The sequence below is a fragment of the uncultured Pontibacter sp. genome (assembly GCF_947495565.1).
Classification (GTDB): Bacteria; Bacteroidota; Bacteroidia; order Cytophagales; family Hymenobacteraceae; genus Pontibacter.
This window is the reverse complement of sequence record NZ_CANLZM010000002.1, coordinates 400,972-457,859: the sequence shown is the minus strand read 5'-3', so window position 1 is coordinate 457,859 and position 56,888 is coordinate 400,972. Positions and strand designations below refer to the sequence as shown.

Genomic DNA, 56,888 nt, shown 5'->3' with positions numbered 1-56,888 from the left:
ATGAGGCCTCTAATCTAAATATTGCTGGATATGTGGGCGGTTCTGCGCCGCTTAGCCAGAAGCTGTCAGTTTCGGGTGGTGTGCGTGTAGAGCATAACAACCAGGAGTTGTCTACGCTGGGCTTCGATGGCAGGCCAATCAACAGAGACAATCCGGTGTTAAGTGTGCTGCCTTCAGCAAATTTTACATACAACCTTTCGCCAAGAGCCATGTTGCGTGCCGGTGGTAGCGTAAGTGTAAATCGCCCTGAGTTCCGTGAGATTGCCCCGGCGCCATACTATGATTTCGTGAACCTCCTGGAAGTGACAGGTAACCCCAACCTGGACGTGGCTACGATCTACAATGGTGATTTGCGCTACGAGTTCTATCCTAACCCAACGGAGCTCATATCCTTCGGTGGCTTTTACAAATACTTTAACAAGCCGATAGAAACCGTTTTCATGAATACATCTGGTGCCAACTCCATCACTTTCGAAAATGCGAAGAGCGCCTATAGCTACGGTTTAGAAGCAGAGGTTCGTAAGTCGCTGCTCGACCTGTCGGAGTCGCGCTTTGTGCAAAACCTGACGGTAGTGCTAAACGCTGCCCTGGTGCAGAGCGAGGTAGAACTGACAGAGGCATACGCTGCTTTCCAGCCGGGCGAGCGTGCCATGGTGGGCCAGTCGCCTTACGTGGTTAACACAGGCTTGTACTATCAGGATGATGACCGCCAGCTGCAGTTTAATGTGCTTTACAACGTAATCGGCAGGCGCATCTTTGCGGCAGGCAGCGCCCTCAGGCCAACCATTTATGAAATGCCGCGCCACCAGATCGACCTTTCTCTAACTAAAGGAATTGGGGAGCACTTCGAAATCAAAGCTGGTATACAAGACCTGCTGAACCAAAAAACACGCCTGATGCAGGATTCGGACGATGATGGAGACATTTCCTCGGTAGATGAATCTTTCAGAGAGTACCGCAAAGGGCAATACTCTACCATTGGTGTTACTTACAAATTCTAACAATCCAAAGAGAACAACTAAAACACATTAACCAAACCAATTATTATGAAAAAGCTATTTAACCTATTGCTGATCGCTTTTCTTGCAGTCTCTTTTGTTGCCTGCAACGATGACGATGATGACACTCCTGTTGCCACAGGCGAGCAGTTTACGACGGAGCAAGCAAACGGCATGACTGCTGTTTCAGGCTCTACAGAACAAGATTTCACCATGAAGGCGGGCACTAAGTATCTGCTGAAAGGTTTTGTATATGTAAAGGAGGGTGCTACGCTTACTATAGAGCCAGGTACCGTTATTATGGGCGATAAATCCACTAAAGGTACGCTGATTGTTGAGCGTAGTGCTAAGATCATGGCAGAAGGTACTGCCGCTAAGCCTATCGTGTTTACGTCTGCTCAGCCAGCAGGAGCCCGTGCAGCAGGCGATTGGGGCGGCATTATTATACTTGGTAACGCCCCGGTAAACCTTGGTGAAAACGCTATGATTGAAGGAGGTGTTGACCGCGCTTACGGTGGTACTGATGCCGCTGACAACTCAGGTGTGCTGAAGTATGTGCGCATTGAGTACCCAGGCATCGCGTTTCAGCCGGATAACGAGATCAATGGCTTAACCATGGGCGGTGTTGGCTCTGGCACTACACTGGATTACATTCAGGTATCTTACTGCGGCGACGACTCTTTTGAGTGGTTTGGTGGTTCGGTAAACGCAAAGCACCTGATCGCTTTCAAAACTGTAGATGATATGTTTGACACAGACAACGGCTACACAGGCAAGCTGCAGTACCTGATAGGCATCTCTGACCCTAACGTAGCGGATGCGTCTGGTTCTAATGGCTTTGAGTCAGACAACAACAGCCAGGGCACAACTGCTACTCCTACTACTGCCCCAACATACTCTAACGTAACGCTTTTCGGGCCGCTTGGCACAAACACTGCGGCCACAGTTAACTCTAACTTTAAGCGCGCGCTGCACCTGCGCCGCAACAACAAAACAAAACTGCACAACTCTATTGTGATGGGCTGGCCAACTGGCTTACTGCTTGATGGTGCTCCAACAGAGCAGAACGCTACTGCAGGTGAGTTCATGATCAAGAACACAATTATAGCCGGTATTCCGTCTGGCAAAGCATTAACAGTGGCTGACGGCAGCACTTTTGATGTAGCGACGTGGTTTAACGATGCCACTAGAAGCAATGCGGTGGAGGGCGATGCCTCTACACTGAACATTGGCGGCGCTTATAATGCTACTCCTAGCTTTGTTAAAGCCAGCACTTCTATGCAGCCAAGCTTCTCAGGCCTTGACAGCTTCTTCGATCAAACTGATTTTGTGGGTGCTTTCGGAGCTACTGACTGGACTGCAGGCTGGGCTAATTTCAACCCTCAGAACACAAATTATTAGAAGGCTTACATTACTGGTTGCACATGTATGGGTGAGAAACATCGTGGCAATCAGCAGCAGACGGCTTAGTCTCCCGCTCTGCGAGAACCCGCCGGAAGGCGGGTTTCTTTATTTTATAGCATCATCAGCAGATCAGAACGTGGAGGTTGGCGCATCGCCGCCGCAGGAGCGCAGGAGCAGAAACGCTACCACTACAATGGCTATAAGCGCTACCATGCCCATACAGCCGCAGCCACCTTTGCCGCCGCCGCCCCCTCTGCCTCCAAAGAGCTTCCTCAGGAAGTATAGTTTTAAAAGACCTCTCCACATAGTTTTATCAAAGTATAGGTACAAAAAAACTCCCGCTGCAATTGGCTGCAGCGGGAGTTAAATGTTACGTGGTAATGCTCAGTAGCGTTTTATATGCAGCCTTAGCTGATCGGTACCTTGCGCAGAATAGCGTCTATAAAGTCTTTTGTCCGGATGCCGTCTGCCTCTGCTTCGTAGTTAAGTATAATGCGGTGGTTCATTACATCATAAGCCACTTCCTTTATGTCCTCAGGCAGCACGTAGTCGCGGTTGTCGAAATAAGCCACGGCTTTGGCGGCCCGGTTCAGGGCTATACTTGCCCTCGGCGACACTCCGAACTGAATATATGGCGCAAACTCCAGCAGGTCGTACTCGGCTGGGCGGCGGGTGGCAAACACCAGCTCAATAATATACTTCTCCAGGGTTTCAGAAATCTGTACCTGGTTTATCTCGCTGCGGATAGCGAATATATCCTCCTTAGACAGCACTTTTACCACCGTATCAGTGAAGCTCATGTTGGCCATGCGGCGCATGATTTCCAGCTCGTCTTCCTTTTTAGGGTAGTCAATGTATACTTTCATCATAAAGCGGTCTACCTGCGCCTCGGGTAGGGGGTAGGTTCCTTCATGCTCCACGGGGTTTTGGGTGGCCAGTACCAGAAAGGGCAGGTCCAGTTTATAAGTGGTCTCGCCAATGGTTACCTGCTTCTCCTGCATCGCCTCCAGCAGCGCCGACTGCACCTTGGCCGGGGAGCGGTTCACTTCGTCGGCAAGTATAAGGTTGGCGAAGATCGGCCCCTTCTTCACCTCAAACACAGAGGCGTTCTGGTTATAGATCATCGTGCCGATCAGGTCTGAGGGCAGCAGGTCTGGGGTAAACTGCATGCGCTGGAAATCAAGGTGCAGCGCCTTAGATAGTGAGTTAATAGTGAGTGTTTTTGCTAGCCCGGGTACGCCCTCCAGCAGAATGTGGCCTCCGGTAAAAAGGCCGATCAGCAGGCGGTTTACCATATATGACTGGCCCACCACCACCTTGCTTACCTCGCTAAATACCTGTTTTATTTTTAGTTGATATGCGTTCACGTTATCCAAATAAATCAAAGCGCCTGTAGCAGGGCCTTTGTGGCAGCTATCAGGCGCCTAAATATAGGGATAATACGGTTGTGGTGCCAGTATATTGCCTGGGCAGGCCGTAAAACAAAAAAAGCACCTTAACTGGTGCTTCTATGTTTTGGAGTGGTAAGTCTGTTAGGCGGCCACCATAGTGTTTGGCTCAGCCTCCACTGTGGCTGGCTTGGCTTTGCTGTAAACGGGCTTTTGCTGGCCCAGTTTATCAAGGCGGTTCTGCTGCGCCTGCCTCACCATTTCTATTAAGCTGTTAATGTGCTTCTCCTCCACATCCAGAGGCAGTACCATAGAGTGGCCTTGCGCAGTGATGACATGCACTTTCTGGCTGCGCGTCATAAAGTATAGCGCGATAAAGAAGCCGCTAAGCAGGAAAAAAGAATCGTTGAAGTATACGAGCAGAGCAGTAAGCATGCCTAAGCCAAGGTATAGCTGAGAGCCGGTAGGTTTTACCTCCCAGGCAGCTATATCCTCCAGCCTTACAGCTTTATTGCTGTGCAACGACAGCGGGTGCCGCTGCTGTATAAGCCTGTGAGTGGTGAGGGCTATTCGCTTATCCACCGTTTGGATAAGGTACTGCTCTCCAGTTTGTAGCTTTGTTGTCGCCATTTGAGCCGGAGTATTAAGTTTGTTAATAGATAACGGGTTGCGTAGTAATGTAAGTATCACAGCTTTCAATTTTCAGTTTCGTACTAGTATGATCCCGAAAACCTTTAAAGGGTTGCATCAATATTATTGCGCAAATATATAATTTTTTTGTCTATGAATTTGATGTATTGGACTATTATACGGATAAACAGCTAAAGGATATATGTAAATGATTGTTTTACAGGTATATATAGTTGTATTGGTATTTTTAATATATTGCTAAGCAGTTGGTGGCAGATCGAAAAAAAACCAGTCTGAACTGGTTTAAACAGTCTAGGCTGGCTTTTATAGTTCCTGCTGGCGGTATTAATTCGTCAGGTATAATTCTCCTTCGTAACCATGCGCACGCTGATTTTTAAAGCGGGCAATGTCGGTTTGCATGTTGTCATAAATCTCCTGAACCTCCTCCGACTCTTGGGCAAGCGGCTTGATGTGCTCACTCAGCAGCTTTGCCGCCAGCGGGTAAAACTTGGCATCGTCGGTATTTTTGGCATTCACCTTAAATGCGCTCACGGCGCTCTCCAGCTTTTTCAGCGCAGGGTATTGGGTTTTATACTCCTGAATGGTGTCGCGGAGTTTCTCCCGTATCATCAGGTACAAATCCTCCTCAAATGTTATTCCGAAGTCATCATCCTCCTCCTCGTCGTCGAAATCGTTGAAGGCCAAGTCATCATCGTAGTCAAAATCGTCTCTCATGGCTGATAATCAGGTTACTTTTTAGTTGTTACGGGTTAAAACTCTGTTTGTGTCAGGCTGCTGCTACTTTTGCCCGCCTTTGCTATGTTAAAAGGGCGGCAGAGACCAAACACTGAATGTCATGCAAAATGCATAATTAGTATTTCGTGCCTTTATTTGCAATGCCTGTGGGCGCACTTTTAGTTCTGTTCCCTAAATTTTATTTGATAATGCAGGAGGTGTTGTATCCCTAAAACATAGAAGCCCTAAAATAGCAGGAGCCGCTGTGTTGGCAGCGGCTCCCGTTATGCATTATATCTTAGCAGTTTAGGCGAATTTGCGCTCAATCAGGCGGAGCAGCTTGTTTACATGGTCCTGTTTTTTGCTCCAGTCATACTTGTTGGCCAGGGTGCTGCTCACATACTGCGTCGCAGACCCTGCATCTCCAAAGTTATCCAGCGTCTGGATAGTTTGGTAGTAGGTCAGGTTGTCGCCATCAAAAAGCTCGTTTATAAAGCTGAAGCGCTGATTGATAGAAATAGAATTTTTCAGCGAATCGATTTTGCGGTTGCTATGAGCGTCAGCCAAAGACGAGGTGGCAGCCTTGCGGAAATTATCGTTCAGGGTAGGGCGCACGTTAGCGGCGGCTTCTTCCAGTTCGTCTTCCTCATGCTTGTACATGGCAGGTCGTGCCACAGGAGCAGCGGCTTCGCGCTGTGCCGTGTGTATCGGGGCTACCACATCCTTTTCCTGCACCGGAGCAGCCGGGGCTGGCTTGGCTACAGGCTTATCGAGGAAAGACGGTCTTGGGGCCGAGGCCTGCTCCATTACCTCAGCCTCTGTTATAGGCAGCAGCGTATTAAATTGCTCCACCAGCCTGTGCAGCGGTGTGCGCTGCTGCTGGTTAGCGTTTACGTAAAGCTTAAAACGGCTCAATATATACTCACGGTCGCGGCTGCTAGGAGAGAGGGTGTCTATAAAACCGGCAAACAGCGGCTTGTCTATGTCGATATACTTCAGGTTTTCCTGCAGCTTGGGCAGCGTAATTTCCTCCTGTATGCGCAGGAACTTCTCCTCGAAAGTAACTATCGGTGCCAACACCACCAGAAAGGTGTCGTAGATGGCCTTCTGCAGCAGCGGCTCAAACGCATTGCGCTTCATCAGGATCTTGCGGGATAGCACATTCATGAAATTTACCAACGCCTCCTTCACTTCCTCGTGCTCATAGTCGAAGTATGGGCTGCGCAAGTTAGCCATCTCATGGTGCCACTTCAGCAGCAGCTCCTTAATCACAAACAGGTTAACCTGCTTAATGGGGGTAAAACTGATCAGCTGCGGGCCATTCAGAGTGTCGTGAGAGGCAAAGTGACGGTCGCAAAGCACATTTGCCAGCTCTTTGCTGTACCGTTCCAGGTGTAATTGATTATATTTGTCTTCCATTGCTGTCGCTTTCTCCTGTAAAGTTATAAAATTATGCCGAAGTTGAAGGTGCAAAACCTGGCGAACCTTGAAGTAGCGGTAACCGAAGGGCAGACACTGCTGAAAGCGCTGCAGGCCCAGGGCACCGACTGGATGCACGCCTGCGGAGGCAAAGGCCGCTGCACCTCCTGCCGCATCATTGTTTTGCAGGGGATGGAGCATACAGGGCCGCTTACGGCTGCCGAAATCCGCTACCGCGACAAAGGCCGCTTGAAGGATAACGAAAGACTGACCTGCCAGTGTACATTAACCGGCGGCGAAATTACAGGAAAGGTGCCGGAGCAAACCAAGCTGCCTCACATGAGCTATAGTAGTTAGAAGTTAAAAAGTTTGGAGGTTAGAAAGTTAATTAGCCATTTAACAGTCTAACCATTATCCCCCTGCCCAGTGGCGGCGGCATAATATAGAATTACCACATTAGCACATAAAGTATAAATGTTTATTGAGCCACGCGTAGGCAACAAAAGCCACGCTAACAGAAAGGGTTGGGTTGAGGTGATCTGCGGATCCATGTTTTCGGGTAAAACCGAAGAACTGATCAGGAGGTTGAACCGTGCCAAGATCGCCAAGCAAAAGATCGAGATTTTTAAGCCGACTGTAGATAAGCGTTACCACGAAGAGGACGTTGTGTCTCATAATGCCAATGCTATCCGTTCTACACCCATAGACTTTGCCCAGGATATGCTGCTGCTAGGCGGAAGCTGCGATGTGGTGGGCATAGACGAAGCCCAGTTTTTTGACGAAGGACTGGCCGAAGTATGCGTAAAGCTTGCCAACAGCGGCGTACGCGTCATAGCCGCCGGCCTGGACATGGATTACCTCGGCAAGCCTTTCGGCCCGATGCCTGCGCTAATGGCCGTGGCAGAGTACGTAACCAAGGTGCATGCCGTGTGTGTGCAGTGCGGAGATATTGCCAACTACTCCTTTAGAAACGCCGCCGACGAGAAGCAGGTGCTGTTAGGAGAAACGGATTCTTACGAAGCCCGCTGCCGCCATTGCTTTACCGAAGGCATGAAGCAAAAGAGCAACTGATTTATACTTAAGATACATGAGAGCCAAGCCAGCCAATAGCATACAACGCCTGCCGTACCTGCTGCTGGTATGGCTGTGCTGGTGCAGTGCGGCTATGGTGGCGCAGGCGCAAAGCCAGGTGCCGCTTGGTGGCTGGCAATTGCATGTACCCTACCAGCAGGGCAGAGCCGTAGCCGTGGCCCCTGGCAAAGTATACCTGGCTGCCGAACGCGGGCTGTTTTATTACGATCAGGAGTTCAACACCACCGAAACGATTTCTAAAGTTGACGGCCTGAGCGAGCAGCAAATCAGCGATATAGCCTTTAGCGAAGGTGCCAGCACACTTGTAATTGCCTACCACAACACCAAAGTAGATTTGCTGCAAGACAACGGTATCTACGCCATCAACGACATCTTCCGCAAAAGCATCACCGGCGAAAAGAAAATTAACCGCATTTATACTTATAACAAGCTGGCTTACCTGGCTACCAGTTTCGGGGTGGTGGTGCTAGACCTGCAGAAGCGCGAGGTGAAAGGCACTTACAGCAGCCTCGGCCCCAACGGTGAAAGTATAAACGCCACTGATGTAGCCATACTAGAAGATAAAATTTACCTGGCCACCAGTCTCGGCATACTTTCCGCGCCTCTTTCAGGAGCCAACCTGCAGGATTTCAGGAGCTGGAGAAACGAGAGCGGCGGTTTACCTGACCCGGCGGCTGTTGCCAGCCTGGCGGCCTTTCGGGGACAGTTGTATGCCGGCGCCAACAGCGGCGTTTATACTTTGCGCAACGGAAACTGGACCGAAACTGCTTTGGCTGCCGGAGCGGCTGTAGAAAGTATAAATGCCTCGGATGCGCACTTAAGTATAGTTTCTTCGGAGGGAGTGTTGGTGCAGGATATCAATGGGCAGGTTTATACTTTAGATCATGCTTTGCTCACGCAGCCGCAGGAGGCCATAGCCACAACCAAAGGAGAAGTATGGCTAGCCGACATGGCAAAGGGCCTGGTAAAACTCAACCTAACTAACACGGAAGCAGCAGCCTTTGCGCCTGCTGGACCTTATACCAGCGACAGCTTCCGGATTTATACTTATGGCGGTAAAGTATACGTACTGAGCGGCGGCTACAGCGATGCTTATCAGCCCAACGGCAGCTGGAACGGCTTTTATACTTTTCAAAACGGCGAATGGCAAAACTATAACCGCACGTTGTTTCCGCAGCCTTCTTTTGTGGCGGGGCAGGATCTGGTAAGCGCCATGCTCAACCTAACCACCGATAAACTGTACCTGGCCAGCTATGGCAGTGGACTTTTGGAGTGGGAGGGACCGGAGAAAGGCACACTGTACAATGCACAGAACAGCCCACTGCTGCCAACTGCCGCTACCGAACAAGTTAGAGTTACAGATGTAGCCGTGGATTTTGAAGGCAATGTTTGGGTCGTGAACCCGAACAGGCAGCCCAATAAACCCGGCTTGCACAGGCTAAGCCCTGATAGAACTTGGCAGTCTTATAACCTGAACAACATTCCTGATGCCAGCAATCTGACAAATCTTGTACTGGATGATTTTGGGCAAAAGTGGCTATCTATATCCCGAAGCGGCAACTCCCGAAGCGGACTGGTGGTGTACGATGAGCAGCAGAACCGCACCCGCAACCTGGCGGTGGGCGAAGGCAACGGAGGGCTCCCGAACGGCACGGTTTACAGTATGGCCAAAGATTTGAACGGCGATATTTGGGTGGGCACAGCCAGTGGCATAGGTATTTATTATAACCCGGCCTTGGTATTTGAGTCTGCACGTTACGACGCGCGCATACCCATAATAGACGGCAGGCCCCTGCTGGACGGGCAGGTGGTGCGAAGTATAGCCATAGACGGAGCCAACCGAAAATGGATCGGCACGGACAATGGCCTCTGGCTATTTGGCCCGGACGGAGATGAGCAGCTCCACCACTTTACCACCCAAAATAGCCCTTTGCCTTCCAACAGAGTGCAGTCGGTGGGGGTAGAGCACCAGACCGGAGAAGTGTTTGTGGCAACCGATGCTGGCGTGGCCTCTTTCCGCTCCAGCGCCACCATTACCGAAGGCAAGCCGGAGTGTGCGGTGGTTTTTCCTAACCCTGTCCGTGCTGATTTTTACGGTGAGGTAGGTATTGCCGGTTTGCCAAACAATGCCGATGTACGCATCACCGATGTAGCGGGCACGTTAGTATACAAAGGAAAGGCCACCGGCGGCACATTCGCCTGGGACACCCGCGATTACAATGGAAAGCGCGTAAAGGCCGGTGTGTACCTGGTAATGAGCGCCAGCGAGGATGGCAGCCAAACCTGTATCAGTAAAATAGCCGTACTGGAGTAAATGTTAGTCAAGACAAGAGGAGTCGTTCTCAACAATATAAAGTATAGGGAGACGTCCATTATCACTAAAATCTATACAGAGGCGCTGGGTGTGCAGTCGTACATCGTAAACGGCGTGCGCAAAAAAGGCAATGGCTCCCGCATTGCGCTGTTTCAGCCTTTTACGCTGCTGGATATGGTGGTGTATGTATCGCACCGCGGCGGGCTGTCCCGCATCTCAGAGTTTAAAACGGACTACTCTTTTGTCTCAATTCCTTTTGATATCCGCAAGAGCAGCATAGTGTTGTTTCTGTCGGAGGTAGTGTCGCGCACAGTGAAAGAGGAGGAGGAGAATTTGCCGCTGTTCCATTTCCTGTACAGCGCCATCACTACTTTTGACGAGATGGATCGTGGCTTTGAGAATTTCCACCTGGTGTTTCTGCTGCAACTGAGCTTCCATTTAGGCTTTGGCCCGAGTTCCGGGGCCGAGGTGGTGGAGCAGGTAGCTTTCTCGGCTAACGCGCAGTCTGCTACCTCTGCGCCTACCGTAATGGCCATGCAAGCCCACGAAGCATACTTCGATCAGCTGCTGCAGGAGCCGGATTACGCTACCATCCCCAACGGCAAAGTGCGCCGCGAACTGCTCGACATCCTCATTCGTTACTATCAGCTGCATGTGGATAAGCTGGGCGATATAAAGTCGCTGGCCATACTTTCGGAGGTGCTGGCCGAGTAGCAGAAGTATAAAAGTATAGCTTCAGAAGTATAAAAAAAGCCGCCAGTAAGTATAACCGGCGGCTTTTGTGTTTTTAGTATGTAAGTATGGCTACGGCAGAATCTCCAGTACCTCAATCTCAAAAAGAAGCGGTGAGTTTCCTGGGATTGATCCAGAACCGTAAGGGCCATAACCCAAATGAGAAGGAATATAAAGGCGAGCTGTCTCGCCGGCTCTCATGTATGGCAAACCCTCGTCCCACCCTGCAATAACTCCTCTAACTCCAACTGTAAAATTGAAAGGTGCATTGCGGTCACGGCTTGAATCGAATTTTGTGCCGTTCAGGAAAGTACCTACGTAATGTACAGACACCTTGTCTCCCGGAAACACCTTATCGCCAGTGCCTTCTTCTATAAGCTGATAGTATAAACCGCTGCTGGTTTTGGTTACCGTGGCGGGGTCAATGCCGTTGGCCTGGAAGTACTGCTGAATCTGCTTGTCGTCCTTCTCTTTCTGAGGAGTGGTGTCATCTTTGCAGGCGGCAAAGCCAAGCGTAACAAAAAGCAGCAGAAGCGCCTGCAGCAGGCGGCTTCCGTTGTTGCCTTTAAGTATAGAAGTCATGCGTTGTACGCTTACTGATTTGCTTGTTTCTGCACGTCAACCAGCTCCACGTCGAAACGCAGGATAGAGTTAGCCGGAATCTCAGGGCTTGGCGCCTGCTCCCCGTAAGCCAGCGGCGACGGAATAAGCAGAATAGCCTTGCTGCCTTCGTTTAGTTGCGTTATAGCGTCATCCCAACCCTGAATAACACGTTGTTGGCCAATCGGGAAACGGATCGGCTCGCCACCAGACATTGGGTTGTTGTAAGAAGAATCGAATTCCTTGCCATCCAAGCGGGTGCCTTTGTAATGTACAGCCACTTCGTCGCCAGGAGATGGTTTTTCGCCTTTGCCCTTCTCTGTTACCACATAGTAAACACCAGACTCAGTTTTCTGCACGTTCTCCAGGTTTTGCTCCTTCACGTACTCCTGAATCTTCTCGTCGTCTACCTTAATCTGCTTTTCGGCACGTACTTTAGATTCCTCCATGTAGCGCTGCATCAGTTCCTGCTGGTAGGTCTGCGCCTCCGCCTGGTTCATTACACGCTCATTTTTGATTCTGAAAGTAAGGTCGGTGCCCGCCTTAATGTGCGGAGGCAACGGACGTCTGAAGATGTTGGCAAACACAGTGTCTGCGTTCATTTTAAACACGCCGCTATCGCCGGCAGAAAGCATCATAACAGCGCTCTCTAAACCGCCTTTCATGGTTGGCTCCATAATCGGAATAACCATTGGCAAGTTTGGCGGGTTGTTGCGGGTGTCTACAAACACAGAGTCCTCAGAGTTGATGATCTGCCAGTGGAACGCCACAAACTCACCGATTTTTGCACCGCTAGAGTCTTCAGGGGCTAACTCGCCTTTATTCTCGTACTCGCCTTTTTCGTTTTGTCCAAAGATTTTATACTCCAGGCCATCAGCCGTAGTATAAAACTGATCGTTGTTTTTGTCGCATGCCTGCAACACCAATGCCCCGGCCAGTACCGGCAGCAAAAATTTAGTTCTAGATAGCATTTAGTATGGTTTGATGTAAGGTTTTATCTGACTGTGGCGTGCTGCAGCTTGTCTTTGTAGAGCGGCAGCAGACTCTCGAATTTGGCAACCGTGTTCTCCAGCGAGTCCATAGACATGCCGCCGGCTGCGTTTTTATGACCTCCTCCGTTAAAGTTCGTGCGGGCAAACTCATTGGCAGAGAAATCACCAACTGAACGGAACGACATTTTAACAGCCTGAGACCGGTCGATGATAAGCGCTGCAAAAACGATGCCTTCAATAGAGAGTGCATAATTTACAAGTCCCTCTGTGTCACCTGTTCTGGAGTCGTAGGCTTTCAACTCTTCGGCCGTGATGGCAATATAGGCCGTGTTGTACTCGCGCAGCACCACCAGCTTGTCCTTGAGGGCATAGCCCAGAAAACGCAGGCGCAGTTCTGAGGAGCTGTCGTAGATCAGGCGGTGAATATCGGAAGTCTTTACGCCGATGTGCAGGAGGTCTGCAATAATTAGGTGCACGTTTTTAGAAGTGCTCGGGTGGCGGAAGGATCCGGTGTCGGTCATAATGCCCGCGTACAGGCACTCGCCAATTCCAGTGTCTATCAGGTTGCCGTCGCCTAAATCTTTTATCAGGTCATACACAATTTCGGCGGTGGCAGCGGCACTAGTGTTGGCAAAATTAAGGTCAGCGAAGTCCTCCGGCTGCAGGTGGTGGTCTACCAGTACTTTGGTGCCTTTGGCCTGCCGGATGTATTCGCCCATCTCGTTAATACGCGAGAGGTTGTTAAAGTCAAGGCAAAAAATCACCTGCGACTCATTGATAATACGCTGCACCAAGGCATCGTTTTTAGCCGAGTAAACAAGTACGTCGTCGTTGCCCTCCATCCAGTTCAGGAAGCTTGGGTAGTCTGACGGCGTAACAACGGTTACGCGGTGTCCTTTCTTTTTAAGATAGCCAGCCAGACCAAGCGATGAACCCAACGCATCCGCGTCCGGTTTGTGGTGAGTGGTGATCATCACCTCTTTAGGCTCTCTCAGAAGCTCTTGCAGAGCATTGATATCATACATAGGGTAAGTATAAATCCTCTGATTAATAAGGATATAAGGCGCGAATTTCTGAATAAAATATCTTTAAAGCAACAGTGGCTGGTTTTACTGTGGGCACAGCGCTTGCCGAGCCTTGCCTGCCTTTCACTAAAGTTAGCGGAAAAGTATACCAATATTGCCCGAAATGCGCTACTTTTGCTGGCTAAAGTAGACATTATAAACGATAAAGTAAAAAGAGAACATGGCCGGGAACAAGACATTCACCATGATTAAGCCAGATGCGGTAGCAGAAAACCATATTGGCGGCATTGCCAAAATGATTGAGGAGGGCGGCTTCCGTATTGTGGCGATGAAAAAGACAAAACTGTCTGAGGAGCGCGCAGGCAAGTTTTACGAAGTGCACAAAGAGCGTCCGTTCTACGGCGACCTTGTAAAATACATGTCTTCTGGCCCGATTGTGGCGATGATCTTGGAGAAAGACAACGCAGTGGAAGACTTCCGCACACTGATCGGTGCTACCAACCCAGCTGATGCTGCAGAAGGTACAATTCGTAAGGTATACGCTAAGTCTATCGAGGCTAACGCGGTGCACGGCTCTGACTCTGATGAGAACGCACAGATTGAAGGAGACTTCTTTTTCGCTGCTGACGAGCGTTTCTAAGCTCCAAAAGAATACTTATTGATTGAGAAGCCCGCCTGGTGTAATGCCTGGTGGGCTTTTTTGTTTTTCAAAATCAGGTTTATTAGATTGGGTTAGATGTACAGGATTTTCTGCGATACTAATTCCAACCACCCCGGCCCTCAGAGCTGCCCTCGCTTCGAACTCCCATTTTCACTAGAAGCTATATCAAAAATAAAAAGTACAATAAGTGCGATCAACTGTACTCCTAAAGTACGTACCTTTAAAGCTACTTTTCATGATGATCTCAAAGCAGAATTAGCTAACCTGAGGTATTTTTGAGATAGCTTCTAGTCTAAGGAGGGGAGTTTTCACCCCTCTTCGGCCTTCCTTTAATAACAGGGAGGGCCGGGGCCAGTTGCATCAGCCCTAGTTATCCAACCACCCCTAACCCCTCAGAGCTACGCTCGCTACCTTCGAACTAGCGTTCTCGGTAGTCTAAGGAGGGGAATTCTGTAGAAGCTCCGTCAGCGGTAGCTATATAAAACTGATCCCAGTCCTTGGGTGGGGGTAGGGGCCCATGAAAAAGAGCGCCTTTGGAGTTTTTCGGTCCCGTAGGGATTGCAAAGCGACAGCGAGCAAAGAAAAGCTCCCAGCGCGATGCCCGAAGTCGAGGCCTCACTTAAAGAGGGCCCCTACCCCCGCCTAGAGGAGCCAAAGCCAGAGGTGAAACAAGCAAGTGGTATAGCTATGGATGAACAGGAACCAGCAAGTATAGCTTGATTCAAATTTAGGGAGGCAGGGCAGCTATAGAAGTATAAACAACAGCAAGTATAAAAAACAAACATCCACCCTCAGAAAGGAGGCTGGATGTTCTACCTTAACACAAACAGGTATTTTTAATCTCTCGGTATCACAAAGCGCTGGCCGGGGCGGATCAAGTCCGGGTTATCACCAATTTTATCTTTGTTAGCCTTGTAAATCTTGGTCCAGTCGTTGGCGTTGCCGTAGTGCTTCTTGGCAATTTTAGATAGCGAGTCGCCGCTCTGCACGGTATACACGTCCTGGTTCGGGCCGGCGTCTGTCGTCTTGTTCATGTCGCTTGGGCTATAAAACCCCTGGCCAGGCTGTCCGGGCGTGCGCGAGGTAACATCGGCTCCTTTACTAACCGGCTGCGTGCCTTTAGGCGTTTGCACGTTCTTGGACGAAATATTGCTGGCTGGTTTAGCAGGCTCTTCCTTACCCTTCTTAAAAAAATCTAACAGTCCCATATTCTAGTGTTTTTAAGTCTGATTTTGTTTTACTTATAGCAGCGCAGATAGTATGAATTGCGGCTGCACTCTTATAAGATACGCTGGCAGAATCACTTAGTTGTTATGGGCCAATTGCAACGAGATGCGGGGGCAGGACGTAAACCTAGGCTCAGTATAACCAAACCGAAAAAAATGAAAAAGATACATAAAAGCGTGGCACCGCTGTTTGCCGTGTTGCTTACTATATTTTTTACCAGCTGCGGCGGCACAGAAGAAGTCGGCTCAGAAAACATGATATCCGGGGCAGATAATAAAACCTGGGTAGTAGACGAAGAAAAGGATGCCTCGGGACAGGAGCAGGACTTAACAGATACCGAAGAAGCGCAGAGTATGCAGTTTTATGCTGATGGACGCTTCGCGATGGGTGGGAACGGCATGCTGCAAACAGGCACCTGGTCTTTCGACCAAACCGCCAAGCGCATTACCCTGCAGTTTGAAGATGAAGACGTAACCCAGACCTTTGAGGTACTAAAGCTAGACGATGACGAAATGGACCTGAAAGCCCCTGATGGTACTACCCTGGAGCTGGAGGTAAAAGAGTAACTATTCTGTAGTTTTAAAGTATAACCTAATGGTTTCGATAGTGGCGGCAACTTGCGTAAAGCAGGTTGCCGCCACTTTATTTTTGCAGCAACCTGCGCATGCTCAGCAAACCCATTAACGGCCCGATAACCAGAAGTATAAAAACAGCCTGAACAGGCAGGGAAGTCAGCAGGTAACCTGTTAGCTGTATGCTGATGATGGTGATGGCAAAGCCGATGGAAGTAACCACTGTTAGGGCAGTGCCAACCAACTGCGGCGGTGCCGTACGTGCCGTTAACGCTGAGAACTGCGGCGAATCTCCGGCCACTACTACACCCCAAGACAACAGAAAAGGCAGGAGCATAGAAGGCTCCTGTAAAATCCAGATACTAAGTACACAGCAGAGCCCTGAGAGCAGCAACTGCACAAAAGCCACCCGGGCACTGCCCCAGCGCTGCGAAGCATAGCCGCCACCAACGCAGCCAACCGCTCCGGCTGCAATCACTATAAAACTTCCTATTGATAGCTGCCCCTGCTGCCACTCCGGGTAAGCGTAAGCCAGTATAAAAGGCACAAAAGCCCACAGCGTATACAACTCCCACATATGCCCAAAGTATCCGAAAGCCGCTGCCCTAAACTCCCGCACTTTAAACACCTGCAACATGTTGCTTATCTTAAAACCCGCCCCTTTTGCCAAGTATGGGCCATCCGGCACGAGCAGGTACATCAGTAAGCCGCCCGCCGCCGAAAGTATACTTATGGCCAGTAGCATACTTTGCCAGGGAAGCGCTGCCCCTAGCCCTCGTAGCAAATGCGGAAAAGCTGTGCCTAGCACCAAAGCCCCCACCAAATAACCAATAGCCTTACCCAGGTTGCCGCTGTACCAACTGGCCGCTATCTTCATGCCTACCGGGTAAATGCCTGCCAGCAAAAAGCCTGTGAGGCCACGCAAAAGCAGCACACCGGTTATACTTGTGGCAGATACCAGAATGAAGGCATTTGCAAGGGCGCCCAGCAGTGCGCACAGCAAAAAAAGAAGGCGCGGCGATATCCTGTCTGCCAGTGAGAAAAAGGCGAAACAGAGCGTACCAAGTATAAACCCGAACTGCACTGCCGAGGTGAGCAGGCTAAGCGCGCCCTGCTGCAAACCCAGCGACGCCTGCAGCTCCGGCAGCACGGCATTACCAGCAAACCACAACGATGTTCCCGCAAATTGGGAGAGCACAATGGTTGGCAGAATGCGCACTGGCGCAGGCGAAAGTATGGCAGTCTGTGTCATAAGCGGGGAGGTGTAGAACTAGGCGTTAAAGATACATTTCTTTTGCATGTGTAGTGGCGCAAGGTGGTGCTTTGGCAGCTTTGCAAGTATAGTTGTACCTTAGTGCCACAGGAGAGCAGCCTATGAAACAGAAACAATTTCCGGTGTATTGCATTGAGGAGTTCCAGCAGGGAGCAGCGAGCCGCGATAACGTATTCTTCATGACCCGGCTGGAAACACTGGTGCAGCGTTTCGAGAATATCGACAAGCCGCATAGCCATACCTTTTACCTGGTCATGATGGTGACCGGTGGCTCCGGCACGCATACCATCGATTTCGTGACGCACCAGATCGAGCCACCGCAGCTGTTCTTTTTAACGCCGGGCCAGGTGCACAGTTGGAACCTGTCGGCGGACATTACCGGCATTTCCGTGTTTTTTGAGGCCAACTTCTTTCTGCAGCACCATCCGCAGCGCTTGTATCAGTATCCGTTCTTCCATAGCCAGCAGCACAAACCGCTGCTTTCCTTGCCTAAAGATAAATTCTGGACTGATTTAATGGGATGTATGTACCGGGAGTATGATGCCCAGTTGCCGCACCGTAACGAGGTGCTGCTGTCCTTTCTGCACATCCTCCTCGAAAACGCAGCCCGTCTTTACCGCTCAGAGGCATTTCAGGGCAAGGCTCCAGGGGCCTTGGCTAAAGTAAACGAGTTCGAGCTGCAGCTGAATACCCACTTCCTGCATAAACGCGAAGTAAAGGACTACGCTGATATGCTGCACATCACGCCTAACCACCTGAACGTACTCTGCAAAACCACAGTAGGCAAAACAGCCAGCCAACTTATCCACGACCGTGTGATGGTGGAGGCTCAGCGCCTGCTGCTGCATTCTACCATGTCTATCAAAGAAATAGCCTACAAACTGCACTTCGACGATAACTCATACTTCTCACGCTTTTTCAAGAAGCACAGCGGCAAGACCCCGGAGCAGTTTAGGAAGGTTGAGAGTTAGGGAGATAGAGAGGTGATGAGGTTAAAAAATTAAAAAGTCAGGAAGTTAGAAAGGTGGGGAAGGAGTGAATTAATTTGGGTATGCCGCAAGTTTAGCCTGTAAGTAACTTGTGGTTATATATGGCCAGCAGTTTCCAACTGCATTGCTTTGAAAAGCAAAACCTGTAATAGCTTCCGAAATCATTCTTTAAAGCAAGCGATCGTTTCATATACTTTGCTGCCGATGCAAAACGCAAGTTACAAACTTGCCTTATAGAGTTACCACAAGTAATGCTCGCGCTAAACTTGCGGTAATAAAACCTGGACTCTCCAACTTTCCACCTCCCAAGCCCTCTAACTTATCCAAAGATCGTTTCCGCGAATTTCTCGATGGCTTTGCGGGTTTCGTAGGTGCGCTCAAACATGCCCATGTGGCCGGTTTTCTCCAGGAAGTATACCATGCTATTGCCGGGCAGGTGGCATTGCTCCAGCGCTTTTTCAAGCGGTACGGCACCATCCTCTTTACCGAAAATAAACAGCACCGGAAACCTGGCTTTGCGGAGTGCATCAGAGCGGTCGGGGCGGTCGCGCATGGCGGCAAGTGCGCCGGTAACACTCTCTTGCGGGGTGGCGCGGCCAATCTCTTTCATCAGCTCAATTTCCTGCTTCAGCCAGTCGCGGTTTTCTTTGTAGAAAAGCGGCTCTACAAATGGGTTTATAAAATTGATGACACCGTGGCGCTCCACATAATCTATACTTTTGCTTCGGCTTTCTTTCTTCTCGTCGGTATCGGAGAGGGCGGAGGAGTGGAAAAGGCAGAGGCCTTGCAGCATGCTTCCATACTTTGCGGCAAAGGCCATACTTACATAACCGCCCATGGAGTGGCCCACCAAAATGCACCGGTGCACGCGCAGTTCCTCCAGCTTGTGCTTCACGTAATCAGCCATGCTTTCCATGCTATAGCTGCTGATGCTCTCAGTATTCTCTCCGAAACCGGGCAAATCCAGGGCGATGATGCGAAATTTCTGCTGCAGCGGCTTAGTAAACTCCGCCCATACTTGCTTGCTCTCGCAGAAGCCGTGCAGGAAAACTAGTGTGTCGCCAGAGCCGTGGTCGGTGTAGGTGTTTTGCATTTGTCTGAATCAGGATTTACAGGATTAAGGGATGAACAGGATTACCTTCAAAAGTATAAAATTGGATATTACCCTTTGTGCCTGCTGTTAAAAATCTTTTTGTACGGCAGACTGCTTGCTCCAAGATTAATGAGGAGACCTACGGGCTTCTTGTAAGCATAAACATAGTTTTTGGTCTAACTCTATCGCTGATACATTGCTTCCTAAAAGCCATTGCCTAAAGTGCTGTGAACTCTCATGGCGCAGTCAATTATTTTAAATATGATAGCATCCAACTGTATAAAGCCCTATACGATATCAAAATAAATATTTAGCTTCTTATTCAGAATTCCTGTTTATCCAAGCATCCTGTAAATCCTGATTCAGACGAAAACAAGAAGGCCCCGCAAGTATAAAACCTGTGGGGCCTTTGCTAATATCTAGCGTCTAACATCTAGTGATTTATACTTTCATGGTTGCGCCAACTAGTTCACGCACGGCGTTTTCGATATCCTGCGGAGCAAAACCAGCTTCGTGCTGCAGCTGTAGCTGAGAGCCGTGCTCAAAGATTGCATCCGGAATACCAAGGCGCTTTACCTGAGCCGTATAGCCGTTATCGACCATAAACTCAAGCACCGCGCTTCCGAAACCGCCCTGCAGGCAGCCATCTTCCACGGTAATCACTTTATCATACTTCGCAAAGATGTGGTGCAGTAGCTCGGCATCCAGCGGCTTGGCGTAACGCATATCGTAGTGGCCAGGCGTAATACCGTCCTGCTCCAGCTTCTGGCAGATATCTACCGCGTAGTTGCCCACATGCCCAAAGGTAAGTATGGCTAGCTCTTCGCCCTCCTGAATGGTGCGGCCCTTGCCCACCTGTTGCAGCGCCAGCGGCGTGCGCCACTGCGGCATAACGCCCTCGCCGCGCGGGTAACGGATCGTGAACGGCCCCATATCCTCCTGAGAGGCGGTGTACATCATGTTGCGCAGCTCCTGCTCGTTCATGGGGGCGGCCACCACCATGTTCGGGATGCAGCGCATGTAGGCGATATCGTAAGCGCCATGGTGCGTTGGGCCATCGGCGCCGGCAAAACCTGCTCTATCCAGGCAGAAAACCACGTTCAGGTTCTGGAGGCACACATCGTGCAGCACCTGGTCGTAGGCGCGCTGCATAAATGTGCTGTAGATGTTGCAGAACGGCACCAGCCCCTGCGTGGCCAAACCAGCGGAGAAGGTAACGGCATGCTGCTCGGCAATGCCCACATCAAAGGCGCGGTCAGGCATGGCTTTCATCATGATGTTAAGCGAGCAACCGGAAGGCATGGCAGGCGTTACACCCATAATCTTCGGGTTCTGCTCGGCCAGCTCAACAATAGTATGGCCAAATACGTCCTGGTACTTGGGTGGCTGCGGCTTATCTGGAACTGTTTTGTAAATCTCTCCGGTAATTTTATCGAACAGGCCCGGCGCGTGCCATTTAGTCTGGTCTTTTTCGGCCAGGGCAAAGCCTTTGCCTTTGGTGGTAAGGCAATGCAGAATCTTAGGCCCCGGAATATGCTTCAGGTCTTCCATCACCGATACCAGGTGGTTAACATCGTGGCCGTCTATCGGGCCAAAGTAGCGGAAGTTAAGCCCCTCAAACAGGTTGCTCTGCTTCAGGATGGCCGCTTTTACGCCACCTTCAATCTTAGAAACAATGGTGCGGGCATCCGGGCCAAACTTGCTGATTTTGCCCAGTATCTTCCATATCTCATCGCGCATCTTGTTATAGGTGCGGGAGGTGGTGATATCTGTTAAATATTCTTTGAGTGCGCCCACATTCGGGTCAATGCTCATGCAGTTGTCGTTTAGGACCACGAGCAGGTTGGCATTGGCTACGCCACCGTGGTTCAGGGCCTCGAAAGCCATACCGCCCGTCATGGCACCATCGCCGATAACGGCAATGTGCTGGCGCTGCTCCTCGCCTTTATACTTGGAGGCAACCGCCATACCGAGCGCCGCCGAAATGGAGGTGCTGGAGTGGCCCACGCCAAAGGTATCGTACTCGCTTTCCTTGCGTTTTGGGAACCCGGAGATACCGCCATGCTTGCGGTTGGTATGAAACACATCGCGGCGGCCCGTTAGTATTTTGTGGCCGTAAGCCTGATGGCCCACATCCCACACCAACTGGTCGTAAGGCGTATTAAACACATAATGCAGCGCTGTAGTAAGCTCCACCACGCCAAGGCTTGCGCCAAAGTGCCCGCCATGGATAGACACAACATCGATGATATACTGCCTCAGCTCCTGCGTTACCTGCAGCAGTTGCTCCGGCTTCAGGTTCCGTAGTTCGGCAGGCGAGTTGATGGAGCCAAGCAGCTCTCCGGATTTGATTATCATAGAATTGTCCTTATAGAACCCTAACAAAAATACTGGGCTAAAGTTTAAAAAGCACCCACGGTGCCTTTTCCTCCAAATCGTAAAGTTAATAAATAATAAAACACAAGCGGCCACTTAATATGACAGAACACCTGTACGAAATATATAGAGAAAAGTATATGTATAGCTGTAAAAGCAAAGGAGCCACAATAGCCCAAAAATGCCGCTGCTGCCCCAGCCTAATGTTTTGCTGTATACCTTGCCGCTGTTAAATAGTTGTGAACCATGCCCTAGCCGTTTAGGTTGAAGCACTGAAGCCGGACGTATGCAATCCGCTGAAAATGTTTATTTTTGCCACCTGCGCAGCCGCTTGCGCCCTAAATGAGTTGATAAGGTGAGTTTCGAGATAAGATTACCGTTGTTTGAGGGTCCGTTTGACCTGCTGCTTTTCTTTATTGAGCGTGATGAGCTTGACATACATGACATTCCGATTTTCCGGATTACAACTGAGTTTGTGGGCTACCTGCAGGAGCTGGAGCAGCTGAACATAGAGGTAGCCAGCGATTTTATACTTACCGCCGCCACTTTGATGCGCATTAAGGCTAAAATGCTGCTGCCGCGTGTGGAAAAGGACGAGGAGGGCAACGAGATAGACCCGCGCGAGGAGCTGGTGCAGCACCTGCTGGAGTATAAAAAGTATAAAAGCGCTGTGCCGGACCTGTCGTTAATGGAAGACCAGCGCCTGGCGCAGGAGAGCCGCGGTAACATACACCACGAACTGCAGCAGATAGCCAATGCCAACCACTTCGAGTACGAGCTGCAGGACCTAAGCCTTTACAAAATCATGCGTGTATTTGAGAAGGTAATGACCCGCTTTGAGCAAGAGCAGAACAAGCCAAAGCATACGGTTATCCAGTATCCGTACACCATAGACGGGCAGCGCGATATTATCCTAAACATGGTGCAGCAGCGCAACCGCCTGGCTTTCTCTAAACTGATTGAGGAGTTTCCGGATAAGATCGGTATGATCTTTAACTTCTTGGCAATTCTGGACATGCTGCAGCTCAACCTGATCGGGTTGGAAGTGGGCGACGGTTTCAACGACTTTTTTATTTTAGAGGCAGAGGGACAGGCCACCCAGGTCACACAGCTGCTGGTAGAGTAGCTGCATGATCAACTCGTTTAGATTATAGGCGTAGTTCCTGAAATTGTTCATAGCTTTACGTGTACCCTCCGCAGGGTGCATCACCACCCTTTAGATGGATCAGAACAAAAAAACTATACTTAAGAGCTTTAGCCCGGTAAAGGTGCTGATTCCAGTGCTGCTGGGCTTAGCCGCCACTGCCTGGCTTTTTGTTAAAGACGATAAGCTGAGCGAGTTGAAAGGCATAGCCCAGGCTAATGTCTGGTGGCTGGCAGCGGCTTTGGTCGTGCTGGTGATCCGGGATGCAGGATATATGTACCGCATCCGCTCACTTACCGATAAATTTCTGACTTGGCGCAACAGCCTGGATGTCATTATGCTTTGGGAGTTTGCCTCAGCCGTTACGCCGTCTGTGGTGGGAGGCACTACCGTAGCCACTATCATCCTAAACAAAGAAGGCATACCGCTGGGTAAGTCGCTGGCTTATGTTATGCTGACGGCCGTGCTGGATAATATGTTCTTTATTGTGGCCGCGCCCATCGCCCTTTTGCTTTCGCAGGGGCAGGTTTTCCCTACTTTCAATCTCGAACCGTCGGACGTGGCCAAGCTGCAGTCGGCGTTTTACATCAGCTACGGGCTAATAGCGGTTTATACTTTCGTGATGATTTATGCGCTGTTCGTGCGTCCGCGCGCTTTCAAGTGGCTGTTGCTGCGGATAACCTCTATCGGTTTTCTGCGGAAGTGGCGCGTCAACGCGTTTCAGCATGGCAACGAGATTGTGTGGGCATCAGAGCAGCTCAGGGGCAAGGATTTTAATTATTGGGCCCGCGCCACACTCTCTACCATGTTTGTCTGGAGCGCCCGCTACTTTTTGCTCAACTGCCTTATCGCCGCCTTTGTGGACGTAACGTTTAGCGAGCACCTGCTGATCATTTCCCGCAACCTTATCTTCTGGATTGTGATGCTGATAGCTATTACGCCGGGCGGGGCGGGTATTGTGGAAATGGCCTTCCCGAGTTTCTTCGGGTTGTTTTTGGGAGGCTTTGCAAGCGTGGTAGTGGTGCTGTACCGATTGATCACGTACTATCCGTACCTGGTGCTGGGTTCTGTTTTTCTGCCTAAGTGGCTGGCCAAAGTTTTTGGGCGGCAGTCGAGGGAGGAGGAGCTGGCGGAAGATTACAAGCGCTAGCTACCAAAGTATGGCAGCTGGCTTTTTAGCATTGCTAAGGCCATTCGGGTTTGTAAGGTATAGCCTAAAGCTGTATATTAAGCTGTATAAAGTATAAGTACAATTGATTTGATGAAACGATATATCTGGCCATTGCTGGCGCTGCTCTGGCTGGCTGGCTGCAATGGCAGCAACACTGCCCTGAACGAGAAACTGAAAGCCGCTGTAACAGAGGGAGAAACCGGAGCCGGTGGTTTTAAAACCGTACAAATGGCTAGCCTGACTGAGTTTGACTGGGACATCATGTATTATTTTCAGCCCAACGAAGACGAGAAAGCCATCAGCGATGTGATTGGTTTTAAGTGGGAGGGAGATGAAGTGCCGGAAAATTACCGCCGCCTGCTGTTTGTAAAGGGCGAGGAAGTAGTATCTTACACGGACTACTCTTACAACGATTTTCCGCTGTTTGTGTACGGTTGTGAGGGCGATAAATGGATTTACCCGAAGAGCCGCTCAGAGTTCGCCAGCTTTAAGTACTGCAACGATGATCAGGAGATTTATACTTTCATACCTGTGCAGTGCGTGGAAAATATCCGGTTGCTGATGGAGTACAAGTGCCCTGCAGGAGACGCAGAATAAGTATAAGCCGGTTAAACGCCGGCTTTCGCATTTTATTTAGCTGCTTATACTTGGCTGTAAGTTTGGGTTAAGTAGTTTCCAGCGGATAAATTCTTCCGTGGTGCTAACCTGCTGCATCCCTAGTTTTACGAGCACCCTGGCAGATGGCGCATTATCTAACAAGCATCTTGCTGTAACTGCTTTTACTGCTGGCTGCTGGAATGCCCAATTTATAAGGCCCTTGGCAGTTTCCTGGGCGTAGCCTCTGTTTTGCGCCTGCGCTATAATGGCGTATCCGATATCCACTTCGCCCTCGGCATTGGGCAAACCTTTAAAGCCCGCATCTCCAATTACCGTCATACTTTCGCGGTGCACCACCATATACGACTCAAACCCAGTTGGCTCCTGCACCAGGTTCAGGTTAGTGATGATTTTCGGGAATGTGTCGATTGCCTCCTGATCGGGCCAGTAGGGCGTAAGATGCAAGCCAAGCTTTATAAGTATACTTGTGTCGCCGGATAGTAGCGTGTTGGTAACTTCTAAGGTGAAGGGTATAAGTATAAGCCTTTCAGTATGGATGAGCATGGTTAGTAGAGCTGCAGTTTCGGACTGGCATTCCGAAGGTTTGATGAAAGGTATTCTCGCTGCAAAACGCGGATTGCAAATCCGCTTGTTATTAACCTTCGGCTTACAAATCCGAAGGAGCGGGCTTTTTGCTACTTCATCTTTAGTCCGTTATTGATTTGTGTTTTCCCCTACCTGTACGTTCAAGTTTACCTTCTTTCATAAGTAAACCTAAAATGCTATAGCTTAAGTAGTCTTTGGATCCTCCACCATAGTCAGACTGTAAACCAAGATACTTTGCAGCATCTGAGTTCTTTATTCCTTCAGGGTTGGCCTTGGCGAACTCAACTATAGCTGATTTTAATAGATTTAAACCCATTTGGGCTCGTTCATAGCAGCCACCAGGAATATTTAATTTAACTCTGGAAGAAATATTATCAGGGTTTGGCTTAATTCTATTGGTTAGCAAACCTCCTTGACTTATAATTCCAAATGCAGCTATAAGTTCAGCTTCTATTTTTAAAGCCTGCTCCTCTGTTAAATCATCTGAAATGATAGTGTGAATCACCTTATAACCCGAACTCTGGATATCACTGATCAACCGACCTTTTTCAGAATCATCAATGTTAAGCTGATGTTCCCATGCTCTGTTCCCCGTACCCTTACCAATATAAAATGGCCTAGCAGGCTTACATCTTGGGTCTTTTAAAGCATAAACATAAAATGGGTTTTTAGCCATAGAGGTTAAGGTTATCTATTCTACAAGATAAACATTTGATACTAATGTTTAAGATAGATTATACTTTCTAAAGGTATTCCACCGTTTCACACTATCTAGTCCAAAACTAACCATAAGAAAACTTCCTAATTATCGCTCCCCGCAAATAAAAAACGGGGACTAAAAAGTCCCCGTCAAATAGCTTCCGGACTGGGAAGACCGGAAGAGTAACAAGTTATACTTTGTCGTGCTACGTGCTTCGTATGTCGCAAAAAAACCTACACCAGCTCGTGCTTCACCAGGTACTCGGCAATTTGCACGGCATTGGTGGCAGCGCCTTTGCGCAAGTTATCGGCTACGATCCACATGTTCAGGGTGCGTGGCTGAGTTTCGTCTAAACGCACGCGGCCAACCAGTACCTCGTCCTTGCCGTGGGCATCCTTCGGCATTGGGTATTGCAGGTTTTTAACGTCATCAACCACTAGCACGCCTTCCGTTTCGTTCAGGATGCGGTATACTTCGTCCAGGGTAAAGTCTTTCTCAAACTCCACGTTCACCGACTCCGAGTGGCCGCCCATCACAGGTATGCGCACCGCCGTAGCCGTTACCCGAATCGAGTCGTCGCTCATGATCTTCTTGGTCTCCAAGATCATCTTCATCTCCTCTTTCGTATAGCCGTTATCCTGGAACACATCAATGTGCGGCAGCACGTTCAAGTCGATAGGGTAAGGGTAAGCCATGTCGCCTTCTTTGCCGGCACGCTCGTTCATAAGTTGGTCCACCGCGTTTTTGCCCGTGCCCGTTACCGATTGGTAGGTGCTCACCACAATGCGCTTTATGCGCAGCTGCTCGTGCAGCTTGTTCAGGGCCACTACCATTTGGATGGTAGAGCAGTTCGGGTTAGCAATAATCTTATCCTCCTTCGTCAGTTCTTTGGCGTTAATCTCTGGCACCACCAGCTTTTTGGTTGGGTCCATGCGCCAGGCCGAGGAGTTATCTACCACCACTGTGCCTACTTCGGCAAACTTGGGAGCCCACTCCGTAGCAGTGCTTCCGCCGGCCGAGAAAATGGCAATTTGCGGGGCAGCCGCAATCGCGTCCTGCATCCCGATAACTTTTATCTGTTTATCCTTAAACGCCATCTGTTTGCCAACAGACCGCTCAGAAGCAACCAACAATAACTCTGTTACCGGGAAGTCGCGCTCCGCCAGTACTTTCAAAATCTCGCCGCCTACCAATCCGGTGGCGCCTACAACTGCTACTTTCATTTAAGGGTTTATTTTAATTGTTTAATGGCTGATTGTTAAATTGTTAATCGTTTGGGATGACAGTTTTCAGAATTAGACAAAGTATAAGGCTCACTCATTCGCCCAATCAATCATTCACCCGCCCCAAGTGCCTAACTAACGCCTCCTGCTCCCGTAAAAGTTCTAAAATTTACAAAGAGGCTGCATTGGGATTAGATTTTAAAATGTGCGCACTTAGCCGAAACCGGAGACTTTTGCCTGTACTTCTCGCTGCTGGCACTATCCGGCATACGGTTGCAATTTCGTAAGTTTTCACCACAATTCATCCTATGAAACAAACTTTACTCCTTCTTCTGCTGCTGGTTCCGTTCATGGCTCAAAGCCAACTCAACGAAAGTTTCTCTGACGGCAACTTCACCCAAAACCCCGCTTGGTCCGGCGATACACAAAGCTTTGTTGTTAATCCGCAGAGCCAGCTGCAGAGCAGCGGCCCGGCCGTAACGGGTACTACTTTACAATTGGTTACGCCCTCGCAGGCAGCAGTGGGCACCACTTGGGAGTTCTGGGCTAACCTGAAACTGGCAACCTCATCCAGCAACTACGCTGATGTATACCTTGTCTCGAACTCCGAAGACCTGAAAAGTATAAACACCAGCGGCTACTTTGTGCGCATCGGTAATACCGCCGACGAGGTGAGCCTCTACCGCAAGGACTCCGGAAAAAGCGGCACCATACTCATCAACGGACAAGACAAAACTGTGGCAACCAGCAATAACCTAGTGCGCGTGCGGGTAACCCGAAGTATAAACCACGAGTGGGAGCTCAGCATAGACCTGAGCGGCACTGGGCAAAACTACGTGAGCCAAGGCACTGCCACCGACGCCACTTATACCCGCTCAGCATATTTTGGCGTGTTGCTAAAGTATAGCTCGGCCAACAGCCAGAAATTCTACTTCGATGACTTCAGCATACAAGATGCGCAGCCGCCGGTGCTGCAGGAGCTGCTGACTGTAAACCCGCAGGAACTGACGCTGCAGTTTAACGAGCCGCTGCAGCCGGAACAGGCGCAAACACTCGGCAATTATACTTTAAACGGAAGTATAAATCCGCTTATTGCCGAGCTGGTGGAGCCGGATAGGGTGCGGCTGGTGTTTAGCCAGAGTTTCAGGAGTGGCGGCAATGAGTTACGTATAACCAATGTGCAGGATCTTTTCGGTAACAGCCAGCTAAACCCAATTGTGCGCAGTTTTACCTTTACGCCGCCTGCCGTGCTGCCCAACTATAACGAACTGCTCATCACCGAGATCATGGCCGATGAGAGTCCGGCTGTAGGCTTGCCGGCGCAGGAGTACATCGAGCTCTACAACCCTACTAGCAAAGTGCTGAAGCTGCAGGGTATCCGCTACTCCGATGCCACCTCCATCGCCACCTTCCCGGATGTGCAACTGCTGCCGCAGGAGTATGCCGTGGTGGTGCCTAACAGCCAGGTAGCAAACTTTAGCGAATACGGCAAAATAATTGGCATCAGCAACTTTCCGAGCCTGAACAACAGCGGCGAGCTGCTGCAGCTGCACCAGCCTAATGGCAAACTTATTTACGCCCTAAATTACAGTGATGCCTGGTACAAAAACAGCAGCAAAAAAGACGGTGGCTGGAGTCTGGAGATGATTGACGTAAACAACCCCTGCGCAGGTACGGACAACTGGACAGCCTCTGTAGACCCGCGCGGCGGAACGCCTGCCCAGCCAAACGCTGTAGCCGCTGCCAACCCAGATAATACGCCGCCCATACTTACAGAAGCCACTGCCATTGCCCCGGACAGGATTTTGCTCCGCTTTAACGAGCGCCTCGATAGCATACAGGCCGCCAGTATGGCAAACTACAGCATCAGCCCAAGTATAAGTATAAATAGCGTGCAGGTGCAGGGACCGCTTTTTACAGAAGCCATACTTATACTTAACGGCCAGCTGCAGGAGCGGCAGGAGTATACTTTAAGCGCCGCAAGTATAACAGACTGCAGCGGCAACAGCAATCCACAACCCTTAACGTATACTTTTGCCCTGCCATCTGCGCCTGCACCCGGCGATGTGGTAATTAACGAGGTGCTGTTTAACCCGCGCACCGGCGGCGCAGACTTTGTAGAGCTGGTAAACCGAAGCGAAAAATACCTCAACCTGAAAGACTGGAAACTAGCCAACACCTCCAGCGATTCCATCAGCAACATCCGAAGTATAACCACAGCCAATTATGTGCTGGCAACGGGGCAATACGTTGTCCTCACCTCCGACCCGGACAATATCAAGCAGAATTACCCGATAGCCCGGCAGGAGACTTTTATAAAGATGAGCAGCCTACCCAGCTACCCCGATGATGCCGGAACAGTGGTGGTGCTGCAGCCAGATGGTGTGGTGGCAGACAAATTTAGTTATGATGAGGACATGCACTTTGAGTTGATAGACGATGTAAATGGCGTTTCTTTGGAGCGGCTGCGGCTGGAGGGGCCAAGTATAGCCGGTAATTTCCACTCGGCGGCCACCACGGTTTTTGCTACGCCAGGGTACAGAAACTCGCAGTCGCAGGTGGGGGTGGCGGCGCAGCAGGTGTTTGAGGTTGCTCCAAAAGCATTTTCTCCGGACGGCGACGGTTATGAAGACTATGCCACCATTAACTACCACACCGATAAAACCGGCCTCGTTGCCAACATAACCGTTTACGATGCGCAGGGCCGCGAAATACGCAAATTAGTCAGAAACGAGTTGCTGGAAGCAAACGGCTTTTTCCGCTGGGACGGCCTCCGCGAAGACGGTACAAAGGCCAATATCGGTTACTACCTCTTCTACATAGAGTTATTTGGGCTGAACGGAGAAAAAAGCGAGCACAAGGAGAAAGTAGTAGTAAGCGGCAGGTTCTGATTTATGAGGATGTCGCGCTAAATTATTTAGAAAACCGGCTAAAAATGTTAGCAACTTTGTTGATAAGCGAGGTTATCCACAGTTTTCGTACTTACACTGTTGTAAAAGCCGCAGAATCTTTCTAAGAGCATCACGAAGTATAAGGAAATAGCTTTTGTCTCAAGCCTACAGTTCAAGCTTAACCAGCTGCGAAATTTTCTCTAGAACTCCTGAAGCCAAGGCACCAGCGAGTGCAGCATAGGTACAAAAGCGGAGCCGTGTCCTTTGCCCGCTATAGGTATAAACTCAAGCTGCTTGGCGCCGCCCGCCTTAAAGCGCTCATAGGTTTTCTGTGAGTTGTTGAGTGGCACAATGTTATCGGTGGTGCCGTGGTAGAGACGGGTCGGGCTTTGCGGTGCCCAGTCATAAAAGCTGTTGGCATACAGTGCCTGCTTTAGCACCTGCTCTGCTTCGTCTTGCTGCAGATCAGCATAAAACTTCTGGTTGAAAAGATTGTTAGGATTTGTGGTAAGCTCACGGTTAATGGCGCTTCCGCTTTTGTTACCGTCGAACAAGCCGGGCAACCTGCTGGCGTATGGCTCCTGAAAAAATTCTGAAAGCGCTCTGTTCCACCCGTTGGTAATGTTGTAAGACTGCAGCACATAGGCCAGGTAAGCCGGGTAAGCGTAAGATTGCCCTGTTTTAATGCCGCCGAGCATCTCCACCAGGTCGTAGCCACCTGCGCCTGCCGCCGAGGCCGTAACCTGCAGTCCGTGCTCCGGGTTTGTCTCGATTTCTTTCTGTGCAGCCAGTGTTACATAGCCGCCTTCAGAGTAGCCCACCAAAAACAGCTTGTCGCTAACCGGCACCTGCTGCTGCTTGTAAAACGATTTAGCCGCTTTGATTAAGTCCACTACGGCAAGGGCAGAGTGCTTCTGGTCGTAATAAGGGTGAAACAGGTCTTTAGAGGCTCCAAAGCCAATATAATCGGGTATAAGCGTAACATAACCTGCCGAGGCAAAAAGCTCAAAGCCAGACATCCCTTCAAAATTAGAAGGCGCTTCTTTTTCCGTAAAAATGGTACCGTGCTGGGCGCTTATAACCGGGGCGGGCACTTCCATATTCTGCGGCACGCACACCAATCCGGAAGCCTGGATATCGCGGCCTTGGTAGGTTGTTGTATAAATGAGCCTGTAAACAGAAACGCCATACTTAATCTGATTGCCATAGCTGCTGTAGCCCTCTGAGGCGGCAATTTGCTGTAGCATCTCCTGCGGCACGCTCAGAAGTAACTCCGAAGACACATACAGATCTTTGGCAGCCGGTGCCTCTGTTGTGGCAGGTGTAGCGGCAGTGGCTTCTTTCTCGCAGGAGGTGTGGCCCAGCAGAGTGCCGAGCAGTAAAGTATAAACTAAAAATTTTTGAATCACGGGTGAGGTCTTATGGATGTGCAAGAATGAAACAGCACCTGGCGCTCAGAAGTGCCATCAGGCTTCGAAAAATCAACAAGATTAATTTTTAGCCTCTGCGAATCAGGTAAGGTGTCTGCAGTGTATCTTGCGCCACTTTTTAAGGTTAGAATTATACTTTAAAGGCTCTATACCTTCATGGAAGACATCTTTTACCTGTGCCTGTTTGCGTTTATGGCGGGCTTTATAGATTCGGTGGTAGGAGGGGGCGGGCTGATACAGTTGCCGGCCCTGCTGATCTTTTTGCCGGGTGTGCCGCTGCCTACCATATTCGGCACAGGCAAGTTTGCCGGCATTGCAGGCACTACAGCCGCGATGGTAAAGTATGTGCGCAGCGTCAGGATTAATTACATGGCCATACTTCCGGCGGCGCTAATGGCTTTTGTGTTTTCTTTTCTGGGAGCCCGCGCCCTGAGCCACCTCGATGCCAGTTTGCTGAAGCCGCTTATACTGTTGCTGCTGGTGCTGGTGGCCATTTATACGTTCATCAAAAAAGACTTTGGCTCGCTGCACGCGCCTAAACTTACCGAGTCGAAGGAACGGCTGTACGGTTTGGCTATTGGGGCGGCAATCGGCTTTTACGATGGCTTTTTTGGACCGGGAACGGGCAGCTTTCTCATATTTATCTTCATCGGCCTTTTCGGCTTTAATTTTCTGGCAGCCTCGGCGGCGGCAAAAGTAGTGAATGTGGCCACCAACTTATCGGCGCTGCTATACTTTGCCTGGAGCGGGCATGTGCTATACGAGGTAGCCGTGCCGATGGCGGTGTGCAGTATACTAGGCTCTCAGCTGGGTACGCGCACAGCCCTGAAGCGCGGTGTAGGATTTGTGCGGGTGCTGTTTTTAGTGGTGGTAAGCGGCATCATCCTCAAGTTCGCCTACGATACTTACGGCACCGGTGGCAGCGGTTTTACAGAGATAGCAGCATCGGTGCAGCAGCTGTTTGGCAGAAAGGGCTAATCGGCTTTAGACTTAAAACAGATCAGGCGCCAATCTCTAGAGTATAGAAGTTAGCGCCTGATCTGTTTCTGATTGTAAAGATTAGTTTTGCGGGAGTTTGCCTTCTGCCTGCATCCGCTGTAATACACGCATAGCTACTTCCTGGCCATACTGCTGGCCTTTTTGCATCGACTCTTGCATAACCAAAGGAGTTTTTTCGAGCATTTTCTGGCCGAGCGGAGTTTTGTACAGGGCAATCATGTCCTTGATTTCCTGGTGTGTAAAGTGCTTGTCGTATACAGGTGTCGCCAGGTTTACAATGTCTTCCACGGTGAAAGCTTTTTCAAACTCATCCCATACTTCGGCAGGCAGGGAGCTGTTTGTTTTGCGCATAGCATCCAGGTTGGTTTTGATGGCAGAAAGGCCAAGCTCCCCGGCTTTTGTAAGGCTTAGCAGCGCCTTAATATCTTTAGTTTTGGCGTTATCCTGAGCGAAAACCGATGTGCAGCTTACCAGCAGCGCAAGCACAAAAATGTAAAATCGTTTCATGTAAGTTAAAGTATAGAAGTATAAAAAGCGCGTTGATTGACTCCAGAACCGGGATAGGTAAAACTGTTTACAGCTTCACGTACTCTGGCATCATAGAGTAAAGATAAGCATATATCTGTTTTATCATATCTTTATCTGCTTCAAAAGACGAGGCCGTCGGCAGCTTTCTATGACTCCGGAAGTATAACCAACTGAATGACCAAACGCTTCTGAAATTATATGAGCAGCTATACTTACTCCGTCTCTATACTTCCTGCCGACCAGTAGAGGAAAGTGCGGGCCTTGGCATACTTTGCCCGTAAATTATACAGCTTTACCTGTGCCTCCATTAGCTTCATTTCGCGGGAGTTTACCAGGAACAGCGAGCTCTCACCGTTTTGGAAACGAACAACTTCCCCGTTTCGGAGCGTATTTGCGTTCTCCACCATCTGCTGCTGTAGCCGTATCTGTTCTTCCAGCGCCAGCCACTCGTTGTACGCCGCTAAAATGCTGTTCTCCACCTCCCGTGCCGTCTGGGTCAGTTCCAGGCTGTTTGCCTGCTGCTTTGCCTTCGTAAGCTGTAGTTTGCCCCGTTCCTGCCGCAGGAAAAGCGGCAGGCTAAAGCTGAGGCCCAGTTTATAGTTTTCGCCCATAAAGTCCCGGTCTATCGCCTCCGGCCTCATATAAAAATCGCTTTGCAGCAGGTTATACTCTGCGTTGAGTTTTGGTTTGAGCTTATCTGCAGCCAGGCGCTGTTCAATTTGCAGCTGTTCTCCCTTTAGGCTTAGTTTGCGCAGTTCGGGGTGGTTTGCTTTAGCCATTTGCAGTAGCTGCTGCAGCTCGTCCTGAGCCAGCGAGACAATTTCGCTGCCGGTGAGGGCGGGTATAGTTTGCTCCTGCAGCTCCAGTGGCGTTTCATCCTCGGCCCATAAGTGTGTGGCCACCATCAGGCGGGCATTGTTGTAGCCCAGCAACGCCTCCTGCAGCAGTACCTGTCGCGATTGTACTTCCGTTAAAGCCTCCACGGTGTCAATGGCGGCCAGGTCGCCTTCCCGCACACGGATACGAACCGCCTGCAGCCGAAAATTGGCCAGCTCCAGTGACTCCTCGTAAAGCTGCACCTGGCGGAAGTATAGCAGCCAGTCCCAGTAATCTTTAGTGGCCTGTAGCAGCAGCTTGTTGATTAATTTAATGCGTTCTGCCTCGGCAATGTCCTGCATCAGGCGTGCCTGCCGTATAGTGGCGCGGCGCGCATCTATAAACAAACCTTGCCCCAGCGGCACCGAGATGCCTACGGAGCTCAGGCCATCGGAAGGTGTTTTATCTGCCGGGTTTAGGTAAGTGCCTTGGTTTTTGTCAAACCCAGCCCGCAGCTCGGGGCCAAACCACAGCGGCACACGCAGCGTGTTGCTCCAGAGGTTATAGTATTCTTTGCCGCCAAACTCCTTGCGATATACTTTGCTGGAGATAACCGGGTCGAGGGAGCCGCGGGCAATGCGCAGCTCCTGCCGCGCCTGTTCCGTAAGCAGCGCCGCCTGCGAGGCCACTGGGTGGTGCTGCAGCACTATACTATGAAACTCCTGCAGCGTCAGCACTTTCTGTACAGTATCCTGCCCCTGAGCACCTGCACGTAGCGTACCAAGTATAAATAGGGCGAAGAAAACTGTAAATGATCTTATGTTGATTTTGATGCGCATTAGTTTTAGTAACCCTAGTAAGAGGCTTTTGCTGTCTTTTTAGTGTCTGTTGTTGCGTTTTTTTCTTCTTCTGTATAGTCTGGCGGGAAATTGTTAAGCTGGCGCCACAGCTCATACCAGATCGGCACTGTGTTCAGCATGGCCCAGCCGTACACACCAGACCCAACCCGCAAGGCATCTGGCCAAGGTTCCTTTTCCGGGTCTGGCACCACCAACATGCGGTATTTGCCGTTCGTGCCTGTGTTATCTATTACAGCAACCTTGCCGCCAAATGTGCCAAAGCTAGCGCCCGGCCAGCCAGAGAACACCAGCGTTGGCCATCCCTCAAACTCCAGACGTACCTCATCTCCAGCCTGAATCAGCGGCAAGTCAAGGGCATCGATATACAGCTCAGCAGCCAGGTCTGGGTTTTGGGGCATAATAGTGGCCAGAGGTTCGCCTTCTTTTATCGTCTCACCTATACCTGCTTTTAGTGTCTGTACCAGATAACCGTCCTGTGGCGCCACAATCTGATAGTACTGGCTCCTGACCTGCGTGCTGGTGTACTCGTTTTGCAGCTTGGAAACATCGGCCTGAGTAGTATAAATATAAGAGCGGGTGGCGCTTAACTCGGCCTCTGCCTTGGCAATTTTATCGGCATATTCTGCCTGTAGCGAGTTTAGCTCAGTGCGTGCATTCTGAAGCTCGGCGCGGGTAGCGCCTACTTTGTTTTGCAAGGATATAAGCTTTGCCTGCGCCTCCTGTAGCTTTAACCTGCGCTGCTCCAGCTCCGTCAGCGATTTTAGTCCCTGCTCATACAGGTTTTCCTGACGCTCAAACTGCGATGCTGCAATGGCAAGCTCTGTGCGCTGCGCCACCAAATCCATGCTGTCGCTTTGGAGCTTCAGGCGCATTTGCTGTACTTTGTTGCGAGCCTTCTGCAGGCTGAAGGCAAGCCCCTCACGCAAAGCTTGTATTTGCTCTTGCATAGCCTGAGCTTTTGCTTCGTTTGCCGCCACGGCACCCTGTTTGGCTTCCACCTGCTCCTCAAGGCGGGCCAGCAGGTTAGGGTCCATGTATTTCTCTTTGATCTCGGAAAGGCTTGCAATGGTGTCTCCCTTCTTTACAACAGCCCCTTCCATCACGTGCCACTCCTCTATGCGGCCGGCTATAGTTGCCTCTACCGTCTGCGGCCTGTCCTGCGGGGTGAGTGCCGTCAGTACACCTTGTGAGCGGATGTTCTGGGTCCAGGGGAGGAACAGGGACAGCGCCATAATCAGGAAAATGGCCCCGATCCAGTAGGTAAGTGCGCGGCCAAGCCTTGGCGTCCGCACCTCCGACATTACATCCAGTTGCTGCTTCTCTGTGTTATCAAAAACTTTTAATTCGGTAGCCATACTTTAGCTGATTACTTCTGTTAATTCCTGCATTATCTCCAGGTTCTTTAGCTGGTCATAGCTGCCATTTGCCACCAGTTGCCCGTCCTGCAGCAGGAGCGTGCGGTCGCAAAGCTGCATTACTTCCCTGTCGTTCGATACAATGAGCATGGTCCAGTCAAACTGCGGGCTAGTTAGTAAGTGCAGGAAGTTCATCTTGTCTTTCTTGGCCATACCTGCCCACAAATTATCAATAATTAAAAACTTAGGGCGCTGCACCAGGCTGCGCGCCAGCACTATTTTGCGGGCTACGCTGCCCGGCAGGCGCATGCTGCCGCCGGTAAGGTAGGCATGCATGCCATCCGGCAAAGTATGGACAAACTGTGTGAGGCCGGTCAGCTCTATGGCCCACAGGATGTCCTGCATCGGCAGGTCGCGGCCCAGCGTAATATTTTCCAGCAAGGTGCCATCAAATACCTGCTCTGTAGAAATGTTATCGCCGATTAAACTGCGCAGGCTGCCCTTGTGCAGGTCGTGCATCGAAATGCCGTTGTAGGACAAGCTGCCGCTGTAAGACGGCAGTAGCCCGAGAAGCAGACTTATAAGCGAGCTTTTGCCTGAGCTGTTGAAGCCCGCCAGGCAAACACGCTCCGAAGGCTGAATGGTGAAGCTGAGGCCCTGCAGCGCTACCTTTTCAGTATCCCGAAATCTATAGCTAAGGTTTTGAGCCTGTATGCCGAGTCCGCCGACAAGCGGCATCTCATCCAGTTTAATGCCTTTTACCTCCTCTATCGGTAAATCAGTTACCTGGCCGATTTTATCAAGGCTGGTCATTACATCATACACCGTGTCCAGTTTGATGATGATCTTTTCAACAGCCGTCATGATAAGGATAATGACGATTTCGGAGGCGACAAACTGGCCAATGTTAATCTCCCGCTGCACCACCAGAATACAGCCCAGCACCAGCAAGCCACCGGTAATAACTGTTTTAAAACCCACGAAGCTGTAGTACTGCGTCATTAAAACTTTAAAGTGCTGCCGGCGCACATCCAGGTAGCTCTTTACATAGTTGTTGGTGCGGTCCATGGGCAAATTAGTATGGCCTACCAGTTTAAAGGTGCTCAGGGAGCGGGCCATTTCCTCCAGCCACGCCACCAGCTTATACTTATACTTAGACTCCCTTATACTTGTGTCGATCCCTTTGCCGGCTGTTGCCCAGATGATAAATATCAGCACCAGCACCAGTATAAAGCCAAACACGATAAAGTATGGATGGTAAAAGGACAGCAGAATCAAGCCGAAAACGATTTGTATAACGGCGGTGGAGAAATCAACAAGTAATTTGGCTAAGCCCTTCTGCAGCGTTACCACATCAAAAAATCGGTTCATGAGCTCCGGCGGGTTATACTGGAGCAGTGCCTCCGGCTGGAAGCGCGGAATACGGTAGGCAAACTCAGAAGCTGTGCGCGCAAACAGGCGCTGCTGAATAAACTCTACCAGCCACAGCTGCATCACCTGCAGTCCGCCCACTATCAGCAGCGCTAGCACGATCAGGCTTATCAGTACAACCACCGATGTAGTTACTTGCCCGCTCGACACAAAGCCGATGATGCTCTGAATTCCCAAAGGGAGCATCAGGCTTATAAGGCCAGCGGCAATGGCATACACATACATATACAGAATCTCCCGGCGCTCTATCGACAGAAGGTTCAGGAAGCGCTGCACGGGGGTAAGTTTAGTATCTCTTGAAGAAGAGCCCATAAAGAATAAGTATTGTTTTTACTTGTTGTCTTGGTTTACTGCTGTAAAAATCGTCTGCCTCAGCAAGGCTGCAGTCTCTATGTACTGCTCATCCTTCACTTCAGTTAGCAAACGAAGTGTTAAAGTTTGTTGCCATGGAAGTGCCTCCAGCACAATGCATGCGCAAGGCATGCAGGTTGCGGGGCTGCAAGAGAGCCGAAGAACATAGACAGACCCAGTGCCGCAATATAAGAAAAGCCGGTAGCTTGTGCTTCAGTTTGATCTTTAAGTTGATCATGGTGCCTGGCATTTAGAATTATGTTCCTGTTATCATTTGCCTACTCTCTATTCAGGTAAGTCAGCAAAAATACATCAACTTTCATTTACAATAGCAATACTATCAAAAATGTTTATAATACTTTTATTTTTTTTTAAACTGACGAAAATAAGTGCAGAAGTATAAACTGAATAATAAGGGCAAAGCTGCTTAAGAGACCTTCAGGTTTTACACAAAGGAACAATCAACAATTAAGCTTACCTTTGCCTATTGGTTAGACCGTAAGTATAGGCAGTAACCAAGTATAACCCGCATCACCATGAAGTTTGAAGATTACCGCATATCCGACGAGATAAAGAAAAGCCTGAGCAAGTTGGGCTTCAAGAAGCCTACCGATATCCAATTTAAAGCCATTCCGCCGATTATGAAAGGAGAGGATGTGCTGGCGATTGCCCAAACGGGCACAGGTAAGACAGCGGCTTTCGCTATTCCGGTGCTCGACAGGCTGCAGTTTAGCAAAAACCGCAAGCGTGGCGATGGCATTAAGTGCGTGGTGATGGTGCCGACGCGGGAGCTGGCGCTGCAGATAACCACTGTTTTTAACGAGATTGGCCGTGGGACGCGTGTGCAAACGTTTTGCGTGTACGGAGGCGTGGAGCAGGGGCCGCAGATTGCCAAGCTGGAAGACGGGATTGACATACTTGTGGCAACGCCTGGCCGCCTGTTCGACCTGGTTAGCCAAGGGCATATTCACCTGCACCGTGTAGAGACCCTGATTCTGGATGAGGCCGACCACATGCTGGACCTGGGCTTTATACATGACATCCGCCAGCTGATCACCAAACTGCCGCGGCAGCGCCAGACGCTCTTTTTCTCCGCCACCATCAACGAGAAAATCAAAGAACTGGCCTATTCGCTGGTAAACAAGCCGGTGCGTATCCAGATTTCGCCTAAAGACCCTGTAGCCAAGAATGTAGACCACTCCGTGATGTTTGTGGAGATGGACGACAAGCGTTTCTTCCTGGAGCGGGTGGTAAAGCAGAATGCAGATAAGAAGATATTAGCCTTTGTGCGCACTAAAGTACGTGCCGAGCGTGTGGTAGCGGCTATGGAGCGCGTGGGCATCGAGGCCATCAGCATACATGGCGGCAAAGAGCAGAAGGACCGGATTGATGTGATGCGCAAGTTTAAGAGCGGGGAGGTGAAGCTGCTGATTGCAACTGACGTAAGCGCCCGCGGCATAGACATACCGCAAGTGGAGTACGTGGTGAATTACGACCTGCCAGAGCAGCCGGAGAATTACGTGCACCGTGTGGGCCGTACGGGCCGTGGCACAGAAAAAGGTATTGCCGTTAGTTTCTGCGCACCTGAAGAGAAACCTATACTTGACGAGATCCAGAAATACCTTACTAAAGATATTAAGGTGATGGAGGTAGAGAAGGAAGATTATGAAGCAACCCTTGATTTTAGTGCCGCCGCCAAGTATGACTGGAAGGCTCTGATAAAGGAGGCCGAGGAAACAGATGAAAAAATAAAGGCTGCCAAAGCTAAGAAGGCAAAATCCAAAGCCAAGAAAAAGAAATAATTTACGCTTATTAGCAAATAGTAGATGGCCCGTCCGGATGTTGTTCCAGACGGGCCTTTTAAATTGTACAGAGATAATCCGCTAGTTTGTAGATGTTATTCCTTTATTTGTCGTGTAGCCTCTGTGGATAGTTGATAAATGGTTTGTTTTTAATGTTTTAAAACCACTTTTTCATTTCGTGATATTATACTGCTTGCTTGAAAAAATTGCATTAAAATATTAGCTGCTTTAGCACTTTTTGGCTGTTTTAACGTATACTTAATTATACATTAAAAGTATTTTATTGAATTTTTTATAACTAGTGACCGGGTTTTACGGGAGCATTAATTGAAAGGAGCGTATGATATGAAACGGCATAGAAGAAGTTCTACAGGATCAATTTCAGATACTTGGAACTACAATTTAAGTTCAGTAGACGATAGCCTGGGATTTACCAGACAGTTTACTGATGCAGTAAACCAGGAGATGTTAGACGAAGAGCGTATACTTCGGAAGCACAGGCTGGAGAAGCAGCAGAACCAAAGTATAGTTTACCCAAGCTGCGATCTTAACGACAGACCTATTGCAGGTTAAGTAATTACCTCACAAAAGCAGAAGACGTTCACCTGGAACAATATGAACAGCAGCAGCGGCCGCACATAAAAGTATGTAGCGGCGGCGGCTGTTTTTTTTGTGCTACACCGCTTTCAGTCTCAGCCGCACAAAACCGTTATCAAAGCTTTTGCTATTCATTAATGTTAATGGCCTCTCCTGGGCGCCAGCCGCGGAATGCCGCTGCCAAGTATAACCGGAATATAAGTAAGCAGTACCTCATCAATCAAGCCCGCATTATGCAGGAGCGTGTTAATCTGGCTACCGCCAATAAGCCATATATTTTGGCCCTGCTGTTGCTTCAGCTGCTGCACAAAGGAAACAACGTCTTTCTGTATAAACTTTACATGCTCGGTGTCGAGGTGGCTGGTGCGGCTAAAAACGTAGTTTTTTTTGCCGGCATAGGGGAAAGGCGTACCGAAGGCAAGTATAACCTGATAAGTGCTGTGGCCCATAAGCGTGGTGTCTATACTTTTCAGAAAATCGCTGTAGCCAAAGTCTTCGCCTTCTAAAGTATACTTCTCTTCTTCAAGCCAGCTTGTGTCGCCATTGGGGCGGGCAATGTATCCGTCTAAGCTGGCGGCTATGTATAAAACGATCTTGCGCATAGTCTGGTCATCTTCATGCTTAATAGCTGGTTAATAAGAAGCTTTATCAGTTCTCGCTCTTAAAAACCAGTTTAGTTATTCTGTAGAATAAGTCGCGATGGTCAGCCACCAAGCGGTATCCTGCTTCTGCAGCGAAGCCTGCCAGCGGCACACGGTGGTAAAGCCAGCTCCAGGTGCTGAAGCCACTTAGTTGCAGGAGTACGGCCACTGCTTTAGCCCCGTGCAGGCGCTGGCCGTACTGAGTAATTAGATAGACTGACTTGCTGAATTCTGCATGGGTAACGCCATAAAAGCTGTCAGGAACTGCCTGAAAAGGAACATACTTTATCTTATTACCCGTTTTATCCTTCCATCTATCTACCCAATACCTGCAGAAGCTGCAGTTGCCATCATATACCAGCACCGGTTTTTGCAGCGTTGCGGCAGCTCTACTTGCCATACTCGTCAGATGTATTTTTACAACCGTTGTAACCTGTAGCTGCATTAATAGGGCACCAGCGCAGCATACCTGTCAGAATCGGAACCATACCTATAACTGCCAGCGGCTTGAAATTGTAATAAGCGCCTACACCTACCATTGCCAATCCTGCCAGTACGCGCGCTTTTTGCTCAACTAATCCTACGTTGCATTCCATTTTTAAAGAAGTTTATGTGGTCGTCTCTATTATACTTTAAGCAACCGGTTTGGTTAGTATGGCAGGTAGTTCAGAAAACAGCCTTATATTTAAAACTCTAAGGAGTAGCAATGTGTGGTGTGGAGTTTTTCTACAAAATGTAGATTGTGGGTACAGTTTGCCAGAAACATTCTACAACTTGCATATTTATGCAGTTATTGATAAGGTGCTTGCAGTGTGCGTTTTAAGCGGTTTTATGACTTTGGCACGGTTCTGTTACTAGGGTTAATCAACTTAGACATTAGAACACTAATAATAGAACATGAAAAAAGCAACATTTTTTGCAGCCGCAATAGCCATACTAGGATTAACTTCAATCAACGCCAACGCTCAGACTCAAAACCAGGGTCAGCAGACAGAGCAAGTACAGGAGCAGGGCAACCGCGAGTTAGTAACTCAGGACCAACTGCCAGAAGCAGTACAAAACGCACTTAAAAGCGATGTGTACAAAGACTGGACTGTAGGCGAAATTTATAAAGTTGCCCCGGAAGAGGGCGCTGCCAACACCGAAGTGGTATACGAGGTTAAATTAACCAACGCAGAAGGACAGGAAGGTGTGGTAAGAATGAATGAAAAAGGCGGAGCCGCCGAATCAGAACAAGAATAACTGTGAACGTCATATAGTAAGCTTAAAAAAGCTCCATTCTGTGGGGCTTTTTTTTATGCCTCATATTTTAGCAAAGTCAAGGCTTTCTTCTTTTAGTTGTGCGCAATTCTTTAAAATATAGTGAGGGGAGGAGTCAGTAATTTTGCCCATAGCTTTTGATTATCAGATTTTTGTCTTATTTTAATCTCTAATAGAGTAGTGCGGCTATAGAGAGCAAAGTTAACATGAGCAACAATCTCAACATTAGAGCCTATTGGCGGCAGGTACAAGCTAGGTTGCCGCTAGAGGTGCTGCTATGGATGACGGGGCTCCTGCTGTTAGCGCTCATGGATCCGCACAAAGAGCATCTTTTTAGTTTCTGTCCGTTTAGCTGGATGCTGGAAGCAGGGTGCCCAGGCTGCGGGTTGGGGCATAGCATAGCCTATTTGGTACGGTGCGAGTGGCAGGCATCCTGGGCGGCGCACCCATTGGCAGTTCCTGCTATACTGCTGCTGCTGTGGCGTTGCGGCCAGCTTTTATACTTTCACAACTCACATCGTGTATCAAACTCAACAAAATAAAACTATATGGCAAGTATACTTCACCTGATGCCGGACCTGGAGCCGGACGAAATGGGATATGTGCAGACGCTGGTTCAGCCGATGACGGAGGGCGAGGCGCAGCAGTTTGCAAGCGTTTACCGCTCCCGGCGCAGAGAGCCCATGATGATTCTCGTTACTACTATAGTTGGCTTCTTCGGTGTGGCTGGTATTCAGCGGTTCCTTACCGGGCAGATCGGGTTGGGGTTGCTATATTTCTTTACAGGAGGCTTGTGCCTGGTCGGTACTATCGTGGACCTAATAAACCACAAGCGGCTTGCATATGAATACAACGTAAAGGAAGCAGACAAAGTAATGGCAATGCTACGCTACGGCAGGTAAAAACGGCTGAGTTTTATACTTACTAGGCGCTTTGGCTTACTAAAAGCCATACTTATACTTTATCAAAAATAAAAGGGAGGCGCCACATCTGAGGCACCTCCCTTTTATACTTGTTTATACTTGCTCTTGATCAGGGGCTGCTACTTTGCAACAGGCGTTACCTTATAGCCTTGCTTGCGCAGCAGCGCTACCACACCGTGCTCTCCTGCCAGGTGCGCTGCGCCAACCGCAAATAGAGTCGATTTTGTTTTAGCCATCTGCTCCATTACAGGTATCCAGTTTTTGTTGCGCTGAACCAAAAACGCATCGTTAAATTTCTTGTAATCGTCTTTGGTGTAATCACGCTTCATCAGCTCCTGCAGTCCTTTTATATCCTGGTCCATGTACAGCTCCACCATCTCGCGGTAATCAGCTTTGGACTTTGTAATGTCGCCTACGGTACGCACCAGCATATCAATGTATAACTCGTTCGGCAGCTTATCCACAGCTGACATTTGCTCCTTAACGGTTTCTATACCTAAAACTTCCTTCTGTTGAGCGTGGGCCAGTTCCATCAGCTTCTGCTCATAAGACTCCGGTTTGCACTCGGTCAGCATTGGCAGGAGCATCGTGTACAGCATAAAAGGCTTCATGTTGTCCAGCTGTATCAGGTCTATGCCATAGCTTGCTTTAAAATAGGTGGCAAGAGCTGAGTATTCCTCCTCATCCAGCATAGCTTTCAGCGACTGGCCCTCCGGCAGCATGGCGCTTTGCATAATCTGCGTCATCATGTTTGGGTCGTCCATGTCCAGCTCCAGCGATAGCTGCTCTGTCTGGGTTACGGTGCTTTGCAACGCCTCAGAAATCATCATTTTGTCTGGGCAAACAGCGTGAATAGTGCCATAAATGTAGGATGGCTTTTTCAAGCCTTTGCCCGATATCTTCCACAGCAGTGCGTTTTCATCTTTCGGGCCGCCAGCCTGTGCTGGTTGTAATTGTGTAAATACCAGCAGTAGTGCCAGTAATAAGTATAGTTTTCTGTTCATGTGAGGAGTATATTAAATGTTAGCGCAAGTTACTCGTTTTTTCATCTGGTGCTACCTGTTTATAGCCACAGGCGAATGTTATGACACATAAATTAGTCACGCAGGAGGTTTCCAAAAGAAGCGACTCGACCACAGTTGATGTAATTATGGCTGAGGAGCTGCGAAAAATTCCAACTGTGAGATTAGATCAGGTGGTTCAGAAATAGCCTCTGATAATTATGGCAACACTAAAGCCTTCTTTAACCAAAGCCTCGATAAACTAGATATTCAGTTCAAAGACTCTGACATAAATGCAGCGCAGTTTGCCATAGCAAATTTAAGAGAGTCTGCCGTTTACGGACTTATCAGAGTTTTGCCAGCAGACGAAAACACTACTGCAGACCAAGAGGCGGAGCTATACTTCTTTAAAGGTTACGCAGAGCTTCTAGCAGGAGAACTGTTCGTGGCGCTGCCTGCTGAACCGAATGGGCCTGCCTTGACGCCGGAAGCCGGTGTAAACTTGACGATTGAGGATTTCAAGAAAAGTTCTGTCTTTACAACGATTAACGACAGAAAAGCAAGTTACAGTATTGCCTTGGCACGTGCTTACTATAGGCTAGGCGACAGTGGTGACGCCCAAAAATATGCCGATGATGCTGTTGCACTCAATCCAAATTACTTGAGGATAATTCAATTTGATGCTTAATCGCCAGGCTGGAGCAGTAACCGTTCCTTCTGTTTCTGGTACATCGGTTACAGCGGCTGGGGTAGATACGCTTTCTACTGAGGATGCAGCCCTTGAAACCCTGTACCTCATGCGGCAGGAAATATTTATTGCGGAAGGAAGGAGAATGGTGGAATTAGGTATAAAGTTTCCTGTCTCTGAGATTGAGGCATTGAGTAACTCTCAAATTACACCTGAGCAAACGCAAGCCTTTGTTCCTGCATTCATTCCTAAAGATGAAGTGATAGATCAGTTTACATATAATACAGCTGCAAAAACAGTAGTTATAGATGTAAACCTTAACAAGGTGCTTGTTGAGAATAAAACCTCCTCGGCAGTATTGCCATTCCACTAAGTATAAAATGGGCTATTATTGCCTATAAAGTATCAGTAAGAAAGGCTCCTGTAAAATTTACAGGAGCCTTTTTGCACTATGTTTTCATAAGCATCCTTTGAGCAAAATCAGTTGGAGAAGGTGCCATAAAATCCCTATCTTAGAAAGCTCAAAACTAACTTATAAATGAAAAACAAAACTATAGCCCTGCTTGGGGCAGCATGCTTTGTCTCCGGAGCTTTTGTCTCCAAAATGGCAGATGATAAGATTACTGTAGAGGTGCTGCAGGATGCGCAGAAGCTTATCGGGCTCAATTTTACGGATGCGCAGCTAGACTCCACTATTTCGGAGCTGGAAGAGCTAAAGCAGAACTATGAGGTAATACGGCAGCAAAAACTGCCCAACCATGTGCCGCCGGCGCTGGTGTTCAACCCGATTCCGGTAGGCTATACTTTTGAGACACAAAAAGCAGCTTTTGAGGCGGAGCGTCCGCAGAATGTAAAGATGCCGAGAAAACGCGAAGAACTGGCATTTTATACTGTTACGCAACTGGCAGAACTGGTGCGTACGCAACAGATAACTTCGGAGGAGCTCACCAAATTCTACCTGGAGCGCCTGAAGAAGTATGGGCCTACGCTGGAGTGCATCACCTCCTTAACCGAGGAGCTTGCGCTGCAGCAGGCAAGGCAGGCAGACAAAGAGATAAAGGCTGGCAAGTATAAAGGCGTGCTGCACGGCATACCGTTCGGTGTAAAAGACCTGCTATCAACGCGCAAGTATAAAACCACATGGGGCGCCATGCCTTACAAAGATCAAGTGATAGACGAAGATGCCACTGTAGTGAAGCGCCTGCAGGATGCCGGCGGCGTATTGGTAGCTAAAACTACCTTAGGTGCCCTGGCTATGGGCGATGTCTGGTATGGTGGTAAAACACGCTCTCCCTGGGATATAACCAAAGGCTCCAGCGGTTCGTCAGCGGGGTCGGCGGCGGCAGTGGCGGCGGGCTTGCTGCCTTATGCCATCGGCACCGAAACCCTTGGATCTATCGTGTCGCCGTCTACGGCTACCGGAACAACAGGCCTGCGCCCAACCTTCGGCCGCGTAAGCCGCCACGGTGCTATGGCTCTAAGCTGGTCTATGGATAAGATTGGCCCGATTGCCCGCTCCGCAGAAGACTGCGCTATCGTATTTAACGCCATTTATGGCCCGGACGGAAAAGACCAGTCGGTGTATGATGCGCCATTTAACTACAACCAAAGTATAAATCCGAAGAAGCTCCGTGTGGGGTATCTGAAGGATGATTTTGCGAAAGAATACGGCTTTGCAGAAAATGATAAGGCTACACTCGATGCCCTGCAAAAAGCAGGTGTGGAGCTGGTGCCGATCTCACTGCCAGACCTGCCAGCCCGTGAACTGACAATGACGATCTCTGTGGAGGGAGCCGTCGCTTTTGATGAGCTTACCCGCAGCGGCCGCGACAGCCTGCTGGTGGCGCAGCACAAAAACGCCTGGCCTAACACCTTCCGTTCCGCCCGTTTTATACCTGCCGTGGAGTACCTGCAGGCACAACGCGTGAGGACTTTGCTAGTGCAGCAGATGCAGGAGACACTGAAGGATGTGGATGTTTACATCAGCCCTTCCTTCGCTAGCAAAAACCTGGTGGTAACCAACTTGACGGGCCATCCGTGCGTGGTGGTGCCAAACGGCTTTCAGAAGAACGGTATGCCAACAACCATCACGTTTATGGGTAAACTGTTTGGGGAGGCGGAGCTGCTGAGCTTTGCCAAGTTTTATCAAAGTATAACCCCGCACGACGAGCAGCACCCAAGTATGGATTTCGGCAAAAAGAAGAAATCTTAAAGTATTAAGATCCAGTCTGCCTCCCCTAAGATACAAGTTCTTAGGGGAGGCTTTTTGTTAACTTCATGTTTATACTTTAATTTGGAAGCTAATCCTTAACTAATCTATCTAAACCTAATACATTAACCATGCAATTGAAACAAAAGGCCGTAGCCCTTATGGCTTTCCTGCTGCTGGGGGGTAGTAACGCCCTGGTAGCGCAAAACGATAAAACAGACCTGAGCGTGGAGAAAATCATGCGCGACCCGAAATGGATCGGCACTTCTCCAAGTAATGTATTTTGGTCTGAAGACGGTAAGAAGATATACTTTAACTGGAACCCGGACGGAAACCGCCAGGACTCGCTGTACAGTGTAAATGCAGACGGTAAAAACCTGCAGAAAGTAACCGCCAAGGAGCGCCGCAACTTGCCTGCCCAGCGCGGCGTGTATAACCGTGCGGAAACTAAAAAGGTGTATGAGAAGAACGGCGATATTTATCTGTATGATACAAAATCTGGCAAGGCGCAGCAGGTAACCAATACCGTGGAGCGCGAAAGCAGCCCGACTTTTAGCCACAACGAGCAGAAGATAGTATACACGAAAGACAGCAACCTTTTTGCCTGGAGCATCGGTAGCGGACAGACAATGCAGCTGACAGACTTTAAAAAAGGCCGCAAGCAGGCAGAAGAAGGTAAAAACGCACAACGCGACTGGCTGAAGGAGCAGCAGCTGACATTGCTCCAGATCATGCGCGAGCGCAAAGAAGACAAAGAGGCCGCCGAAAAGCAGCAGAAACTGGACAGCCCTAACCGCCCGAAGGAAATCTATGTGGAGGAGAAGATAGTGAATAACGCCACGTTGGGGCCCAACGAGCGCTTTATTACTTACCAGCTCATCTCTCGCCCTAAAAATGCTAACGTCACCATCGTCCCAGACTTTGTAACCGAGTCGGGTTACACAGAGGACATTAAGACCAGAACCAAAGTAGGCGACGCGCAGAACAGCTACGAGTTCTTTGTCTACGATACGCAGCGCGATACTGCTTATGCCGTGCTGATGAACGACGTGGAAGGTATTTACGACCAGCCGGCTTACCTGCTGCAGCAGGAGGCGAAGGCAAGTGCCGCAGCCAGTGCAGCAGATAGCAAAACCAAAAAGCCTGAGCTGCGCGCTACAGCTCTGTTTGGGCCTTACTGGTCAGATAATGGCAAGCACGCTGTGGTGGTTGCCCGCTCTGCCGATAACAAAGACCGTTGGATTTTAAAGCTGGACCCGGTCACTGCCAAGCTTACGCTGCTGGACCGCCAGCGAGATGAGGCTTGGATTAACGGCCCCGGCATTAGCTACGGCCCCGGCGACATCGGCTGGATGCCAGACAACGAGAGCGTTTGGTTTCATTCTGAAGAAAGCGGGTACTCGCATCTGTATGCAGTTAATATAAAAGGCGGTAAAAAGAAGGCCCTTACCAGCGGTAAGTTTGAGGTGTCTGATGTACGCATGTCTGACGACAAGAAAAACTTCTACTTCACAGCCAATAAGGTGCATCCGGGCGAGAAGTACTTCTACCGCATGCCGGTAAACGGTGGCGAGCTGGTTCAGCTAACAAGCACATCTGGAGCCCACGAGGTGGAACTGTCACCAGACGAAAAGCACCTGGCCATACGGTCTTCCTACAGCAACAGGCCATGGGAACTGTTTGTGATGGACAACAAGAAGAATGCTAAACCAAAGCAGGTCACCAACTCCCTAACCGAAGAGTTTAAGTCTTATGACTGGCGTGAGCCGGAGGTAATTACCTTTAGGGCGGAAGACGGCGCAGATGTGTATGCCCGCTTGTATCAGCCTGAAAACCCGCAGCAAAACGGACCTGCTGTTATATTTGTGCATGGTGCTGGTTACCTGCAAAACGCGCATAAGTGGTGGAGCTCCTACTTCCGCGAGTACATGTTCCACAACTTCCTGGCAGACCAGGGCTATACCGTATTGGATATTGATTACCGTGGCAGCGCAGGCTATGGCCGCGATGTGCGTACTGGCATCTACCAGTTTATGGGCGGCAAAGACCTTAGCGACCATGTGGACGGAGCGAAGCACCTGGTAGAGAAGTATAACATAGACCCAAAGCGTATAGGTATTTACGGCGGTTCTTACGGCGGCTTCATCACCTTGATGGCCATGTTTACCGAGCCGGATGTGTTTGCGGCGGGTGCAGCCTTACGCTCGGTAACGGATTGGGCACATTACAACCACGGCTATACTTCCAACATTCTTAACACTCCATATACGGACAGCACAGCCTATGCAAAGAGCTCACCTATCTACTATGCAGAAGGGCTGCAGGGGGCTTTGCTAATCTGCCATGGTATGGTAGATACCAATGTGCACTTCCAGGATGTGGTGCGCCTCACACAGCGCCTGATAGAGTTGGGTAAGGATAACTGGGAGTTGGCTGTTTACCCTGTAGAGGATCACGGTTTTACAGAGCCAACCAGCTGGACAGATGAGTATAAGCGGATATACAAACTGTTTGAGGAGAACCTGAAAGAGAAGAAATAAGGCATAGGCTTTTCTTTGTGAAGAAGGCGTGTGGTGCGAAAGTGCTACACGCCTTCTTGCTTTTAGGCAAGTGCAAAAGTATAAGTATATTGTAAACTAAATATTTGTTTCGTCTAAAAATTTGCAGCAATTTACAGGAGTGGGCAATTCTGCTGTACGCCAGTTCCAGCAGAAGGCTTTAACTAGATGGGTGCTACTTGTTAGCATGTATTTCTGGCTGTTTCACAACAAAATTGAAAAAATATAAGAAGAGTGGTTTTGTTTGTAAGATGTTATAAAATAAGGATTTAAAGTTTGCCGAATCCTGTTTTTACGTTCAAAAATGATCTTAGTTTAACCATTCGGGCATTTTTTTTTTGACATATAGGGAATGTGTTATGACATAGAGTTATATTTGAGAAACAACTAATAACTATTTTACCAATCAATCTAATCTAACTTTATGAGAAAAGTTCTATTATTTGGTTTGGTGATGTTCCTAACGCTTGTTAGCCAAGCATGGGCGCAGAATCAAACTATTTCAGGTAAGGTAACTGATCAGAGCAACGGAGAAGGGTTGCCTGGCGTAGCCGTCCTTGTAAAAGGAACTACGGTAGGTACCACTACAAGCTTTGATGGCAGTTACACGATTAATGTTCCTAGCAATGCTACTACATTAGTTTACCGTTTCATTGGCTATTTGTCTGTTGAGAAGCCAATTGGCAATGCCGCAGAAATCAATGTTGCCCTTGAGAGCGATACTAAGCTTCTTGAAGAGGTAGTAGTGGTGGGCTATGGTACTCAAAGCAAGGCAAGAGTTACATCTGCTATTTCGCGTGTAGAGTCAAAAGAAATTGCTGAGCAACCAGTTCCTAACGTTGCGCAGGCTCTGCAAGGCCGTGTAGCTGGTGTGCAAATTACGTCTGGCTCTGGCCGTCCTGGTGCTCCTATTTCAGTAAACGTAAGAGGTAGAGCATCTCTTGAGGCCGGAAACGATCCACTGTACGTAGTGGATGGTGTGATTTTGCCTAGCAACAACAACGTGACACCAAGCACTGTAGGTGCCGGTATCTCTCCGCTTGCTAACCTTAACCCAGAGGATATCGAATCTGTGGAGGTATTGAAAGATGCCGCTGCCGCCGCTATCTACGGTTCAAGAGGTTCAAACGGTGTTGTAATCATTACTACTAAATCAGGTAAGGGTAACAAGTCTAGAATTAACTTGTCGACTTACACTGGTTTCCAGTCGCTTACAAAGAAGAAAGACGTGCTTAACGCTTCTGAATACAGATCTATGTATAACGAAGCTCGCCAAAGCATCGGCTTAACTCCTCTGTTCACTCAGGAGCAAATCAATAACCCAGAGCATGATGTGGATTGGGTTGACGAGGTTCTGAATGACAACTCTAGAGTAAACAGTATAAACCTGTCTATTGCCTCAGCGGGCAACCAGAAAACTCAGTTCTATACTTCCCTGAACTACTTCCAGCAGGATGGTGCATTGAAGAGAGGTGAGTTCGAGCGTTACTCTGTAAGAACAAACGTAACACATGATGTTACAGATAACATCAAAATTGGCTCTAACCTTGCGATTTCTAGAACTCAGCGAGATGAGACGCCTGTGGATAACAGCATTTTCTCTCCGTTCCCGAGAGCTACGATGGCAAGACCAGACCAGCCTATCTTCAATGAGGATGGTACTTACGCTATCAATGACTTCAACAACCCTGTTCAGATGTTCCTGTCTGACAACTATGTTAACCTGACAAACCTTTTCAACAGCTCTTTCGCTGAAGTCAAAGTGCTGCCAGGCTTGAAGTTCCGTTCATCAGTGGGTGTGGACCTTACCTACCTTGACCAAAGAACTTACAACCCAACAAACTCTCTTTCAGGTCAGGGTTCTAACGGCTCAGCTTCTTCAGGATATGTTCAGACGCAAAACATCCTGACAACGCAAACACTATCTTACGGCAAGGACTTCTTTGACGAGAGATTAAACGTAGATGCGACTGCAGTGTACGAGTTCCAGTGGAACAACAGAGAGAACAACCGTGTAGATGGCAACAACTTCCCATCTGACTTAACACCTTACATTACTTCTGCTGCTCAAATATCTGGTGGTACTGCAAGCCGCACTGTATTCAGAATCGAATCTATGCTTGCCAGAGTAAACATGGCTTGGGAGAACAAGTACCTGTTAGGTGCTTCCATTAGAAGAGATGGATCTTCTAAAATTCCAGTGGATGGCAGATTTGGTTACTTCCCAGCTGTTTCAGCAGGATGGATTGTTTCTGAAGAAGACTTCTTGAGCAACAACGATGTAATTAGCTTCTTGAAAATCAGATCTAGCTACGGTGAAACAGGTAACCAAGAGGGTATCGGTAACTTCCAATCTAGAAGACTAATCGGAGGTGGCTTTAACTACAACGATCAGCCTGGATTTGCGCTTAGCGTAATCGGTAGCCCTAACCTGAAGTGGGAAACTACAGCACAGTTCGACGCTGGATTTGAGGTGTCTTTGTTCAACAACAGAATCGATCTTTCTGCTGATTACTACCAGAAAAAGACAAAAGACCTGCTGTTGTTCAGACCAATCCCAACTACAACTGGCTTTAACTCAATTTTGGAGAACATTGGTAATATAGAAGGCAGAGGCTTCGACTTTGCTTTAACTACTCACAACTTCAAAGGCGACTTTATATGGAATACTACTTTGAACTTGTCTACTTACAAGAACGAAGTTAAAAACCTGTTCGAAGATCAGCCAATTGACGGTAGCTTTGTAACAAGAACAGCAGTTGGACAGCCTTTAGGTGCATTCTTCCTTATCAAATCCCTAGGAGTAGATCCAGAGACGGGAGACATGATGTATGAAGACATCAACGAAGACGGTAAAATCAACAGTTTAGACAGACAGTTCTTAGGTAACCCTCTGGCAGACTTTTACGGTGGTATCACCAACAACCTGAGCTATAAAAACTTTGACCTGAATGTGTTCTTCCAGTACTCATATGGTAACGATGTGTACAACATGAATGCAGAGGGCACAGGTGGTGCTACCAGCTTAGGTGCGAATGCTTCAGCTGCAGGTGCTCCTACCAATGTGTTCAGAGATGCATACGAGGGAAGATGGACGCCTGAGAACCCTAATGCAGACTATCCAAGAATTGTAGCCGGATCAGCTGGTATCACTAACAATCAACGTTCTTCTAGATACCTAGAAGATGGTAGCTACTTAAGGTTAAAGAACATCACGTTAGGCTACAACTTGCCTACAAACTTGGTTTCTAAAGTAAAACTTAGCAGCGCCAGAATATATGTAACAGGCCAGAACATACTGACCTTTACTGATTATAGCGGTTTTGATCCTGAGGCATCTACATCTTTTGATGTTAGCAACGCTGGTGTGGATCAGGGAGCTATTCCTCAGTTCAAAACCTATACTGTTGGTGTAAATATTGGCTTATAAGATAATTCAGACAATGAACTATAAATTTTTAACATCTATTTTATTAGGAGCTACGCTGACGTTAGCATCTTCCTGCGAAGAAAAGCTAAATGTAGAGCCAGTAGCTCAGCTATCGCCTGAGGTGGTGGGAGCTGAGGATGCTCCAAAATTACTGCGAGGCATCTACGATGCGCTGCAAAATGGTAATACAAGCTTCTATTACCTTAGCTATGCCACAGAAGACTTATCTGCTGACAACCTACGTTACAGAGCTACCTTCTTTCAGCACGGTGAGGTTAATGACAATACTATCTTAACTAACAATGTACTGGTATCAAGGTATTTTAACGGTCCTTATGTTGTTATTCAGCGTGCCAACGATCTGCTTGAGATCCTAAATAATAACACTAGCATTCCTGATAATGTTAAGCAGCCTCTTTTAGGTCAGGCGTACTTCCTGCGTGCCTATGGCTACTATCGTTTGGTGACTCTTTTCGGAGGCGTTCCAATCGTGAATGACAGAGATATCACCAAGGTTCCAAGAAACAGCCAAGATGAGGTATATGCCCAGATCATTAGCGATCTTGAAGCTAGCCTTGCCAATGGAGCTGAATTCACTAACAGCAAGTTTGCCTCTATTCAGGCAGCGAAGGCCCTGTTAGCGCGTGTGTACCTAATTAGAGGTGAGTGGGCGTTGGCAAAGCAGTATGCTGATGAAGTAATTAACTCAGGAGAATTTGCGTTGACGTCTGATTACGCATCGATGTTTACGGCACCGTATGAGTCTTCAGAGCATATCTTCAAGCTGAACTATACAGCTACAGAGGCTGAGAACTCTCTGGATTATTTCCTGCAGCACCCAACAATGCCAGGCTCAGGCCGAGCGGAGCTTCCAGTTGACCCATCGTTAGTAGAAGCTTACGAGGAAGGCGATGAAAGAAAGGCTGCCTCTATTGTAGAGATACCTGCTCCTACAGCTGCCTCAGGGTTCTATACTAAGAAGTTTCAAGACCCAACCGGTAATGGAGCTGTGCCAATGTATATCCTGAGAATTGCTGAAATGTACTTGATTTCTGCTGAGGCGCAATTCCAGATCTCTGGCAACACTGCTGACCCAGTTGTGCTGGAAAGAATAAATGCTGTAAGAACTAACAGAGGTCTGGGTGCCCTGACTTCAGTAGATCTTTATGACATTATTCAAGAAAGAAGAGTGGAGCTTGCTTTTGAAGGAACTAGATGGACTGACATGAAGAGAACTCCATCTGAGACAAACCCTCAGAAGTCTTTGGCGACTGTATTCTTAGAGGCTAAAGGTAGAACTGCTAATGACCAGTTGTACCCAATCCCTCAAAGTGCAATTGACAGAAATGAGCTTTTACTGCCTAACAACCCAGGTTATTAATCAGTAAAGGTGAAATAAAAAAGGCGGCGCAGAATTTCTGCGCCGCCTTTTTTATTTTCACTGTCCCGTCCTGAAATTGGTTGACACTAAAAACAACCTTTATATGGAAAACGCGACAGAGAAAAAAAGCAGCCGCACCCAGTGTGACTACACCCCTGGCTTTTAATTGGCCGTGGTAGCCGAGGTCGAGCAGGGGGATTTGACCTACAAACAGGTCCATAAAAAGTACGGCATCCAGGGGAAAAGCACCGTTTTGGTTTGGCTCCGAAAGCACGGCAGACTATCTTGGGACTTCAACCCAGTCGCTATGCTCCAGACACCCAACCAACGCATCAAGGAGCTCGAGGCCTTACTGGCCGCAGCTGAGAAAAGAGCCAGCGAGGCCGAGCTCAAGGTCAGGCTGCTGGACACCATCATCGACGTGGCCGAGGGGCAGATGGGAATCCAGATCCGAAAAAAGCCTGCGGCCAAGCCGTCGAGCAGCTCCGCCAGCAAGGGCAGATAAGCTTTTCACTAGCCTGCCGGCTGCTTGGCCACAGCAGACAAGCCTATTACCAGCGGCAGGCAAGGGCCCTGGAACAAAAGGAGTTGGCTGGCCGGGCCGTGGAACTGGTGCAGCAGATCCGCCTTCAGATGCCGCGCCTGGGCACCCGTAAACTGTTTTACCTGCTGCAGGGGCAGCTCGGGATGGGACGGGACAGGCTCTTCTCCATCCTTCGGGAGCGGGGGCTGCAGTACTGCTCACAGGAGTACCAGCAACTGCTGGCTGCAGCGCAGATAAAGCCGAGCATGACGGAGAAGTACGACCCATACCAGAACGCGGCGGCCGACGGGTCAATGGCACTCTGAAGTATGAGTTTGAGTTGGAAAGGGGCTTTGCCCACCACCTGGAGGCTGTGCAGGTGATCCGGGAGTCGGTGGGCATTTATAACAACCTCAGGCCCCACCTTTCGTGCCATTACCTGACGCCCGAGCAGATGCACCGGCAGCAGGAACTCGAGGTGAAACCGTGGAAAAAGAAGACCTCCAACACTAGGCATTGGAGGTCTTTAATTAAAAAGTAACTTCGTCTCAAAATCGTCAACTTACTTCAGGACGAGACACACCTTAAGCACCATAAACTGAAAAGTTGATTAACAAAATGACAGCTCATTTCAGAAATTATAAGTAAGCTGTGCCCCATTAAAGTATCTGCTCGATACTGGCACCAGTCCAATATTTTTGTTTTTAGCTCTCCTATGCAGCTCCGGCACCAGAATGCCAATAGTTGTGCCCACAGCATAGCCAACAATATTATCGCTGAGGAAGTGCTTGCCAGCCTTTAAACGCAAGAAACCTACAGCAGCTGGCACAGCGGCGGCAGCGGCCCAAATGTATGGGCGAGCAGGCGAATCAGGATTAAAATCGTGGTATACTTTGGCAAGAAAGAAAGTGGCTGTAGCTGTGGCGGCTGTATGGCCTGCGTAAAAAGAATTAGTGGCCTGTTTATCTGTTTTAATTTCGACAGGGGCATCAGGAGCATAAACATATGGGCGCTTACGCCTAGACAACCCTGCTGTCATGCTATACATGCCACCTGCTAAAGATAAAGCCTGCCCGTACAGCAAGTATACTTGTGGGGCATTTTTCTTAATGTCTGGGTCCATAAGTAAGAGGAGAGGCGCCAGGAAAGAACCGTAAAAAGGAAAGTCACTTATTGTCTCGGCGCTGGTGCTGTAATTGCCAGCCGCGAACCGGTCAAAGCTATTTACATCAGACTGGCTTAAACCCATTAAATCAGCCTCCGTTAACCTATCTTTGTTTTCAATCAATATGTTGCCTGCCACTGTAGCTCCAATCGCACCCACTGCAATGCCGCCGTCGCGGAGCCAGTTTGTACTGTAAGGGGAGGAACTTGTTGAAGCCTGCCCCCATACAGCACATGGTAATAACAGTAGCCAAAGCAGCAGTCTCATGTTTAGAATGTATAGGTCATCAACGCTCCGTTAAAATACTTGCCGGATACCGGCACCAGGCTAATATTGCGCTTGTTTGCCTTTTTGTGGAGCTGCGGCACCAGTATACCAGCGGCAGCACCCATAGCATAGCCTAACAGGTTATCGCTCAGGAAGTGCTTGCCGGCTTTCAGGCGCAGGTATCCTACGGCTGCCGGTACAGCTGCTGCGGCCGCCCACACATAAGGTCTGGCTCTTGAGTCAGGGTTGAAATCGTGAAAGATTTTGGCTGCAAAGAAAGTGGCACTTGCAGTGGCGGCTGTATGGCCAGCGTAAAAAGAGTTACGGGCGTTGGCGTCATTTTTTTCCGAAATATCAACTTCGCTGCTGTAAACAAGCGGACGTGTGCGCTCCACATTACCGTTAGTCATGGTAAAGAGCGCACCTGTTACGGCCATTGTCTCTACATACAGCACCAAAACCTGTCCGGCCTTATTGCCTACATTGTCATTGAGTAGCATCAGAAATGGCGTGGCGAAAGAACCATAAAACGGAAAATCGCTTATCTTCTTAGCATTTTCTGAGTCGTATCCCGCTGAAAACCTGTCAAATCCATTCACGTCATTTTTCGAGAGGGCTATGATCTGCTCTTCCGAAAGTCCGCTTTTATCCTGCATCAGAGATAGGCCATAAGCGCTTAAGCCCATGCCTGCGGCAATAATAGGGGCATCAACTTTAAAGCTAGTTTTGTAAGGGGAGTCATCCTGTGCGTAGGTGCTGCCTGTTAGAAAAGTTAAAAGGCAAAGTATAGATAGTATGCGTTTCATAAAGGGTTATATCAA

At 49.1% G+C, this 56,888-nt stretch carries 53 protein-coding genes and 1 pseudogene (1 of these 54 running past the window's edge); 27 read left to right on the top strand and 27 right to left on the bottom strand.

The annotated features are described in order from the left end of the window. Together Q1B04_RS04425 and Q1B04_RS04420 are read left to right on the top strand one after the other, a co-directional pair. Positions 1-1,001 carry the 3' portion of a TonB-dependent receptor gene (locus Q1B04_RS04425; protein WP_299756034.1) on the top strand. 1,801 nt of this gene lie to the left of the window's left edge, so 1,001 of the gene's 2,802 nt are visible here — the last part of the coding sequence; its start codon lies off the left edge, out of view; its stop codon occupies positions 999-1,001. A gap of 45 nt (positions 1,002-1,046) precedes the next feature. Further along, entirely contained in the window at positions 1,047-2,399 is a 1,353-nt protein-coding gene (locus tag Q1B04_RS04420) for a T9SS C-terminal target domain-containing protein (protein ID WP_299756032.1), read from the top strand. A gap of 132 nt (positions 2,400-2,531) precedes the next feature. Here the strand turns inward: Q1B04_RS04420 and Q1B04_RS04415 are convergent, their stop codons facing one another. The 5 genes from Q1B04_RS04415 to Q1B04_RS04395 form a co-directional block, all read right to left on the bottom strand. After that, entirely contained in the window at positions 2,532-2,708 is a 177-nt protein-coding gene (locus Q1B04_RS04415) for a hypothetical protein (protein ID WP_299756029.1), read from the bottom strand. A 101-nt stretch (positions 2,709-2,809) separates the two neighbouring features. Next, positions 2,810-3,778 carry a MoxR family ATPase gene (locus Q1B04_RS04410; RefSeq protein ID WP_299756200.1) on the bottom strand — a complete coding sequence of 323 codons (969 nt, stop codon included), beginning with the start codon at positions 3,776-3,778 and terminating at the stop codon, positions 2,810-2,812. A 156-nt stretch (positions 3,779-3,934) separates the two neighbouring features. Beyond that, positions 3,935-4,420, bottom strand: a complete 486-nt coding sequence (locus Q1B04_RS04405; protein ID WP_299756026.1) for a hypothetical protein — start codon at positions 4,418-4,420, stop codon at positions 3,935-3,937. 345 nt (positions 4,421-4,765) lie between these two features. After that, a complete protein-coding gene (locus tag Q1B04_RS04400) occupies positions 4,766-5,155 on the bottom strand; it encodes a hypothetical protein (protein WP_299756024.1) in 390 nt (129 codons plus the stop codon). Positions 5,156-5,461: 306 nt separating this feature from the next. Beyond that, a complete protein-coding gene (locus tag Q1B04_RS04395; RefSeq protein WP_299756021.1) occupies positions 5,462-6,574 on the bottom strand; it encodes a hypothetical protein in 1,113 nt (370 codons plus the stop codon). A gap of 33 nt (positions 6,575-6,607) precedes the next feature. Here Q1B04_RS04395 and Q1B04_RS04390 point away from each other — a divergent pair, with 33 nt between their 5' ends. From Q1B04_RS04390 to recO, 4 genes are all read left to right on the top strand, one after another. Next, positions 6,608-6,931, top strand: a complete 324-nt coding sequence (locus tag Q1B04_RS04390; RefSeq protein WP_299756019.1) for a 2Fe-2S iron-sulfur cluster-binding protein — start codon at positions 6,608-6,610, stop codon at positions 6,929-6,931. Between the two features lie 117 nt (positions 6,932-7,048). Further along, a complete protein-coding gene (locus tag Q1B04_RS04385; RefSeq protein ID WP_299756016.1) occupies positions 7,049-7,645 on the top strand; it encodes a thymidine kinase in 597 nt (198 codons plus the stop codon). Between the two features lie 16 nt (positions 7,646-7,661). After that, positions 7,662-9,980 carry a two-component regulator propeller domain-containing protein gene (locus Q1B04_RS04380; RefSeq protein WP_299756014.1) on the top strand — a complete coding sequence of 773 codons (2,319 nt, stop codon included), beginning with the start codon at positions 7,662-7,664 and terminating at the stop codon, positions 9,978-9,980. Then, complete coding sequence (gene recO, locus Q1B04_RS04375; RefSeq protein ID WP_299756012.1) at positions 9,981-10,694, top strand: DNA repair protein RecO; 714 nt, start codon at positions 9,981-9,983, stop codon at positions 10,692-10,694. Between the two features lie 90 nt (positions 10,695-10,784). Here the strand turns inward: recO and Q1B04_RS04370 are convergent, their stop codons facing one another. Genes Q1B04_RS04370 through Q1B04_RS04360 form a run of 3 tightly spaced genes read right to left on the bottom strand, consistent with a single transcriptional unit; the run spans position 10,785 to position 13,329 of the window. Continuing rightward, positions 10,785-11,294, bottom strand: coding sequence for an FKBP-type peptidyl-prolyl cis-trans isomerase (locus Q1B04_RS04370; RefSeq protein WP_299756010.1), 510 nt, complete (start codon positions 11,292-11,294; stop codon positions 10,785-10,787). A gap of 11 nt (positions 11,295-11,305) precedes the next feature. Beyond that, positions 11,306-12,283, bottom strand: coding sequence for an FKBP-type peptidyl-prolyl cis-trans isomerase (locus Q1B04_RS04365; protein WP_299756007.1), 978 nt, complete (start codon positions 12,281-12,283; stop codon positions 11,306-11,308). A gap of 23 nt (positions 12,284-12,306) precedes the next feature. Further along, a complete protein-coding gene (locus Q1B04_RS04360; RefSeq protein ID WP_299756004.1) occupies positions 12,307-13,329 on the bottom strand; it encodes a bifunctional oligoribonuclease/PAP phosphatase NrnA in 1,023 nt (340 codons plus the stop codon). Positions 13,330-13,549: 220 nt separating this feature from the next. Between Q1B04_RS04360 and Q1B04_RS04355 the strand changes: the two genes are divergently transcribed. After that, positions 13,550-13,969, top strand: coding sequence for a nucleoside-diphosphate kinase (locus Q1B04_RS04355; RefSeq protein WP_299756001.1), 420 nt, complete (start codon positions 13,550-13,552; stop codon positions 13,967-13,969). An 857-nt stretch (positions 13,970-14,826) separates the two neighbouring features. On the opposite strand, the gene Q1B04_RS04350 is transcribed toward Q1B04_RS04355, so the two are convergent. Beyond that, a complete protein-coding gene (locus tag Q1B04_RS04350; RefSeq protein WP_299755998.1) occupies positions 14,827-15,198 on the bottom strand; it encodes a LysM peptidoglycan-binding domain-containing protein in 372 nt (123 codons plus the stop codon). A 174-nt stretch (positions 15,199-15,372) separates the two neighbouring features. Here Q1B04_RS04350 and Q1B04_RS04345 point away from each other — a divergent pair, with 174 nt between their 5' ends. After that, positions 15,373-15,783, top strand: coding sequence for a hypothetical protein (locus Q1B04_RS04345; RefSeq protein WP_299755995.1), 411 nt, complete (start codon positions 15,373-15,375; stop codon positions 15,781-15,783). Between the two features lie 76 nt (positions 15,784-15,859). On the opposite strand, the gene Q1B04_RS04340 is transcribed toward Q1B04_RS04345, so the two are convergent. Next, positions 15,860-17,041, bottom strand: coding sequence for an MFS transporter (locus Q1B04_RS04340; RefSeq protein WP_299755992.1), 1,182 nt, complete (start codon positions 17,039-17,041; stop codon positions 15,860-15,862). Positions 17,042-17,163: 122 nt separating this feature from the next. Here Q1B04_RS04340 and Q1B04_RS04335 point away from each other — a divergent pair, with 122 nt between their 5' ends. After that, a complete protein-coding gene (locus Q1B04_RS04335; protein ID WP_299755990.1) occupies positions 17,164-18,033 on the top strand; it encodes a helix-turn-helix domain-containing protein in 870 nt (289 codons plus the stop codon). 337 nt (positions 18,034-18,370) lie between these two features. Here the strand turns inward: Q1B04_RS04335 and Q1B04_RS04330 are convergent, their stop codons facing one another. Together Q1B04_RS04330 and dxs are read right to left on the bottom strand one after the other, a co-directional pair. Then, positions 18,371-19,144, bottom strand: coding sequence for an alpha/beta hydrolase (locus Q1B04_RS04330; protein WP_299755988.1), 774 nt, complete (start codon positions 19,142-19,144; stop codon positions 18,371-18,373). A 441-nt stretch (positions 19,145-19,585) separates the two neighbouring features. Then, complete coding sequence (gene dxs / locus Q1B04_RS04325) at positions 19,586-21,502, bottom strand: 1-deoxy-D-xylulose-5-phosphate synthase (RefSeq protein ID WP_299755986.1); 1,917 nt, start codon at positions 21,500-21,502, stop codon at positions 19,586-19,588. 373 nt (positions 21,503-21,875) lie between these two features. On the opposite strand from dxs, the gene Q1B04_RS04320 reads away from it, so the two are divergent. The 3 genes from Q1B04_RS04320 (at position 21,876) to Q1B04_RS04310 (ending at position 24,432) form a co-directional block, all read left to right on the top strand. Continuing rightward, complete coding sequence (locus Q1B04_RS04320; RefSeq protein ID WP_299755983.1) at positions 21,876-22,646, top strand: segregation/condensation protein A; 771 nt, start codon at positions 21,876-21,878, stop codon at positions 22,644-22,646. Between the two features lie 94 nt (positions 22,647-22,740). Further along, positions 22,741-23,814, top strand: coding sequence for a lysylphosphatidylglycerol synthase transmembrane domain-containing protein (locus tag Q1B04_RS04315; RefSeq protein WP_299755980.1), 1,074 nt, complete (start codon positions 22,741-22,743; stop codon positions 23,812-23,814). A gap of 111 nt (positions 23,815-23,925) precedes the next feature. Then, on the top strand, positions 23,926-24,432 hold the full coding sequence (locus Q1B04_RS04310) for a hypothetical protein (RefSeq protein ID WP_299755978.1): 507 nt from the start codon (positions 23,926-23,928) through the stop codon (positions 24,430-24,432). A gap of 36 nt (positions 24,433-24,468) precedes the next feature. Here Q1B04_RS04310 and Q1B04_RS04305 read toward each other — a convergent pair whose 3' ends face one another. The 3 genes from Q1B04_RS04305 to Q1B04_RS04295 all read right to left on the bottom strand — a co-directional run bounded on the left by Q1B04_RS04305 (position 24,469) and on the right by Q1B04_RS04295 (position 26,961). Continuing rightward, positions 24,469-24,996 carry a GNAT family N-acetyltransferase gene (locus tag Q1B04_RS04305; RefSeq protein WP_299755976.1) on the bottom strand — a complete coding sequence of 176 codons (528 nt, stop codon included), beginning with the start codon at positions 24,994-24,996 and terminating at the stop codon, positions 24,469-24,471. A 142-nt stretch (positions 24,997-25,138) separates the two neighbouring features. Beyond that, complete coding sequence (locus tag Q1B04_RS04300) at positions 25,139-25,714, bottom strand: GIY-YIG nuclease family protein (RefSeq protein ID WP_299755974.1); 576 nt, start codon at positions 25,712-25,714, stop codon at positions 25,139-25,141. Positions 25,715-25,971: 257 nt separating this feature from the next. Continuing rightward, entirely contained in the window at positions 25,972-26,961 is a 990-nt protein-coding gene (locus Q1B04_RS04295) for an aspartate-semialdehyde dehydrogenase (protein WP_299755971.1), read from the bottom strand. Positions 26,962-27,269: 308 nt separating this feature from the next. On the opposite strand from Q1B04_RS04295, the gene Q1B04_RS04290 reads away from it, so the two are divergent. Continuing rightward, positions 27,270-29,852, top strand: a complete 2,583-nt coding sequence (locus tag Q1B04_RS04290) for a lamin tail domain-containing protein (protein ID WP_299755968.1) — start codon at positions 27,270-27,272, stop codon at positions 29,850-29,852. Positions 29,853-30,052: 200 nt separating this feature from the next. On the opposite strand, the gene Q1B04_RS04285 is transcribed toward Q1B04_RS04290, so the two are convergent. Continuing rightward, a complete protein-coding gene (locus Q1B04_RS04285) occupies positions 30,053-31,261 on the bottom strand; it encodes an alpha/beta fold hydrolase (RefSeq protein ID WP_299755965.1) in 1,209 nt (402 codons plus the stop codon). Positions 31,262-31,438: 177 nt separating this feature from the next. Between Q1B04_RS04285 and Q1B04_RS04280 the strand changes: the two genes are divergently transcribed. Next, entirely contained in the window at positions 31,439-32,260 is an 822-nt protein-coding gene (locus tag Q1B04_RS04280) for a TSUP family transporter (RefSeq protein ID WP_299755962.1), read from the top strand. A gap of 81 nt (positions 32,261-32,341) precedes the next feature. Here Q1B04_RS04280 and Q1B04_RS04275 read toward each other — a convergent pair whose 3' ends face one another. The 4 genes from Q1B04_RS04275 to Q1B04_RS04260 form a co-directional block, all read right to left on the bottom strand. Then, complete coding sequence (locus Q1B04_RS04275) at positions 32,342-32,788, bottom strand: DUF2059 domain-containing protein (protein ID WP_299755959.1); 447 nt, start codon at positions 32,786-32,788, stop codon at positions 32,342-32,344. Positions 32,789-33,021: 233 nt separating this feature from the next. Beyond that, entirely contained in the window at positions 33,022-34,464 is a 1,443-nt protein-coding gene (locus Q1B04_RS04270) for a TolC family protein (RefSeq protein ID WP_299755956.1), read from the bottom strand. Between the two features lie 14 nt (positions 34,465-34,478). Next, positions 34,479-35,840 carry an HlyD family efflux transporter periplasmic adaptor subunit gene (locus Q1B04_RS04265; RefSeq protein WP_299755953.1) on the bottom strand — a complete coding sequence of 454 codons (1,362 nt, stop codon included), beginning with the start codon at positions 35,838-35,840 and terminating at the stop codon, positions 34,479-34,481. 3 nt (positions 35,841-35,843) lie between these two features. Next, positions 35,844-37,583, bottom strand: a complete 1,740-nt coding sequence (locus Q1B04_RS04260; protein WP_299755951.1) for an ABC transporter ATP-binding protein — start codon at positions 37,581-37,583, stop codon at positions 35,844-35,846. 575 nt (positions 37,584-38,158) lie between these two features. Here Q1B04_RS04260 and Q1B04_RS04255 point away from each other — a divergent pair. Next, positions 38,159-39,424: a DEAD/DEAH box helicase gene (locus Q1B04_RS04255; RefSeq protein WP_299755948.1), complete on the top strand. Its 1,266-nt coding sequence runs from the start codon at positions 38,159-38,161 to the stop codon at positions 39,422-39,424. Between the two features lie 345 nt (positions 39,425-39,769). Next, a complete protein-coding gene (locus Q1B04_RS04250; protein WP_299755946.1) occupies positions 39,770-39,997 on the top strand; it encodes a hypothetical protein in 228 nt (75 codons plus the stop codon). Between the two features lie 164 nt (positions 39,998-40,161). Here the strand turns inward: Q1B04_RS04250 and Q1B04_RS04245 are convergent, their stop codons facing one another. Genes Q1B04_RS04245 through Q1B04_RS04235 form a run of 3 tightly spaced genes read right to left on the bottom strand, consistent with a single transcriptional unit; the run spans position 40,162 to position 41,258 of the window. Then, positions 40,162-40,623: a dihydrofolate reductase family protein gene (locus Q1B04_RS04245; protein ID WP_299755943.1), complete on the bottom strand. Its 462-nt coding sequence runs from the start codon at positions 40,621-40,623 to the stop codon at positions 40,162-40,164. Between the two features lie 46 nt (positions 40,624-40,669). Then, a complete protein-coding gene (locus Q1B04_RS04240; RefSeq protein ID WP_299755941.1) occupies positions 40,670-41,062 on the bottom strand; it encodes a thiol-disulfide oxidoreductase DCC family protein in 393 nt (130 codons plus the stop codon). After that, positions 41,052-41,258 (bottom strand): DUF2892 domain-containing protein, encoded by a 207-nt coding sequence (locus tag Q1B04_RS04235; protein ID WP_299755938.1) that lies wholly within the window; start codon positions 41,256-41,258, stop codon positions 41,052-41,054. The genes Q1B04_RS04240 and Q1B04_RS04235 overlap by 11 nt, the downstream gene beginning before the upstream one ends. Before the next feature lie 301 nt (positions 41,259-41,559). Here Q1B04_RS04235 and Q1B04_RS04230 point away from each other — a divergent pair, with 301 nt between their 5' ends. The 3 genes from Q1B04_RS04230 (at position 41,560) to Q1B04_RS04220 (ending at position 42,824) form a co-directional block, all read left to right on the top strand. Further along, positions 41,560-41,904, top strand: coding sequence for a hypothetical protein (locus Q1B04_RS04230; RefSeq protein WP_299755936.1), 345 nt, complete (start codon positions 41,560-41,562; stop codon positions 41,902-41,904). 224 nt (positions 41,905-42,128) lie between these two features. Beyond that, a complete protein-coding gene (locus Q1B04_RS04225) occupies positions 42,129-42,464 on the top strand; it encodes a DUF2752 domain-containing protein (RefSeq protein ID WP_299755934.1) in 336 nt (111 codons plus the stop codon). A 6-nt stretch (positions 42,465-42,470) separates the two neighbouring features. Next, positions 42,471-42,824 (top strand): TM2 domain-containing protein, encoded by a 354-nt coding sequence (locus tag Q1B04_RS04220; protein ID WP_299755932.1) that lies wholly within the window; start codon positions 42,471-42,473, stop codon positions 42,822-42,824. Between the two features lie 140 nt (positions 42,825-42,964). Here Q1B04_RS04220 and Q1B04_RS04215 read toward each other — a convergent pair whose 3' ends face one another. Beyond that, complete coding sequence (locus tag Q1B04_RS04215) at positions 42,965-43,849, bottom strand: TraB/GumN family protein (RefSeq protein ID WP_299755929.1); 885 nt, start codon at positions 43,847-43,849, stop codon at positions 42,965-42,967. Between the two features lie 80 nt (positions 43,850-43,929). Between Q1B04_RS04215 and Q1B04_RS04210 the strand changes: the two genes are divergently transcribed. The 7 genes from Q1B04_RS04210 to Q1B04_RS04180 all read left to right on the top strand — a co-directional run bounded on the left by Q1B04_RS04210 (position 43,930) and on the right by Q1B04_RS04180 (position 54,112). Next, positions 43,930-44,055 (top strand): hypothetical protein, encoded by a 126-nt coding sequence (locus Q1B04_RS04210; protein ID WP_299755926.1) that lies wholly within the window; start codon positions 43,930-43,932, stop codon positions 44,053-44,055. 146 nt (positions 44,056-44,201) lie between these two features. Then, complete coding sequence (locus Q1B04_RS04205; RefSeq protein WP_299755924.1) at positions 44,202-44,534, top strand: hypothetical protein; 333 nt, start codon at positions 44,202-44,204, stop codon at positions 44,532-44,534. Further along, a complete protein-coding gene (locus Q1B04_RS04200; protein WP_299755921.1) occupies positions 44,527-44,907 on the top strand; it encodes a hypothetical protein in 381 nt (126 codons plus the stop codon). The genes Q1B04_RS04205 and Q1B04_RS04200 overlap by 8 nt, the downstream gene beginning before the upstream one ends. A gap of 165 nt (positions 44,908-45,072) precedes the next feature. Further along, on the top strand, positions 45,073-46,746 hold the full coding sequence (locus Q1B04_RS04195; RefSeq protein WP_299755920.1) for an amidase: 1,674 nt from the start codon (positions 45,073-45,075) through the stop codon (positions 46,744-46,746). Between the two features lie 128 nt (positions 46,747-46,874). Beyond that, the gene (locus tag Q1B04_RS04190) at positions 46,875-49,283 is read left to right on the top strand and encodes a prolyl oligopeptidase family serine peptidase (RefSeq protein ID WP_299755918.1); all 2,409 of its coding nucleotides are present in this window, start codon (positions 46,875-46,877) and stop codon (positions 49,281-49,283) included. A 442-nt stretch (positions 49,284-49,725) separates the two neighbouring features. Next, positions 49,726-52,731 (top strand): TonB-dependent receptor, encoded by a 3,006-nt coding sequence (locus Q1B04_RS04185; protein WP_299755916.1) that lies wholly within the window; start codon positions 49,726-49,728, stop codon positions 52,729-52,731. Positions 52,732-52,744: 13 nt separating this feature from the next. After that, positions 52,745-54,112, top strand: coding sequence for a RagB/SusD family nutrient uptake outer membrane protein (locus Q1B04_RS04180; protein WP_299755913.1), 1,368 nt, complete (start codon positions 52,745-52,747; stop codon positions 54,110-54,112). Here Q1B04_RS04180 and Q1B04_RS04175 read toward each other — a convergent pair. After that, a complete protein-coding gene (locus Q1B04_RS04175) occupies positions 54,093-54,332 on the bottom strand; it encodes a hypothetical protein (RefSeq protein ID WP_299756202.1) in 240 nt (79 codons plus the stop codon). The genes Q1B04_RS04180 and Q1B04_RS04175 overlap by 20 nt on opposite strands. On the opposite strand from Q1B04_RS04175, the pseudogene Q1B04_RS04170 reads away from it, so the two are divergent. Then, positions 54,279-55,176 (top strand): annotated as a pseudogene (locus Q1B04_RS04170) (integrase core domain-containing protein). The gene Q1B04_RS04175 and the pseudogene Q1B04_RS04170 overlap by 54 nt on opposite strands. A 90-nt stretch (positions 55,177-55,266) precedes the next feature. Here the strand turns inward: Q1B04_RS04170 and Q1B04_RS04165 are convergent. Further along, positions 55,267-56,067, bottom strand: a complete 801-nt coding sequence (locus Q1B04_RS04165; RefSeq protein WP_299755910.1) for a phosphatase PAP2 family protein — start codon at positions 56,065-56,067, stop codon at positions 55,267-55,269. A 2-nt stretch (positions 56,068-56,069) separates the two neighbouring features. Beyond that, positions 56,070-56,873: a phosphatase PAP2 family protein gene (locus tag Q1B04_RS04160; protein ID WP_299755907.1), complete on the bottom strand. Its 804-nt coding sequence runs from the start codon at positions 56,871-56,873 to the stop codon at positions 56,070-56,072. Positions 56,874-56,888: the final 15 nt, after the last annotated feature.

Coding starts and splice junctions, on each gene's coding strand:
- Q1B04_RS04330 (WP_299755988.1), bottom strand. CDS start 19,144: ATGCAAAACACCTACACCGACCACGGCTCTGGCGACACACTAGTTTTC.
- Q1B04_RS04200 (WP_299755921.1), top strand. CDS start 44,527: ATGCTTAATCGCCAGGCTGGAGCAGTAACCGTTCCTTCTGTTTCTGGT.
- recO (WP_299756012.1), top strand. CDS start 9,981: ATGTTAGTCAAGACAAGAGGAGTCGTTCTCAACAATATAAAGTATAGG.
- Q1B04_RS04225 (WP_299755934.1), top strand. CDS start 42,129: ATGAGCAACAATCTCAACATTAGAGCCTATTGGCGGCAGGTACAAGCT.
- Q1B04_RS04360 (WP_299756004.1), bottom strand. CDS start 13,329: ATGTATGATATCAATGCTCTGCAAGAGCTTCTGAGAGAGCCTAAAGAG.
- Q1B04_RS04345 (WP_299755995.1), top strand. CDS start 15,373: ATGAAAAAGATACATAAAAGCGTGGCACCGCTGTTTGCCGTGTTGCTT.
- Q1B04_RS04215 (WP_299755929.1), bottom strand. CDS start 43,849: ATGAACAGAAAACTATACTTATTACTGGCACTACTGCTGGTATTTACA.
- Q1B04_RS04405 (WP_299756026.1), bottom strand. CDS start 4,420: ATGGCGACAACAAAGCTACAAACTGGAGAGCAGTACCTTATCCAAACG.
- Q1B04_RS04400 (WP_299756024.1), bottom strand. CDS start 5,155: ATGAGAGACGATTTTGACTACGATGATGACTTGGCCTTCAACGATTTC.
- Q1B04_RS04415 (WP_299756029.1), bottom strand. CDS start 2,708: ATGTGGAGAGGTCTTTTAAAACTATACTTCCTGAGGAAGCTCTTTGGA.
- Q1B04_RS04245 (WP_299755943.1), bottom strand. CDS start 40,623: ATGCGCAAGATCGTTTTATACATAGCCGCCAGCTTAGACGGATACATT.
- Q1B04_RS04270 (WP_299755956.1), bottom strand. CDS start 34,464: ATGCGCATCAAAATCAACATAAGATCATTTACAGTTTTCTTCGCCCTA.
- Q1B04_RS04255 (WP_299755948.1), top strand. CDS start 38,159: ATGAAGTTTGAAGATTACCGCATATCCGACGAGATAAAGAAAAGCCTG.
- Q1B04_RS04195 (WP_299755920.1), top strand. CDS start 45,073: ATGAAAAACAAAACTATAGCCCTGCTTGGGGCAGCATGCTTTGTCTCC.
- Q1B04_RS04260 (WP_299755951.1), bottom strand. CDS start 37,583: ATGGGCTCTTCTTCAAGAGATACTAAACTTACCCCCGTGCAGCGCTTC.
- Q1B04_RS04355 (WP_299756001.1), top strand. CDS start 13,550: ATGGCCGGGAACAAGACATTCACCATGATTAAGCCAGATGCGGTAGCA.
- Q1B04_RS04185 (WP_299755916.1), top strand. CDS start 49,726: ATGAGAAAAGTTCTATTATTTGGTTTGGTGATGTTCCTAACGCTTGTT.
- Q1B04_RS04310 (WP_299755978.1), top strand. CDS start 23,926: ATGAAACGATATATCTGGCCATTGCTGGCGCTGCTCTGGCTGGCTGGC.
- Q1B04_RS04370 (WP_299756010.1), bottom strand. CDS start 11,294: ATGACTTCTATACTTAAAGGCAACAACGGAAGCCGCCTGCTGCAGGCG.
- Q1B04_RS04305 (WP_299755976.1), bottom strand. CDS start 24,996: ATGCTCATCCATACTGAAAGGCTTATACTTATACCCTTCACCTTAGAA.
- Q1B04_RS04295 (WP_299755971.1), bottom strand. CDS start 26,961: ATGAAAGTAGCAGTTGTAGGCGCCACCGGATTGGTAGGCGGCGAGATT.
- dxs (WP_299755986.1), bottom strand. CDS start 21,502: ATGATAATCAAATCCGGAGAGCTGCTTGGCTCCATCAACTCGCCTGCC.
- Q1B04_RS04250 (WP_299755946.1), top strand. CDS start 39,770: ATGAAACGGCATAGAAGAAGTTCTACAGGATCAATTTCAGATACTTGG.
- Q1B04_RS04190 (WP_299755918.1), top strand. CDS start 46,875: ATGCAATTGAAACAAAAGGCCGTAGCCCTTATGGCTTTCCTGCTGCTG.
- Q1B04_RS04300 (WP_299755974.1), bottom strand. CDS start 25,714: ATGGCTAAAAACCCATTTTATGTTTATGCTTTAAAAGACCCAAGATGT.
- Q1B04_RS04165 (WP_299755910.1), bottom strand. CDS start 56,067: ATGAGACTGCTGCTTTGGCTACTGTTATTACCATGTGCTGTATGGGGG.
- Q1B04_RS04290 (WP_299755968.1), top strand. CDS start 27,270: ATGAAACAAACTTTACTCCTTCTTCTGCTGCTGGTTCCGTTCATGGCT.
- Q1B04_RS04380 (WP_299756014.1), top strand. CDS start 7,662: ATGAGAGCCAAGCCAGCCAATAGCATACAACGCCTGCCGTACCTGCTG.
- Q1B04_RS04420 (WP_299756032.1), top strand. CDS start 1,047: ATGAAAAAGCTATTTAACCTATTGCTGATCGCTTTTCTTGCAGTCTCT.
- Q1B04_RS04220 (WP_299755932.1), top strand. CDS start 42,471: ATGGCAAGTATACTTCACCTGATGCCGGACCTGGAGCCGGACGAAATG.
- Q1B04_RS04210 (WP_299755926.1), top strand. CDS start 43,930: ATGACACATAAATTAGTCACGCAGGAGGTTTCCAAAAGAAGCGACTCG.
- Q1B04_RS04175 (WP_299756202.1), bottom strand. CDS start 54,332: ATGGACCTGTTTGTAGGTCAAATCCCCCTGCTCGACCTCGGCTACCAC.
- Q1B04_RS04280 (WP_299755962.1), top strand. CDS start 31,439: ATGGAAGACATCTTTTACCTGTGCCTGTTTGCGTTTATGGCGGGCTTT.
- Q1B04_RS04160 (WP_299755907.1), bottom strand. CDS start 56,873: ATGAAACGCATACTATCTATACTTTGCCTTTTAACTTTTCTAACAGGC.
- Q1B04_RS04315 (WP_299755980.1), top strand. CDS start 22,741: ATGGATCAGAACAAAAAAACTATACTTAAGAGCTTTAGCCCGGTAAAG.
- Q1B04_RS04235 (WP_299755938.1), bottom strand. CDS start 41,258: ATGGAATGCAACGTAGGATTAGTTGAGCAAAAAGCGCGCGTACTGGCA.
- Q1B04_RS04350 (WP_299755998.1), bottom strand. CDS start 15,198: ATGGGACTGTTAGATTTTTTTAAGAAGGGTAAGGAAGAGCCTGCTAAA.
- Q1B04_RS04275 (WP_299755959.1), bottom strand. CDS start 32,788: ATGAAACGATTTTACATTTTTGTGCTTGCGCTGCTGGTAAGCTGCACA.
- Q1B04_RS04335 (WP_299755990.1), top strand. CDS start 17,164: ATGAAACAGAAACAATTTCCGGTGTATTGCATTGAGGAGTTCCAGCAG.
- Q1B04_RS04265 (WP_299755953.1), bottom strand. CDS start 35,840: ATGGCTACCGAATTAAAAGTTTTTGATAACACAGAGAAGCAGCAACTG.
- Q1B04_RS04340 (WP_299755992.1), bottom strand. CDS start 17,041: ATGACACAGACTGCCATACTTTCGCCTGCGCCAGTGCGCATTCTGCCA.
- Q1B04_RS04385 (WP_299756016.1), top strand. CDS start 7,049: ATGTTTATTGAGCCACGCGTAGGCAACAAAAGCCACGCTAACAGAAAG.
- Q1B04_RS04240 (WP_299755941.1), bottom strand. CDS start 41,062: ATGGCAAGTAGAGCTGCCGCAACGCTGCAAAAACCGGTGCTGGTATAT.
- Q1B04_RS04180 (WP_299755913.1), top strand. CDS start 52,745: ATGAACTATAAATTTTTAACATCTATTTTATTAGGAGCTACGCTGACG.
- Q1B04_RS04230 (WP_299755936.1), top strand. CDS start 41,560: ATGAAAAAAGCAACATTTTTTGCAGCCGCAATAGCCATACTAGGATTA.
- Q1B04_RS04365 (WP_299756007.1), bottom strand. CDS start 12,283: ATGCTATCTAGAACTAAATTTTTGCTGCCGGTACTGGCCGGGGCATTG.
- Q1B04_RS04390 (WP_299756019.1), top strand. CDS start 6,608: ATGCCGAAGTTGAAGGTGCAAAACCTGGCGAACCTTGAAGTAGCGGTA.
- Q1B04_RS04395 (WP_299756021.1), bottom strand. CDS start 6,574: ATGGAAGACAAATATAATCAATTACACCTGGAACGGTACAGCAAAGAG.